The organism is Streptomyces sp. HPF1205 (genome assembly GCF_020400825.1).
GTDB lineage: Bacteria > Actinomycetota > Actinomycetes > Streptomycetales > Streptomycetaceae > Actinacidiphila.
This window is the reverse complement of the sequence record NZ_JAINVH010000026.1, coordinates 1-56,314: the sequence shown is the minus strand read 5'-3', so window position 1 is coordinate 56,314 and position 56,314 is coordinate 1. Positions and strand designations below refer to the sequence as shown.

Annotated in this window: 52 protein-coding genes (1 of these 52 cut by a window edge); 18 read left to right on the top strand and 34 right to left on the bottom strand. The window is 74.3% G+C overall.

Features of this window, described 5'->3' with window-relative positions; translation table 11 throughout:
• The 3 genes from murC to K7G61_RS25745 all read right to left on the bottom strand — a co-directional run.
• Positions 1-1,015 carry the 5' portion of a UDP-N-acetylmuramate--L-alanine ligase gene (gene murC, locus K7G61_RS25755; protein WP_225849359.1) on the bottom strand. It extends 389 nt beyond the left edge of the window, so only the first 1,015 of its 1,404 coding nucleotides appear in the window; it begins with the start codon at positions 1,013-1,015; the stop codon falls past the left edge of the window.
• 185 nt (positions 1,016-1,200) lie between these two features.
• Positions 1,201-1,668 carry an indole-3-glycerol phosphate synthase gene (locus K7G61_RS25750; protein WP_225849358.1) on the bottom strand — a complete coding sequence of 156 codons (468 nt, stop codon included), beginning with the start codon at positions 1,666-1,668 and terminating at the stop codon, positions 1,201-1,203.
• A 197-nt stretch (positions 1,669-1,865) separates the two neighbouring features.
• Positions 1,866-2,627, bottom strand: coding sequence for a pyrimidine reductase family protein (locus K7G61_RS25745; RefSeq protein WP_225849357.1), 762 nt, complete (start codon positions 2,625-2,627; stop codon positions 1,866-1,868).
• Between the two features lie 179 nt (positions 2,628-2,806).
• On the opposite strand from K7G61_RS25745, the gene zapE reads away from it, so the two are divergent.
• On the top strand, positions 2,807-3,910 hold the full coding sequence (gene zapE, locus K7G61_RS25740; protein WP_374204233.1) for a cell division protein ZapE: 1,104 nt from the start codon (positions 2,807-2,809) through the stop codon (positions 3,908-3,910).
• A gap of 76 nt (positions 3,911-3,986) precedes the next feature.
• Positions 3,987-4,886: a polyphosphate kinase 2 family protein gene (locus tag K7G61_RS25735; RefSeq protein ID WP_225849356.1), complete on the top strand. Its 900-nt coding sequence runs from the start codon at positions 3,987-3,989 to the stop codon at positions 4,884-4,886.
• Positions 4,887-4,947: 61 nt separating this feature from the next.
• Here K7G61_RS25735 and K7G61_RS25730 read toward each other — a convergent pair whose 3' ends face one another.
• From K7G61_RS25730 to glgX, 4 genes are all read right to left on the bottom strand, one after another.
• Complete coding sequence (locus K7G61_RS25730; protein WP_225849416.1) at positions 4,948-5,151, bottom strand: hypothetical protein; 204 nt, start codon at positions 5,149-5,151, stop codon at positions 4,948-4,950.
• The gene (gene treZ, locus K7G61_RS25725; RefSeq protein ID WP_225849355.1) at positions 5,148-6,887 is read right to left on the bottom strand and encodes a malto-oligosyltrehalose trehalohydrolase; all 1,740 of its coding nucleotides are present in this window, start codon (positions 6,885-6,887) and stop codon (positions 5,148-5,150) included. Before treZ ends, K7G61_RS25730 begins: the two co-directional genes overlap by 4 nt.
• 289 nt (positions 6,888-7,176) lie before the next feature.
• On the bottom strand, positions 7,177-9,666 hold the full coding sequence (gene treY / locus K7G61_RS25720; RefSeq protein ID WP_225849354.1) for a malto-oligosyltrehalose synthase: 2,490 nt from the start codon (positions 9,664-9,666) through the stop codon (positions 7,177-7,179).
• Positions 9,667-9,854: 188 nt separating this feature from the next.
• Positions 9,855-11,993, bottom strand: coding sequence for a glycogen debranching protein GlgX (gene glgX / locus K7G61_RS25715; RefSeq protein WP_225849353.1), 2,139 nt, complete (start codon positions 11,991-11,993; stop codon positions 9,855-9,857).
• A gap of 296 nt (positions 11,994-12,289) precedes the next feature.
• Between glgX and K7G61_RS25710 the strand changes: the two genes are divergently transcribed.
• The gene (locus K7G61_RS25710; protein ID WP_225849410.1) at positions 12,290-13,513 is read left to right on the top strand and encodes an SAV2148 family HEPN domain-containing protein; all 1,224 of its coding nucleotides are present in this window, start codon (positions 12,290-12,292) and stop codon (positions 13,511-13,513) included.
• Between the two features lie 143 nt (positions 13,514-13,656).
• Positions 13,657-14,358, top strand: coding sequence for a 3'-5' exonuclease (locus K7G61_RS25705; RefSeq protein ID WP_225849352.1), 702 nt, complete (start codon positions 13,657-13,659; stop codon positions 14,356-14,358).
• A gap of 180 nt (positions 14,359-14,538) precedes the next feature.
• Here the strand turns inward: K7G61_RS25705 and K7G61_RS25700 are convergent, their stop codons facing one another.
• Positions 14,539-15,402: a phosphotransferase enzyme family protein gene (locus tag K7G61_RS25700; RefSeq protein WP_225849351.1), complete on the bottom strand. Its 864-nt coding sequence runs from the start codon at positions 15,400-15,402 to the stop codon at positions 14,539-14,541.
• 571 nt (positions 15,403-15,973) lie between these two features.
• On the opposite strand from K7G61_RS25700, the gene K7G61_RS37050 reads away from it, so the two are divergent.
• Positions 15,974-16,309 carry an STAS domain-containing protein gene (locus K7G61_RS37050; protein ID WP_225849350.1) on the top strand — a complete coding sequence of 112 codons (336 nt, stop codon included), beginning with the start codon at positions 15,974-15,976 and terminating at the stop codon, positions 16,307-16,309.
• Here the strand turns inward: K7G61_RS37050 and K7G61_RS25690 are convergent.
• The 17 genes from K7G61_RS25690 to K7G61_RS25615 form a co-directional block, all read right to left on the bottom strand.
• A complete protein-coding gene (locus K7G61_RS25690; protein ID WP_225849349.1) occupies positions 16,247-17,275 on the bottom strand; it encodes a sigma-70 family RNA polymerase sigma factor in 1,029 nt (342 codons plus the stop codon). The genes K7G61_RS37050 and K7G61_RS25690 overlap by 63 nt on opposite strands.
• An 80-nt stretch (positions 17,276-17,355) precedes the next feature.
• On the bottom strand, positions 17,356-19,593 hold the full coding sequence (locus tag K7G61_RS25685) for an MMPL family transporter (RefSeq protein WP_225849348.1): 2,238 nt from the start codon (positions 19,591-19,593) through the stop codon (positions 17,356-17,358).
• A 257-nt stretch (positions 19,594-19,850) separates the two neighbouring features.
• Positions 19,851-20,639 (bottom strand): sirohydrochlorin chelatase, encoded by a 789-nt coding sequence (locus K7G61_RS25680; protein ID WP_225849347.1) that lies wholly within the window; start codon positions 20,637-20,639, stop codon positions 19,851-19,853.
• Positions 20,636-21,700, bottom strand: a complete 1,065-nt coding sequence (locus K7G61_RS25675) for an ABC transporter permease (RefSeq protein ID WP_225849346.1) — start codon at positions 21,698-21,700, stop codon at positions 20,636-20,638. Before K7G61_RS25675 ends, K7G61_RS25680 begins: the two co-directional genes overlap by 4 nt.
• Complete coding sequence (locus K7G61_RS25670) at positions 21,687-22,481, bottom strand: ABC transporter ATP-binding protein (RefSeq protein ID WP_225849345.1); 795 nt, start codon at positions 22,479-22,481, stop codon at positions 21,687-21,689. Before K7G61_RS25670 ends, K7G61_RS25675 begins: the two co-directional genes overlap by 14 nt.
• A gap of 72 nt (positions 22,482-22,553) precedes the next feature.
• Positions 22,554-23,612 (bottom strand): ABC transporter substrate-binding protein, encoded by a 1,059-nt coding sequence (locus tag K7G61_RS25665; RefSeq protein WP_225849409.1) that lies wholly within the window; start codon positions 23,610-23,612, stop codon positions 22,554-22,556.
• Positions 23,613-23,858: 246 nt separating this feature from the next.
• A complete protein-coding gene (locus K7G61_RS25660) occupies positions 23,859-24,026 on the bottom strand; it encodes a hypothetical protein (RefSeq protein ID WP_225849344.1) in 168 nt (55 codons plus the stop codon).
• A gap of 2 nt (positions 24,027-24,028) precedes the next feature.
• Positions 24,029-25,387: a sulfate adenylyltransferase subunit 1 gene (locus tag K7G61_RS25655; RefSeq protein ID WP_225849343.1), complete on the bottom strand. Its 1,359-nt coding sequence runs from the start codon at positions 25,385-25,387 to the stop codon at positions 24,029-24,031.
• Between the two features lie 2 nt (positions 25,388-25,389).
• Positions 25,390-26,325, bottom strand: a complete 936-nt coding sequence (gene cysD / locus K7G61_RS25650; protein ID WP_225849342.1) for a sulfate adenylyltransferase subunit CysD — start codon at positions 26,323-26,325, stop codon at positions 25,390-25,392.
• The gene (gene cysC / locus K7G61_RS25645) at positions 26,322-26,909 is read right to left on the bottom strand and encodes an adenylyl-sulfate kinase (RefSeq protein WP_225849341.1); all 588 of its coding nucleotides are present in this window, start codon (positions 26,907-26,909) and stop codon (positions 26,322-26,324) included. The genes cysD and cysC overlap by 4 nt, the downstream gene beginning before the upstream one ends.
• Entirely contained in the window at positions 26,906-27,652 is a 747-nt protein-coding gene (locus tag K7G61_RS25640) for a phosphoadenylyl-sulfate reductase (RefSeq protein WP_225849340.1), read from the bottom strand. Before K7G61_RS25640 ends, cysC begins: the two co-directional genes overlap by 4 nt.
• Positions 27,649-27,828, bottom strand: coding sequence for a hypothetical protein (locus tag K7G61_RS25635; RefSeq protein WP_225849339.1), 180 nt, complete (start codon positions 27,826-27,828; stop codon positions 27,649-27,651). Before K7G61_RS25635 ends, K7G61_RS25640 begins: the two co-directional genes overlap by 4 nt.
• Positions 27,825-29,549, bottom strand: coding sequence for a nitrite/sulfite reductase (locus K7G61_RS25630; protein ID WP_308190700.1), 1,725 nt, complete (start codon positions 29,547-29,549; stop codon positions 27,825-27,827). Before K7G61_RS25630 ends, K7G61_RS25635 begins: the two co-directional genes overlap by 4 nt.
• Positions 29,550-29,705: 156 nt before the next feature.
• Positions 29,706-29,789 carry a putative leader peptide gene (locus K7G61_RS37365; protein WP_331283982.1) on the bottom strand — a complete coding sequence of 28 codons (84 nt, stop codon included), beginning with the start codon at positions 29,787-29,789 and terminating at the stop codon, positions 29,706-29,708.
• 69 nt (positions 29,790-29,858) lie between these two features.
• Entirely contained in the window at positions 29,859-30,386 is a 528-nt protein-coding gene (locus K7G61_RS25625) for a GNAT family N-acetyltransferase (protein ID WP_225849338.1), read from the bottom strand.
• A gap of 10 nt (positions 30,387-30,396) precedes the next feature.
• Positions 30,397-31,812 (bottom strand): GAF domain-containing protein, encoded by a 1,416-nt coding sequence (locus tag K7G61_RS25620; RefSeq protein ID WP_225849337.1) that lies wholly within the window; start codon positions 31,810-31,812, stop codon positions 30,397-30,399.
• 450 nt (positions 31,813-32,262) lie between these two features.
• Positions 32,263-33,918, bottom strand: a complete 1,656-nt coding sequence (locus K7G61_RS25615) for an acyl-CoA dehydrogenase family protein (protein ID WP_225849336.1) — start codon at positions 33,916-33,918, stop codon at positions 32,263-32,265.
• A gap of 18 nt (positions 33,919-33,936) precedes the next feature.
• Here K7G61_RS25615 and K7G61_RS25610 point away from each other — a divergent pair, with 18 nt between their 5' ends.
• Together K7G61_RS25610 and K7G61_RS25605 are read left to right on the top strand one after the other, a co-directional pair.
• A complete protein-coding gene (locus K7G61_RS25610) occupies positions 33,937-35,394 on the top strand; it encodes a YihY/virulence factor BrkB family protein (protein WP_308190699.1) in 1,458 nt (485 codons plus the stop codon).
• A 16-nt stretch (positions 35,395-35,410) separates the two neighbouring features.
• The gene (locus K7G61_RS25605; RefSeq protein ID WP_225849335.1) at positions 35,411-36,097 is read left to right on the top strand and encodes a helix-turn-helix domain-containing protein; all 687 of its coding nucleotides are present in this window, start codon (positions 35,411-35,413) and stop codon (positions 36,095-36,097) included.
• A gap of 38 nt (positions 36,098-36,135) precedes the next feature.
• Here K7G61_RS25605 and K7G61_RS25600 read toward each other — a convergent pair whose 3' ends face one another.
• The 6 genes from K7G61_RS25600 to K7G61_RS25575 all read right to left on the bottom strand — a co-directional run bounded on the left by K7G61_RS25600 (position 36,136) and on the right by K7G61_RS25575 (position 41,862).
• Complete coding sequence (locus tag K7G61_RS25600; RefSeq protein ID WP_225849334.1) at positions 36,136-36,552, bottom strand: VOC family protein; 417 nt, start codon at positions 36,550-36,552, stop codon at positions 36,136-36,138.
• 67 nt (positions 36,553-36,619) lie between these two features.
• Complete coding sequence (locus tag K7G61_RS25595; RefSeq protein WP_225849333.1) at positions 36,620-37,405, bottom strand: DUF427 domain-containing protein; 786 nt, start codon at positions 37,403-37,405, stop codon at positions 36,620-36,622.
• Between the two features lie 198 nt (positions 37,406-37,603).
• On the bottom strand, positions 37,604-37,927 hold the full coding sequence (locus K7G61_RS25590; protein WP_225849332.1) for a CATRA system-associated protein: 324 nt from the start codon (positions 37,925-37,927) through the stop codon (positions 37,604-37,606).
• 432 nt (positions 37,928-38,359) lie between these two features.
• Positions 38,360-39,781, bottom strand: coding sequence for a cytochrome P450 (locus K7G61_RS25585; protein ID WP_225849331.1), 1,422 nt, complete (start codon positions 39,779-39,781; stop codon positions 38,360-38,362).
• A 203-nt stretch (positions 39,782-39,984) separates the two neighbouring features.
• On the bottom strand, positions 39,985-40,869 hold the full coding sequence (locus tag K7G61_RS25580; RefSeq protein ID WP_225849330.1) for a hypothetical protein: 885 nt from the start codon (positions 40,867-40,869) through the stop codon (positions 39,985-39,987).
• A 93-nt stretch (positions 40,870-40,962) separates the two neighbouring features.
• A complete protein-coding gene (locus K7G61_RS25575) occupies positions 40,963-41,862 on the bottom strand; it encodes a DUF3152 domain-containing protein (RefSeq protein WP_225849329.1) in 900 nt (299 codons plus the stop codon).
• A gap of 187 nt (positions 41,863-42,049) precedes the next feature.
• On the opposite strand from K7G61_RS25575, the gene K7G61_RS25570 reads away from it, so the two are divergent.
• From K7G61_RS25570 to K7G61_RS25555, 4 genes are all read left to right on the top strand, one after another.
• A complete protein-coding gene (locus K7G61_RS25570) occupies positions 42,050-42,793 on the top strand; it encodes a response regulator transcription factor (RefSeq protein WP_225849328.1) in 744 nt (247 codons plus the stop codon).
• Entirely contained in the window at positions 42,790-44,508 is a 1,719-nt protein-coding gene (locus tag K7G61_RS25565; RefSeq protein WP_225849327.1) for a cell wall metabolism sensor histidine kinase WalK, read from the top strand. The genes K7G61_RS25570 and K7G61_RS25565 overlap by 4 nt, the downstream gene beginning before the upstream one ends.
• 254 nt (positions 44,509-44,762) lie before the next feature.
• On the top strand, positions 44,763-45,287 hold the full coding sequence (locus K7G61_RS25560; protein ID WP_225849326.1) for a hypothetical protein: 525 nt from the start codon (positions 44,763-44,765) through the stop codon (positions 45,285-45,287).
• Between the two features lie 72 nt (positions 45,288-45,359).
• Positions 45,360-45,773, top strand: coding sequence for a DUF5959 family protein (locus K7G61_RS25555; RefSeq protein ID WP_225849325.1), 414 nt, complete (start codon positions 45,360-45,362; stop codon positions 45,771-45,773).
• Positions 45,774-46,056: 283 nt separating this feature from the next.
• Here the strand turns inward: K7G61_RS25555 and K7G61_RS25550 are convergent, their stop codons facing one another.
• Positions 46,057-46,449 carry a hypothetical protein gene (locus K7G61_RS25550; RefSeq protein WP_225849324.1) on the bottom strand — a complete coding sequence of 131 codons (393 nt, stop codon included), beginning with the start codon at positions 46,447-46,449 and terminating at the stop codon, positions 46,057-46,059.
• Between the two features lie 204 nt (positions 46,450-46,653).
• On the opposite strand from K7G61_RS25550, the gene K7G61_RS25545 reads away from it, so the two are divergent.
• The 5 genes from K7G61_RS25545 to K7G61_RS25525 all read left to right on the top strand — a co-directional run bounded on the left by K7G61_RS25545 (position 46,654) and on the right by K7G61_RS25525 (position 50,597).
• Positions 46,654-47,568, top strand: a complete 915-nt coding sequence (locus K7G61_RS25545) for a polysaccharide deacetylase family protein (RefSeq protein WP_225849323.1) — start codon at positions 46,654-46,656, stop codon at positions 47,566-47,568.
• 120 nt (positions 47,569-47,688) lie between these two features.
• Positions 47,689-49,134, top strand: coding sequence for an MFS transporter (locus K7G61_RS25540; RefSeq protein ID WP_225849322.1), 1,446 nt, complete (start codon positions 47,689-47,691; stop codon positions 49,132-49,134).
• Positions 49,135-49,290: 156 nt separating this feature from the next.
• Entirely contained in the window at positions 49,291-49,938 is a 648-nt protein-coding gene (locus tag K7G61_RS25535) for a TetR/AcrR family transcriptional regulator (RefSeq protein ID WP_225849321.1), read from the top strand.
• A 1-nt stretch (position 49,939) separates the two neighbouring features.
• On the top strand, positions 49,940-50,197 hold the full coding sequence (locus K7G61_RS25530) for a hypothetical protein (protein WP_225849320.1): 258 nt from the start codon (positions 49,940-49,942) through the stop codon (positions 50,195-50,197).
• 109 nt (positions 50,198-50,306) lie between these two features.
• Entirely contained in the window at positions 50,307-50,597 is a 291-nt protein-coding gene (locus K7G61_RS25525; protein WP_225849319.1) for a muconolactone Delta-isomerase family protein, read from the top strand.
• Between the two features lie 116 nt (positions 50,598-50,713).
• Here K7G61_RS25525 and K7G61_RS25520 read toward each other — a convergent pair whose 3' ends face one another.
• The gene (locus K7G61_RS25520) at positions 50,714-51,739 is read right to left on the bottom strand and encodes an alcohol dehydrogenase catalytic domain-containing protein (RefSeq protein WP_225849318.1); all 1,026 of its coding nucleotides are present in this window, start codon (positions 51,737-51,739) and stop codon (positions 50,714-50,716) included.
• Between the two features lie 341 nt (positions 51,740-52,080).
• Between K7G61_RS25520 and K7G61_RS25515 the strand changes: the two genes are divergently transcribed.
• Positions 52,081-53,247 carry a hypothetical protein gene (locus tag K7G61_RS25515; protein WP_225849317.1) on the top strand — a complete coding sequence of 389 codons (1,167 nt, stop codon included), beginning with the start codon at positions 52,081-52,083 and terminating at the stop codon, positions 53,245-53,247.
• A 223-nt stretch (positions 53,248-53,470) separates the two neighbouring features.
• On the opposite strand, the gene K7G61_RS25510 is transcribed toward K7G61_RS25515, so the two are convergent.
• Positions 53,471-54,685, bottom strand: coding sequence for a permease (locus K7G61_RS25510; protein ID WP_225849316.1), 1,215 nt, complete (start codon positions 54,683-54,685; stop codon positions 53,471-53,473).
• A gap of 224 nt (positions 54,686-54,909) precedes the next feature.
• Here K7G61_RS25510 and K7G61_RS25505 point away from each other — a divergent pair, with 224 nt between their 5' ends.
• Positions 54,910-56,100, top strand: a complete 1,191-nt coding sequence (locus K7G61_RS25505; RefSeq protein ID WP_308190698.1) for an alpha/beta hydrolase — start codon at positions 54,910-54,912, stop codon at positions 56,098-56,100.
• The last annotated feature ends 214 nt before the right edge of the window (positions 56,101-56,314 follow it).

The following is a 56,314-nucleotide window of genomic DNA, read 5'->3' as shown; positions in this document are numbered from 1 at the left end:
AGGAGTCGATCACCTGGACACCGGCCGCCTCGCCCTTGAGCTGCAGGCGGCGCTTGACCCCGGTGTACGTCGCCAGCGCGGCCGCCAGCTCGCGCGCCGGGGCGCCGATCGCGATACCGGCCGCGAGGGCGGCGGCGGCGTTGTGCGCGTAGTGCCGGCCGGGGACCGACACCGTGAAGGTGAGCGGGCCGCCGTCCGCGCCCGGGAGGAGGACCGTGACCTCGCTGGTCAGGCCGCGCGGCTCGATCCTGGTGACGCGCAGGTCGGCGGACCCGGACTCGCCGACCGTGACGATCCGCGGGCCCCCCGCCTCCCGCACCCGGCGGGTCAGTTCGACGGCGCCCGGCTGGTCGGCGGAGATCACCAGTGTGCCGCCGGGCCGGATCTTGCCGGCGAACGTCAGGAAGGAGTCGTAGATCTCCTCCAGCGAGGCGTAGTTGGCGTGGTGGTCCAGCTCCACGTTGAGGACGACCGCGACCTCGGGTGAGTAGGTGTGGAAGCTGCGGTCGCTCTCGTCGGCCTCGGCGACGAAGACCTCGCCGCCGCCGTGGTGGGCGTTGGAGCCGGGCGCGTCCAGGTCGCCGCCGATGGCGTACGAGGGCTCCAGGCCGAGCGCGGTCAGGGCCACGGCGAGCATCGAGGTGGTGGTCGTCTTGCCGTGGGTGCCGGCCACCGCGATCGGCCGGGTGCCCGCCATGAGCGCGGCCAGGGCGTCGCTGCGGTGCACCACCGCGACCCCCCGCTCCCGGGCCGCCGCGAGCTCCGGGTTCTCCGCGCGGATCGCGCTGGAGACCACCACGCAGGTCGCGTCGGGGGCGAGGTGGGCGGCGTCGTGCCCGATGTGCACGGTGACGCCGAGCGCGCGCAGGGCCCGCGCGGTGTCGGAGTCCTTGGCGTCGCTGCCGGCCACCCGCGCCCCGCGCTGGGCGAGGATCTTCGCGATGCCCGACATCCCGGCGCCGCCGATGCCGATGAAGTGCGGTCGGTCCATCGCGGGGGGAACGGACGGGCTCATACGCGGATCTCCCGGGGTGGGTCGTGGTCGGCATGGACGCGGGTTCCGATTCTTGCACCTCGGCTTGTCGCACCTCGGCTTGCACCTGGGCTCGCACCGCGGCCGGGCGCCACCGGCAGGTGTGAACGGTCGCGCGGCACGCCCGCGTCCTCGGGCGGCCCGCGCGGACCCGGGCCGCCCGGCCGCTACTCCTGCTGCGCGAAGAGCTTGAGCACCGGCACCCCCACCTTGTGCCGCGCCCGGGAGGTCCAGTCGCGGTGGAAGAACTCCTCAAGGAAGTGCGGCGCGGTCAGGACGATGACCTCGTCGGCGTGGCTCTCCTCGACCGCCGTGCGCAGGGCGTCGAGCGGATGGTGCTCCACGACCTGGCCGTCCGCCCGCGCGCCGGCCGCGCGCAGCGCCTCGACGGAGTGCGCCAGGCCCCGCTCGGCGGGCGGCCGGGCCTCCTCGCCCTCGGGCACCCGGTTCTCGCGCGCGGCCTCCTCCAGGTAGCCGAGGGCCACGTCGTCGACGGCCCGCAGCAGCCGGTCCTGGTCGCCGCGCGGCTGCATGAGGACGACGAAGGAGACCGGCTCGTCGCCGTGGAGCGTGGTCACCAGCTCCACGTCGGCCTGGGTGAGCGGCTTCTCGATCATGAGTACGGTCGTGAACACGGAGCTTCCTTCTTTCTGGCCGGCCCCGGGGCTCACCGGCCGCGGGCCGCGGGCCGCCACGGAAACCATCCTGCCCCGATCTTCACGGGACTCGCCGGTAAGTGTTCCCGCGAGACGCGAAGCGGAACTGAACGGAATGAACGATTCCGCTCCTGTCGCGGAACCGGGCACCCGGTACACGCGGTATGTGCGGCCGCTCAGCGGCGCACGTACCGGGTGAAGAGGAAACCGTCCTCCTCCAGGACGGACAGCGGGGTGTAGCGGGCCGGTCCCGGAACGCCGGGACCGTTCATGATCCGGGGGGCGTCACCCCCGGTGAGCCGCGGGGAAATGGTCAGGCACAGCTCGTCGAGCACCCCGGCGGCCGCGAACTGGGCGAGGACGCGCGGGCCGCCCTCGTGCAGGAGGCGTACGAAGCCCCGGTCCGCCAGCTCGCGCACCGCCCGTACCGGGTCGACGTCCGGGCCCTCGCCCGCGAACACCAGTTCGGCGCCGGCCGCGCGCGCCGCATCCTGCCCCTCCCGCGGCGCCCCCGCGCCCGTGACGACCATGGTCGGCACCACGGGGTCCCGGAAGAGCGGGGCGGAGAAGTCCAGGTCCAGGCGCCGGGAGAGCACCGCGACGGCGGGGGCCGGCGCCTGGCCGCGCTCCTCGCGCGCTCCGGCGAAGGCAGGGCGCGCCTTCGCCGGGCGGTAGCCCTCCTGCCGGACCGTTTCCGCGCCCACCAGGACCACGTCCGCCAGGGCCCGCAGCACGCCAAAGATCCGCATGTCCGCCGGTGAGGACAGCGGGGCCGACCTCCCCTCGGCCCGGGCGGCACCGTCGAGCGAGCCGACCATGTTGGCCCGTAGGTACGGCCGCGTCACGGGCTCGGGGTAGGCGTACGCCCGCGCGAGCCCGGGCAGTGCGTCCAGATCCTCGTCGTCGCCGGGGGAGGGAGGGGGGTAGAGCCGCTGCATGCGGGCAGTGTGGCACGCGCCGCGGGGCCCGCGCCCGGTGCGGGCACGGTGCCGCGAGCCGCCCGCCGCCCGCCCCGCCGCCCTCGCCCCGCCGCCCTCGCCCCGCCCGGGTCGGCCCTGAGTGGGGTGCGCCACACGGGTGACGGGTGACACCTCCGAACGGAGTACGGTGGGAGGCCGTGACGACCTCTCTCGAACGTTCGGAAACCGGGGCGGCGGCCGGGGAGACCGGCGGCGCCGCAGTGCGGCCGGTCGCCCTGAGCGAGCGGACCCCGCGGGCGGACGCGGGGCGGCTGGTCGCCGAGATGGTGCCGCCGCCGCGGTTCGACGCGGTGCGCTTCGAGACGTACGAGCCCGACCCGGCGCGGCCCAGCCAGACCGAGGCGGTGGAGCGGCTGCGGGCGTTCGCCGCCTCGTCGGCCGGCGGACCGGAGCAGGGCCGGAAGAAGTGGTTCCGCCGGCAGCCGCGGGCCGCCGCGGCGACGCCGGGCGGGGTCTACCTGGACGGCGGGTACGGCGTCGGGAAGACCCACCTGCTGGCCTCCCTGTGGCACGCCACGCCCGCGCCCAGGGAGCAGAAAGCATTCGGCACCTTCGTCGAGCTGACCAACCTCGTCGGCGCCCTCGGCTTCCAGCGGGCCGTCGAGGCCCTGCGCGGCCATCGCCTCGTGTGCATCGACGAGTTCGAGCTGGACGACCCCGGCGACACCGTCCTGGTGAGCACCCTGCTGGGCAGGCTCGCCGACGCCGGGGTGCGGCTGGCCGCGACCTCCAACACGCTGCCGGGGCGGCTGGGCGAGGGCCGGTTCGCCGCGGCCGACTTCATGCGGGAGATCCAGGGACTGTCCGCCCGCTTCACCTCGCTGCGGATCGACGGCGAGGACTACCGCCACCGCGGCCTGCCCGCGGCCCCGGCCCCGTACACCGACGAGCAGGTCGACGCGGCGGCCCACCGTACTCCCGGCGCGGCCCTGGACGACTTCCGCGCGCTGGCGGCCCACCTCGCCACCGTTCACCCCAGCCGCTACGGAGCCCTCTGCGACGGCGTCGAGGCCGTCTTCCTGCGCGGTGTCGAGCAGGTCACCGACCAGGCCACCGCCCTGCGCCTGGTGGTCCTGGCCGACCGCCTCTACGACCGCGAGATCCCCGTCATGGCCTCCGGAGTCGCCCTGGACCGCCTGTTCACCGAGGAGATGCTGGCCGGCGGCTACCGCAAGAAGTACTTCCGCGCCGTCTCGCGGCTCACCGCGCTGGCCCGCGACGCGGGACGCCTGGCGCGGTAGCGGCCCGGTGGCCCTCCCGTCCGGCCGCGCCCGGACGCCACTGGTCCCCGCACCCGATCCGGCGGAGGATCGGGGCATGGCCAGGGACGAGCAGGGCGGGCACAGGAGCGACAGCGGCAGCGGGGACAAGGGCAGCGGGGGCGGTCTGCGGTCGCGGTTGCGCGTTCCGCCCGGCGGCGGGCCGGTGCGCCTGGCCGCGTACGACACCGGGGCGACGCCCGGCGCGCCGGGCAAGAAGCGGGCACAGGCCGAGACCGCGCGGACGCGCGAGCGCCTCGCCTCGCTGCAGGAGCGCCTGTTCGCGCAGAGCACGGCCGGGGACGGCCGGCGGCTGCTGCTCGTACTGCAGGGCATGGACACCTCGGGCAAGGGCGGCACCGTCAAGCACGTCGTCACAGGGCTGAACCCCACCGGCGTACGGGTCACGGCGTTCAAGGCGCCCACGCCCGAGGAGCGCGCGCACCCCTTCCTGTGGCGGATCAGGAGAGCGCTGCCCGGCCCGGGCGAGATCGGGGTGTTCGACCGCTCGCACTACGAGGACGTGCTGATCGCCCGCGTCCACGACCTGGTGCCGCGCGCCACCTGGAGCCGCCGCTACGCCGCCATCAACCGCTTCGAGCGGTCGCTGGCCGACGAGGGGGTGACCATGGTCAAGGTGTTCCTGCACATCGGGTACGCCGAGCAGCGCGACCGGCTGCTCGCCCGGCTCGACCAGCCGCACAAGCACTGGAAGTTCGACCCCGGCGACGTCACCGAGCGCGCGCTGTGGCCGGCGTACCAGCAGGCGTACGAGGCCGTGCTGGAGCGCTGCTCGACGCAGGCCGCGCCCTGGTACCTGGTCCCGGCCGACCGCAAGTGGTACCGCAACTGGGCGGTGAGCCGGCTGCTGCTGGAACATCTCGAACAGCTCGGCCCCGCCTACCCGCCGGCGGACTTCGACGTGGCGGCGGCCCGCGCCCGGCTGCTGGCGACCTGAGCGTCCGGCCCGAGGGTCCGAGATCGTGAAGCCTCCCGGCCGCGGCCCGCGCTCCTGACTCCTAGCCCGAGCAGGCCGTGCGCTGCGCCTCCTGCCACTCGCACACCGGGCACAGCGTCGCCCCGCGGGTGCTCGCCGGGTACTCCGTGGGTTCGCCGCACAGCACGCAGTCCGCCGGCGGCGGTTCCCGCCGCCCGTCGGCCTGCTCCTGGGCAATGTGCTCCTGGGCGGTCCGGTCCTGGGTCCGCGCTTCGCTCTGCGTCACCCGTCCACCGTAATCTCCCGCGCCCGCAGGACGGCCGCCCCGCGCGCCGGGAGCTGGACGCAGGGGCCGGGCAGCAGCTTGCAGGCGGGCCGGGCCAGCACCACGTCGCACGGCACGTCGAGGGGCACCCGGGCGGGCGCGTCGGAGAAGTTCACGACCGTACGGAAGGGGCCGCGCGCCATCCGCAGGGTCCGGCCGCCCGCGGTGGCCGACACCGCGTCCATCTGCGGGTCGGTGAGCGCCGGTTCGGCCCGGCGCAGGGCGATCAGCGCCCGGTACCACTCCAGCAGCTCGCGGTGGACCGGTTCGCCCGGCTCCGCCCAGTCCAGGCAGGAGCGGTCCCTGGTCGCCGGGTCCTGCGGATCGGGGACGTCCTGCTCGGCCCAGCCGTGGGAGGCGAACTCCCGCCGCCTGCCCGCGGTGACGGCCGCCCCCAGCTCGGGATCGGCGTGGTCGGTGAAGAACTGCCAGGGCGTGGTGGCACCCCATTCCTCGCCCATGAACAGCATCGGGGTGAAGGGGGCGGTGAGGACGAGCGCGGCGGCGGCCCCGAGCCGGTCGGCGGCGATCCGGTCGCCGGTGGCGCGGTTGCCGATCTGGTCGTGGTTCTGGGCGTAGCCGAGCAGCCGGTGGGCGGGGACGGCGGTGGTGTCCAGGGGGCGGCCGTGGCGGCGGCCGCGGAAGGACGACCAGGTGCCGTCGTGGAAGAAGCCATGGGTGAGGGTCTTGGCGACGGCGGCCGGCCCGGCGGCGGCGAAGTCGGCGTAGTAGCCCTGCGACTCGCCGGTGACGGCGGTGTGCACGGCGTGGTGGAAGTCGTCGTTCCACTGCGCCTGCAGGCCCAGGCCCCCGGCCTCGCGCGGCGCCGTGGTGCGCGGGTCGTTCAGGTCGGACTCGGCGATCAGGAACAGCGGGCGGCCCAGCGCCGCCGACAGCCCGTCCACGGCGGTGGCCAGCTCCTCAAGGAAGTGCAGAGCCCGCGTGTCCACCAAGGCGTGCACCGCGTCCAGCCGCAGGCCGTCGAGCCGGTAGTCCCGCAGCCATTGCAGCGAGGCACCGATCAGGTAGTCCCGCACCTCGTCGGAGCCGGGCGCGTCCAGGTTGACGGCGTCACCCCAGGGAGTGTGGTGCCGGTCGGTGAAGTACGGCCCGAAGCGCGGCAGATGGTTGCCGGACGGGCCGAGGTGGTTGTGAACGACGTCGAGGACGACGCCCAGCGAGTGCCGGTGCGCCGCGTCGACAAATCGCTTCATCCCCTCGGGGCCCCCGTAGGGCTCGTGCACCGCCCACAGCGACACGCCCTCGTAGCCCCAGCCATGGCGGCCGGGGAACGGGCACACGGGCATCAGCTCGACATGGGTGACGCCCAGCCGGGCCAGGTGCGGCAGCCGCCGCGCGGCCGCGTCGAAGGTGCCCTCGGGGGTGAAGGTGCCGACGTGCAGCTCGTAGAGGACGGCGCCGGGCAGCGCGCGGCCGGGCCAGGGCGCGGTCCAGGCGAAGGCGTCGTGGTCCACCACCGCGCTGCGGCCGTCCGGGCCGTCCGGCTGGCGCCGGGAGCGGGGATCGGGCAGCGGCGGGCCGCCGTCCAGGACGTACGCGTAGCGGCTGCCGGGCCGCGCGGGGAGGTCCGCCAGCCACCAGCCCGGGCGCGCGGGGTCCGGGCCGAGGGCGTGGCCGCCGTCGTCGACGAGGACCTCCACCCGGCGGGCGTCCGGCGCCCACACCTCGAACAGCACACCCGGCTCCCCTCTGGTCCAGCAGCGGTCAAGGTCCGGTCAAAGCCCGGTCGATCCTCCGTCATGCCCCGGCATATCCCTGCCCAGGCCCGGGTCCCATGTCACCCCGGACGGGTGAGACGAATCCCTCTTCCGGGTGAGCGCCGCCTCCCCGGCAGCCGCAAGGCGCCCGTTCGGGTGCGATCGTCCTGCCGACCGGCCAGGTGCGAGGAGGGCGCGTGCCCGGCACCGGGCGCCCGACGCCAGACGCCGGGGCGTGGGCGCGGGTAGGCGACGCCTATGCGGCGGTTCACTCGCGGGTGAGCAGCGCCGCGGGCGAGCCGCCCGATGCCAGGAGCCCGGCCAGCGGCACCTCGCCCTCGTACACCCCGCCGCCAAGGCGGTCGTGCCAGCGGCCCTGCGGCAGCGGGAGGACCGTGTCGCGCCAGCCGCCCGCCTCTTCAAGGCGGCGGGAGAGCCGGGTCACCGCGGTGAGGGCGCCACCGCCGCGCACGAACGCCACGCAGTGGGCCGCCGCGGGCCCCCGGGCGGGCAGCGGCTCGTACGAGGCCGCCGGCCCGTACCACTCGGGGTGGTCGCGGCGCAGCCGCAGCGCCACGGCCGTCAGGCGCAGCTTCACCTCGTCGGAGTTGTGCGGGGTGCCGCCGTCCAGCAGGCGGCGCAGCGTCTCGTCGACGCCGAAGCGCCTGACACCGTCCGCCGGGCGGTCCATCGGGCCCCGGTTGTCGGGGTCGACCAGGGTGTGGACGGGGAACTCCGTGCCCTGGTAGACGTCCGGGATGCCCGGCATGGTCAGGTGCAGCAGCGCGGCACCGAGCGAGTTGGCGGTGGCGTACGGATCCAGACGGCGGCCGAACTCGGCGAGGTCGTAGACCTGCGGGCCGCAGGGGCCGTTGCCGGTGAAGTCCGCGACGGCCTTCTCGTAGGCCTCGTCCTGCTCGGTCCACGTCGTGTGCAGGGCCGCCTCCCGGACGGCCTTCAAGGCGGCCGGCACGAGCCGGTCGGCGTCGCAGAAGCCCAGGCCGACGGCCGTCTGGAAGACGGTGTACTCGGTGTGGCGGTCGGGCGCGGGCGGCCCGCCCAGCCGCTGCGTGTGCTCACGCCGCCCGGACAGCCAGTCCCGCCACGCGCCCGACAGCTCGGACAGCACCGCGAGCCGCAGCCGCAGGTCGGCGCTGCGCTTGGTGTCGTGGGTGGACAGCACCGTCCCCGTGGCCGGGTGGTCGCGCGCGATCCGGGCGCAGTAGGCGTGGAACTCCTCAGGGGTGGTCGCCGGGTGCGCCGGATCGCGGCCGACCTCGCACAGGGACAGCAGCGGGACGTAGCGGTAGAACGCGCAGTCCTCGACCGCCTTCGCGTGCAGGGCGGAGGCGACCTGGGCGAAGCGTACGGTGAAGTCGTCGGCGTCCGGGCCGCGCAGCCGGCCGAGCGCCAGGTCGCGTACGAGGTTCAGCGGCCCCGACGCCTCCGGCCCGCCCGCCGCGCGGGCCCGCCGCGCGGCCTCCTCCAGCAGCGCGGTGTCGCCGGGGGAGGCCGGGACACCCGGCCGGACGTACGGGCGGTACACGGGCACGCGCACCAGCAGTTCGCGCAGCGCGTTCTCCAGGGCGCCCTGCGGGTAAGGGGCGCCGTACTGATCGCCGGCCCTTACCGTGCCACTGGCTGCCGGAGCCGCCGTACCCGCTTCCTGGGCGCGGGCCGCCGCGCGTGCCAGCCGGGAGACCTCGGCCGCCAGGTCCCGGGTGACGACGCGGTAGGCGGCGCGGCGGGCGGTCGCCTCCCAGCGGCCGCCGCGGTCGTCGGGGACGGCGGTGAAGTCGCGGTAGAAGGCGGCGAGGTCCGCGACCCCGGCGGGATCGGTGAACAGGCCGTCGACGCGGTCGAGCGCGTCGTAGCCCGTGGTGCCCGCGCACGCCCAATCGGCCGGAAGCCGCTCGTCGCGCTGGAGGATCTTCTCCACGATGGTCCAGCGGCCCCCGGTCGCCTCCGCGAGCCGCCTCAGGTAGCCGGCCGGGTCGGCGAGCCCGTCGGGATGGTCGATCCGCAGCCCGTCGACGACGTCGTCGCGCAGCAGCCGCAGCACGGTGGCGTGCGTGGCCTCGAACACCTCGGGCCGCTCCACCCGGACCGCCACGAGGTCGGAAATGGTGAAGAAGCGCCGGTAGTTCAGCTCGGTGCGGGCCTCGCGCCAGTACGCGAGCCGGTACCACTGCGCCGCCGTCAGCTCGGCCATCGGCAGGTCCTCGGTGCCGGGCCGCAGCGGGAACCTGTGGTCGTAGTAGCGGAGCACCCGGCCGCCGGCCGCCTCGTCGTCAACGACCGACAGCTCGCCGAGGACGTCCTCCAGCGGCTCGCCGAGCACCGGCAGCAGCACCTTGCCGCCCTGGGCGGCCCAGTCGATGTCGAACCAGGCAGCGCGGGGCGAGTCGGGACCGTCGCGCAGCACGGCCCACAGCGGGCCGTTGAGGTACTCGGGCGCCGGGACGGCCATGTGGTTGGGGACGACGTCCAGGACGAGCCCGAGCCCGTGCCGGCGGGCGGTACGGGACAGCTCGCGCAGCCCCTCCTCGCCGCCCAGCTCCGCCCGCACCCGCGTGTGGTCCACCACGTCGTACCCATGAGTGGAGCCGGGCACCGCCTCCAGCACCGGCGACAGGTGCAGGTGGGTGACGCCCAGCTCCGCGAGGTACGGCACCATCACCATGGCGTCGGCGAAGGTGAAGCGCGGCTGCACCTGGATCCGGTAGGTCGCGGCGGGAGTCGCGGAGTGTGCTGTCATGGCCTTCTCCCTACCCCGAATCGGCCGCCATGGCGCGCCCGGCGGGTCCGATCGGCGCCGCGATCCGCCCCGATCCGCCCCGGGGCCGATCCGCCCCGGGCAGCCGGTCGGCCCCCGGGACGCGCCGCCTCAGCCGCCGCCTCAGCCCGCCGCCGCGGTCCGCCGTACGGCCCGTTCCCGCCGCCGCCTCAGTCCGCCGGACGCCGCAGGACCACCATGCTGCGGTCCGCGAGCAGCAGCCGGTCGCCGGCCTGGACCCGCTCGCCCGTGCCGGGCGCCACGCCGTCGGGCCGCTCGGTGTCCACCACCAGGTGCCACTCCTTGCCGTGGTCGACCGGCACCAGGAACTCCTGGGGGCGGGGCGCCGCGTTGAACATCAGCAGGAAGGAGTCGTCGACGACGGCCTCACCGCGCGCGCCGGGCTCGGAGATGGCGTTGCCGTTGAGGAAGACCACCAGTGACCTGGCGTGCGCGGCCTGCCAGTCGGAGCGCGTCATCTCGCGGCCCTCCGGGGTGAACCAGGCGATGTCCGACAGTTCGTCGTGGGTGCCCTCCACGGGCCGGCCGTGGAAGAAGCGGCGGCGCCGGAAGACCGGGTGGTCGCGGCGCAGCCACACCATGGAGCGCAGGAAGTCGTGCATGCGCAGGGCCTCGGCGTCCTCCGCCGTGCCGCCCGCCTTGTCCGGCCAGCGCACCCACGTCAGCTCGTTGTCCTGGCAGTAGGTGTTGTTGTTGCCGCGCTGGGTGCGGCCGAACTCGTCGCCGTGCGAGAGCATCGGCACCCCCTGCGACACCATCAGGGTGGCGATGAAGTTGCGCATCTGCCGGGCGCGCAGCGCGCGCACCCCCTCGTCGTCGGTCTCGCCCTCCGCGCCGCAGTTCCAGGACCGGTTGAAGCTCTCGCCGTCCTGGTTGTTCTCGCCGTTGGCCTCGTTGTGCTTGTCGTTGTACGAGACCAGGTCGCGCAGGGTGAACCCGTCGTGGCAGGTGACGAAGTTGATGGAGGCCAGCGGGCGGCGGCCGTCGTCCTGGTAGAGGTCGGAGGAGCCGGTCAGCCGGGAGCCGAACTCCGCGAGCGTGGCGCTCTCGCCCCGCCACAGGTCCCGTACCGTGTCGCGGAACTTGCCGTTCCACTCCGTCCACAGCGGCGGGAAGTTGCCGACCTGGTAGCCGCCCTCGCCCACGTCCCACGGCTCGGCGATCAGCTTGACCTGGGAGACCACCGGGTCCTGCTGCACCAGGTCGAAGAAGGACGACAGCCGGTCCACCTCGTGGAACTGCCGGGCCAGGGTGGCCGCCAGGTCGAAGCGGAAGCCGTCGACGTGCATCTCGGTCACCCAGTAGCGCAGGCTGTCCATGATCATTTGCAGCACGTGCGGGCTGCGCATCAGCAGCGAGTTACCGGTGCCCGTGGTGTCCATGTAGTAACGCTTGTCGCCCGCCAGCCGGTAGTACGAGGCGTTGTCGATGCCGCGCAGCGACAAGGTGGGGCCCAGGTGGCTCCCCTCCGCCGTGTGGTTGTAGACCACGTCCAGGATGACCTCGATGCCGGCCCGGTGCAGGGCGCGCACCGCCGTCTTGAACTCCAGCACCTGCTGGCCGCGGTCGCCCAGCGAGCAGTACGCGTGGTGCGGCGCGAAGAAGCCGATGGTGTTGTAACCCCAGTAGTTGGCCAGCCCCGCGTCCACCAGCCGGTGGTCCTGGATGAACTGGTGCACCGGCATCAGCTCCAGGGTGGTCACCCCGAGTTCCACCAGATGGCCGATCACCGCCGGGTGCGCGAGCGCGGCATAAGTGCCGCGGATCTCCTCCGGCAGCTCCGGGTGGGTCATCGTCAGGCCCTTGACGTGGGCCTCGTACAGGATCGTCTTGTGGTAGTCGATCCGCGGCGGGCGGTCGTCGGCCCAGTCGAAGTACGGATTGACCACGACCGAGGTCATCGTGTGCGGGGCGGAGTCCAGGTCGTTGCGGGAGTCCGGCTCGCCGAAGTGGTAGCCGTAGACGGCCTCGTCCCAGTCCATGTCGCCGCTTATCGCCTTGGCGTACGGGTCCAGCAGCAGTTTCGCGGAGTTGCAGCGGTGACCGCGGGGCGGGTCGTACGGGCCGTGCACCCGGAACCCGTACCGCTGACCGGGCATCACGCCCGGCAGATAGGCGTGCCGCACGAAGGCGTCCGCCTCGCGCAGCTCGATCGCCGTCTCGGAGCCGTCGTCGTGCAGCAGGCACAACTCGACGCGCGAGGCGACCTCGGAGAAGACGGCGAAGTTCGTCCCCGCCCCGTCGAAGGTGGCCCCGAGGGGGTACGAATGACCCGGCCAGACTTGCATGTCGTGACTCTTCCACTCCCGTACCGGACACGGCGGCTGTTCCTGTGCGGTTCATTCTGGCGCTCACAGGCCCCGGACCGCCCGTCCGGCAGTTACCTTGCCGAAGGGGCATCCTCCCATCCGGTCCCACCCGAGGGTGACACAGCCACAACAGGCAGCGACCGCGGAGGTGATGAGGTTGTCCGGTAGTAGTCAAGTAGGGTCGTTAAGGCTGCGATGCCCTGCCCGCCGCTGTACCCTTCCTTGATCGTGGACGGGGGGTGGGAGGCGGTTACGTGGAGACGTCCGGAGGTCTGATGCTCCCGGGTGGTGGTGAGCAGGGTGACCGGCACGTCCCCGACGGCGGCGAAGGGGCGGCAGGCGCGGTCTCCCTCGCCGCGCCGCTGGAGATCGGAGCGGAACTGGACTGGGGCGCCGACGTCTGGGCCGAGGTGCGCACCCGCGCCACCAGGGCCGGCCGGGCATATGTGTGGCTGAATCTCGTCGAGCAGCGGCTGCGGTCCGTGGTGAACGCCGTGCTGCGCCCGATCTACGAACCGGTGCACGGCGAGGAGTGGGTGGTCGCCGCGGCCGGCCCGGCGGGCCACGAATGGGTGCAGCGCGCGGTGGCCGTACGGGAGGTGAGCCGCCGCAAGGGCTACCTGCTCGACCCGGCCGACGACAATGTGCTCAGCTTCCTGACGCTGCCGCAGCTGCGCGAACTGGTGGTCCAGCACTGGCCCTGCTTCGAGCCCTACTTCGACGACCGGCGCGAGCTGGAACTGGCCCTGGACGAGCTGGAAGTGGCCCGGCACGTCGTCTCCCGCAACCGGGCGCTGTCCAGGACGGTGCTGGACCAGGCCGAGCGCGCCTCGGCCAAGGTGCTGGAGCTGCTGGGCGCGGGCCCCTCCCGTACGGCGGCTCAGCGGCTGCCGGTGGACGCGGTGGAGGAGCTGGTCGCCGACCGCTACTCCGACGTCATCGGCGTCTACCCCGACCGGGTGCGGCTGCAGCGCCAGTTGCCGGTCGAGGACCTCTTCTCCGGCGCGCGCCGGCTGGACGCCGTGGGCATCGGTCTGAACCTGCTGGTGCAGAACTTCTCCGGGCGGCGGCTGGTCCGGCTCGTGGAGTCCGGCTGCCGGGTCAGGCTGCTGTTCCTCAATCCGGCCAGCAGCGCGGTGCGCCGCCGCGAACGCGAACTGGGCCTGGGCCGCGGTGAGCTGAGCCGCTCGGTGGAGATGAACATCATGCACATGCGCCGGGTCCGTGCCCGGCTGCGCGACCAGGGCGCCTTCGAGATCCAGGTGTACGACGAGACGCCCCGCTTCACCGCCTACCTGATCGCCGGGGACGGCGGCGACGGGCTGGCGGTGGTGCAGACGTACCTGCGGCGGGCGCGCGGCATGGAAGTGCCGGTGATGGTGCTGCGCGGCTCCTCCAGCCGGGTGGTGGAGAGCGACCGGCCGGCGGAGAGCGGGCTCTTCGAGGTGTACCGCGAGGAGTTCGAGGGGATCTGGGGGGATTCGCGGCCGGTGTCCTGAAAGTGGTTCTCCGGGGGGATCTGCCGAGGGAGCGTCAACTTTCGTCCTGCGATTCACCCGTGAAGATCCCGCGGCGGCGGAATTGTCAGTGGCGCACGGGATGATGGCAGGGCACAGGGGGAATCGGGTGGGAAGGACTCGCCATGGCATGGCACGAGGATCTGCTGGTCGGCTTCGACCTGGAGACCACGGGGACGGATCCGCGGCACGCACGGATCGTGACCGCCGCGGTCACCGAGGTCAAGGGGGGAGAGCCGGTGCGGCACCGGAAGTGGCTGGCCGACCCGGGGGTGCCGATCCCGCCCGAGACCACGGCGATCCACGGGGTCAGCACCGAGCGCGCGGCAGCCGAGGGCCGTCCCGCCCCTGAGGTCGCCGCCGAGATCGCCGACGCGGTGCGCGGCTACTGGGCCGCCCAGGTGCCGGTCGTGGTCTACAACGCGCCCTTCGACCTGACCCTGCTCGACGAGGAGTTGCGGCGGTACGCGCTGCCCCCGCTGGTCGCCCCCGGCGGGCGGACCGGGCCGGTGATCGACCCGCTGGTGATGGACCGCGCCCTGGACAAGTACCGCCGCGGGAAGCGAACCCTGGAGGCCGCCTGCCGGGTCTACGGGGTGCCGTTGGAAGGCGCCCACGAGGCGGGCGCCGACGCGCTGGCCGCGGTGCGGGTGGCCCGCGCGATAGCCGTGCGCTTCCCGGAGGTCGGCGCCGCCGCCCCCGCCGAGCTGCACGAGTCCCAGTCCGGGTGGTACGCGGCCTGGGCCGAGGACTTCGGGGCGTGGCTGCGCCGCAAGGGCACCGCCGACGCCGTGGTCGACCCGCACTGGCCGCTGCGAGCGGCGTAGCGCGGCCCCGCGACCCGTACGTGCGGTTGGGCCGCGGATCGCACGGGGGAACGGGGGCCGTACGAGGGAACGGGGGCCGTACGGGCGCGCCGGGCGGACGGCCGGGATGCGTACGCGGGCCCGGACGGGTCGCGAACGAGGCCCCGCGCCCCCCGGGGGGCGCGCGGGAGCGGGAACGGCTCAGAAGGAGTACCAGCGGACGGTCGGGTCGCCCGCGCGCAAGGAGGCGACTCTTCGGCGGAACTCGGTGAGGGCGGACGGGTTCGTGGGGGTGTGCTGGGCCACCCAGGCGCAGGCGGCGGTCTCGCGGGCGCCGCGCAGTACCTCGTAGCCCTCCCACTCCCGGACGTCCCAGCCGTAAGCGGCGGTGAAGGCGTCGTAAGCCGCGGTCGGCACCCCGTAGCGGTCCCGGCTGAGCGCGTGGACGACCAGGTCGTGCTCGCGCAGGTCGGAGGAGAAGGTCTCCAGGTCGACCAGGACGGGGCCGTCCGGGCCGATGTGGACGTTGCGGGGCAGCGCGTCGCCGTGGATGGGCCCGCGTGGCAGCCGGGGGACCAGGGCGGCGGCCTGCTCGGCGAAGCGGTCCCGCCTCTTGCGCAGGTAGGCCGCGTCCGCCGGGTCGATGGCGGTTCCGGCCGAGCGCAACCAGCGCTCCATCCCGCCCAGCAGGTCCCGGGACGGCAGTCCGAAGTCCGGCTCGGGCAGTGCGTGCACCAACGTCAGCAGCGGTGCCACGTCGGCCGGTTCGGCGGGCCGCAGCGACTCCGGCAGGCGTTGCCAGTACGTGACCGGATGGCTCTCGACCAGCCGTACCTCGGACTCGGCCGACCGCACGGCCGGCACGTCGTGCTTGGCGAGCCAGTCGGCCACCCGAACCTCGCGCCTGGCCCGCTCCAGCAGTTCGGCCCCGCGTCCCACCTTGATCACCAGACGCCCGGCGGCGAAGACCGCGTTCTCCCCGAAGGAGAGCAGCTCGGCCTCCGGGTGCCCGGCGGCCTCCAGCACCGCCCGCGCCCTGTCCTCTGTGAACAACGCGTCCGCCATGCCCCGCCTCTCGAAGTCGCCGCCACCTGCCGGTGCCCGCCGATGCCCGCGGATATGCCCGCGTCATCGGCGGAACGTTCGGACAAGGAAAGTCTTGCATCCGCGCGCCCCCGTTTTACTCCGGGTTTCCTGCCAACTCGCCGCGAATACAAAGTGCCGCCACCGATGAGTTACCGCCTCGCGGCGGGTCCGTATGTCGGGGAGGCCCAAGGGGGGCCGCGACAAGGAGGAACTCGTGACGGCGGCCGGGGGGCAAGGCGATCAGGACCGACCGGATCCGGGCCAGGGCGCGGGCCCGCCGCGGCCCGGCCCGGCGGCGAGCGCCCCGCCTGCCGCCCCCGAGCGGCGGCCCGGCCCGGCCCCCGGCCCGGCCCCCGGCCCGGCCCCCGGCCCGCCCGCGGACCCGGCCGCCCCGTTCACCGACCCGCCGCCAGAGGCGGCGGCCGGTCCGGGTGCCGGCCCCCCTGCGTGCCCGGGTGCTGGTCCGCCTGCCGCGACGGCCACGGACCAGCCCGCGGACCCGGCCCCCGGCCCGCCCGCAAAACCGGCCGCCCCGTTCACCGACCCGTCCGTGAACCCCGCCCCGGAGCCGCCCGCCTGCCCGCCCGCGGGCCCCGCCGCGGGTTCGCCCGCCTGCCCGCCTCCGGCGCGTGGCGCCGAGGTCGTCATCGACATCCGCGGACTGGGGGGTCTGCCCGGGCCGGGCGGGGTGTGGGGGTCCGGTGGGGGGCTGGGCGCGGTTGCCGCCCTGGCCAGGCTGCGGCTGGCCGCGCGCCGGGCCGGCCGCCGGATCCGGCTGCGCGGCGCCTCCCCCGAGGTGCGGCGGATGCTCGAACTGACCGGTTTAGCCGGGGAGTTCGAGTGGGAGGCCGAAGAGGGGGAACAGCCGGGCGGTGTCCAGGAATGAGTTGAGCCCGGTGATCTTCCCGTCGGCGATCTCCAGCACCTGCAGCGCCCAGGCGTAGTGGCTGCCGTCCTCGGCAAGCCGGTACTGGGCGAAGGCGGGCGAGCCGTTCGCCGCCACGGGAAGCAGCCGCGATCCCTCGCACTGGTGGCCCGTGCCCAGCATCCAGCCGCATATGTCCTCGTGGCCGCGCAGCCACAGCGGGTAGGGCGGCATGGACAAGGTGGCGTCCTCGTGCAGCAGCTTGGTCAGCGACTCCATGTCGTACCGCTCGAAGGCGTCGACGTAGCGGGCCAGCAGCGCCTCCCGCTCGTCGTCCATCGCGGGCGCGGGCACCGCGGCCGCGTCCCCGTCCGGCGACGTGCCGGGCGCCGCGACGCCCGCCGCCGAGAGCGTGGCCCGGGCCCGCTGCAGCGCGCTGTTGACCGAGGCGACCGTGGTGCCCAGCAGCTCCGCGGTCTCGGACGCCCGCCAGGCCAGCACCTCGCGCAGGATCAGCACCGCCCGCTGCCGGGGCGGCAGGTGCTGCAGCGCGGCCACGAATGCCAGCCGGATGGTCTCCCGGGCGACCACCAGGTCCGCCGGGTCCCCGCCGGACGGCAGCGCCCGCGCGTCGGGCACCGGCTCGACCCACACCGATTCCGGGGTGGCGGCCGGCAGTGCCGCGTCGTGGTGCGAGGCGGGGGACAGGTCCATCGGCCTGGCCCGGCGCTTGCCCGCGTTCAGACTGTCCATGCAGACGTTCGTGGCGATCCGGTACAGCCACGAGCGCAGCGAGGACCGCCCCTCGAAGCGGTCCGCGGCCCGCCAGGCCCGCACCATCGTCTCCTGCACCGCGTCCTCGGCCTCGAAGACCGATCCGAGCATCCGGTAGCAGTACCCCGTCAGCTCGGACCTGTGCTCCTCCAGCCGGTCCTCGACCTCCGCGGCGGCTACCGCGCCGCCGCCCGCGCTCTCCCGTACGGTCATGGTCCCCACCGTACTCAACCCCACTGACAGTGCCCCCGCACCGAAGTCGGCACGGGGGCACTGTTCGGGATACGCGCAGGTCAGGCGCGGTAGACCGGGTCGTGGAGCGGGGTGCTCGGGCGGTCGGCGGCCACCGGCGGCACGGGGAGGGCCGACTCGTCGTGGGTCAGGTCGGGCAGCCGGTGCATCCAGCGCGGCAGGTACCAGTTGCGCTCGCCGAGCAGCGACATCACCGACGGCAGCAGCACCCCGCGGATGACCGTGGCGTCGATCAGCACCGCGAAGGCCAGGCCCACGCCCATCTGCTTCATGCTCTGCATCGACAGCGTGCCGAAGATCGCGAAGACCGCGACCATGATCACGGCGGCGCTGGTGACGACACCGGCGGTGGTGGTGATGCCGTGCTCGATGGCGCCCTTGGTGGTCAGCCCGCGCATCCTGGCCTCACGGATCCGGGAGACGACGAACACGTGGTAGTCCATGCTCAGGCCGAACAGGATCACGAACAGGAACAGCGGCAGCCAGGCCACCACCGCGCCGGTCCCGGTGGCGCCGACCAGCGAGGCGCCGACGCCGTGCTGGAAGACCACGGTCAGGATGCCGTAGGCGGCGCCCACCGAGAGCAGGTTCAGCGCGATCGAGGTCAGCGCGATGGTCAGCGACCGGAAGGACAGCAGCATCAGCAGGAAGGCGAAGACGGTCACGAAGGCGAAGACCGGCAGCACACTGCTGGTGATCTTGTGGGTGAAGTCCATCGAGCCCGCCGTCTCTCCGGTGATCGGCGCCTGGAGTCCGGCCACCCGGCCGAGCGTGTCCGGCCGCACGTGGTCGCGCAGCAGCCGCAGGTCGGACTCGGCCTTGTCGTGGTCGGTGCCGCCGGCCAGCGGCACGTCGATCTCCGCGATGTTCTGCGGGGTGTGCACGGTCACCGTGACCGGGCCGCGGCTGGCCCCGGAGGCGACGGCCTCGGTGCGGAAGTCGGAGATGGCCTTGCGTACCGCCGGGGAGTCGATCGCGTCGGCCTTGACGACGACGTGGGCGGGGTCGGGGCCGCCGGGGAAGGCGGCGTTGATCCGGTCGTAGGTCTGGATGATCGGCAGGTGGTCGCCGAGTTCCTGGTCCGTGGACAGGTTCGCGGAGTGCATGCCGAACGCGGGCAGGGCGATGGCGATCAGCGCGCCGCCGGCCAGCAGCGTGGCGCCCTTGGGGTGACGCAGCACCGGGCGCAGCACGGTCCGCCAGAAGCGGCTGCCGCCGGTGCCGCCGGTGCGGCCGGTGCGGGACCTGGCGATCCGGCCGAGCAGCGGCACGCGGCCCTTCTCGACCCGCTCGCCGAGCAGCGACAGCAGGGCGGGCAGCACGGTGACCGAGCCGACCATGGCGATGGCGACGACGATCATCGTGGCCACGCCCATCGCCTTGAAGTCGCCGATGCCGGTGAAGAGCATGCCGGCCATGGCGACGATCACGGTGACACCGGAGATCAGGATCGCCCGGCCGGAGGTGGCGGCCGCGATGCGCAGCGCGGTCGCCGGGTCGTGGCCCGCGGCCCGCTCCTCGCGCTCCCGGCGCAGGTAGAACAGGCAGTAGTCGACACCGACCGCGAGGCCGACCAGCAGCATGACCGAGTTGGCGGTGTCGCTCATCGGCACCGAGTGGCTGACCAGCGCCACCACGCCCGTCGCCCCGAGGAACGCGGTCATCGCGAGCATCACGGGCAGCAGCGCGGCCACCAGGGCGCCGAACGCGATCAGCAGGATGCCCAGCGCCAGCGGCAGCGCCGAGTACTCGGCGGTCTTGAAGTCGCTGCCGAAGGCGTTGCTGACCGCCTTGTCGGAGCTGGCGTCGCCGAACTCCTCGATCCGCAGGGACGGATGCCGGGCCTGCACCCCGGCCACCGCGTCCAGCACCGGCTGCACCCGGTCCGCCGCGGTCTTCTTGTCGCCGAGCATGTCGAACTTGACGAGCGCGCTGCGGTGGTCGGCGGAGACGGCCTTGGTGTCGTACGGCGAGGTCACCGCGGTCACCTTGCCGGTCGCCTTGATGGCGGTGACGACATCGCCGACGGCGCCGCGGAAGGCCGGGTCGGCGGTGGTGCCCGTGCCGCCCCTGACCTGGATCAGCACCATCTCGCCCGCCTTGCCCCGCAGCCCGGCGTCGTCCTGGATGGTGGCGGCCTGGCTGACCTCGCCGGGCATCGACCGGTCCTCGTCGACGTCGTGCCGGCCCGCTGCCTGCCCGAGAAGCATGACGAGGACGACGAAAAGCAGCCAGCCGCCCACCGCCGCCCAGCGGTGACGGGCGCTCCAACCGCCCATCGCCGCCGCGATGCCCAATCTGCTGCCGTGTGCGCGTGCGCGACTCACGGGGTGCCCCCTTGTAAGGATTCGTCGTGGGTGGCGGCTGACCTGCCGCTTCGTTCACCCATGACGGTATGGGCCGCGCGGGCACCGACCCATCCGGCCTACCGGTGACTTCGGGGAGGGCGTTCTCCCCCTCGGGGGTGGGGAGAACCCCACCCTTCCCTCATGGTTGGCCCCTACATTCATCGAGGGAAGTCGCCCTCGAATCGCCCTCAGGCGATCATCAAGTCGCCCCACGGCAAGGCAGCGGGCGCGTCAACCCGGTCGTACCGGCGCAGGAGGAGTTCCACGACCTCGGGCGCGTCGCCGAGGACCGGCGCCAGCACGTCCGCGCCCGCCTCCTGCGCGCCGGCGGCGATACGGTCCGGCAGGAAACCGGGCGCGAGGACGTACGGCGCCACCGCGATCCGGCGGGCGCCGGCCGCGCGCAGCGCGCGTACCGCGTCGGCGGTGCGCGGCAAGGACGCGGAGGCGAACGCGGGCTCCACGGCTTGCCAGCCGCCGCTGCGCCGCCAGCGTCGCGCGATCGCGTCGATCACCGCGCGTGCCTGCGGGTCGGTGGACCCCGCGGAGGCCAGGACGACTCCGGTGGAGGCGCGGTCGCCCGGCGCCAGCCCGGCCTCCGCGAGCCGCCGCTCCAGCGCGGCGGTCAGCAGCGGCGAGGGACCGAGCACGTCGGCGGTGCGCAGCCGCAGCGAGGGCAGCGCGGCGGCGCACTCGCGCAGTACGGCGGGGATGTCGGCCTTGGCGTGGAAGGCCCGGGTCAGCAGCAGCGGCAGGGCCACCGTGTCCCGCACGCCCTCGGCCGCGAGCCGCCGCGCCGCCGCCGGTACCGAGGGTGTGCAGAAGTCGAGGAAGGCGGTCTCCACCCGCAGCCCGGGGCGCGCCAGCGCCACCCGCCGGGTCAGGGCGCGCACGGTCGCGGCGTGCCGCGGGTCGCGGGAGCCGTGCGCGATGACGAGCAGGGCGGGGCGGGGGGCGGGCACCGGCACGCGGCTCACTGGCTCCTCGCGGACAGCCCGCGGCTGCGCAGCACCCAGCGCTCCAGCGGGCTGAAGACGATCTGGTCGATGGCGATGCCGACGAACAGGATCAGCAGGATGCCGAGGAAGACCCCGGCCATGTCCGAGCCCTCCCGCATGTTCTCCAGGTAGCGGCCGAGGCCCACGCCGAGGTCGGGGGAGGAGGCGATCAGCTCGGCGGCCATCAGGGAGCGCCAGGAGAACGCCCAGCCCTGCTTGAGCCCCGCCACGTAACCGGGCAGCGCGGCGGGCAGCAGGACGTACCAGGCGCCGCGCAGCCCGGTGGCCCCGATCGTCCGGCCCGCCCGCAGGTACAGCGGCGGGACCTGGTCGACGCCCGAGACCAGGCCGTTGGCGATCGAGGGCACCGCGCCGAGCAGGATCACCGCGTACATGGCCGAGTCGCTCAGGCCCAGCCAGATCACCGCGGCAGGCACCCACGCCACCGACGGCAGCGACTGCAGCCCGGACAGGATCGGGCCGATCGCCGCCCGTACGAACGGCACCCGCGCCACCAGCAGGCCCAGCGGGGTGCCGAGGGCCAGCGCGGCCAGGAACCCCAGCATGCCGCGCTCCACGCTGGTCCAGATGATGGAGAACAGGTCGCCGGCCCGCCACCGTTCGGCGAACGCCCGGCCGACCGCGTGCGGGCTGGGCAGCTTCGTCGGGTCCGCGCCCGCCCACACCGCCAGCTGCCAGGCCACCAGCACGACGACCGCCGCGGTGACCGGCGGCAGCACCTTCTTCAGCAGCAACTGCCCGAGCGGCGCCCGCCGCACGGTGACGGTCTCCAGCGCGTCCAGGCCCGCCTCCAGGCCGGACAGGTCGTCCGCGGCCGACCGCCGGCGCCCGGCCGGGCCCTCCTCACCGCCGGTGCCCTGACCGCCGGTGCCCTGACCGCCGGTGCCCTGACCGCCGGCGCCCTGGCCGCCCGCGTCCTGGGAGCCGCCCTCCTCGGGGGACGCGGCGGCCGCGTCCTGCGGGCCGGTCTCCGCGCCGGTCTCCGTGCCCGTTCCCGTTCCGGTCTCAGTGCTGGCCATGACGCCGGATCTCCCCACGCAGTTCTTCGGTGATCTCCACGGACAGGTCCGCGACGGCCGCGTCCTCGATACGGCGCGGCTGCGGGATGCCGACCGTCCACTCGCGGCGGATCCGCCCGGGCCGCGAGGACAGCAGCACGATGCGCTGGGCGAGCCGGGCCGCCTCCCGTACGTTGTGCGTGACGAACAGGACGGACAGGCCCGTCTCGGACCAGATACGGGTCAGCTCGTCGTGCAGCACGTCGCGGGTGATCGCGTCCAGCGCCGCGAACGGCTCGTCCATCAGCAGCAGCCGGCTGTCCTGCGCCAGGGCCCGGGCCAGCGCGACCCGCTGGCGCATGCCGCCGGACAGTTCGTGCACCCGCTTGCCGTACGCCCCGCCGAGCCGGACCAGCGACAGCAGCCGCTCGGCCTCCGGGCGGCGCTGCTCGCGCGGCACCCCGCGCAGCCGCAGGACCAGTTCGATGTTCTTGCCCGCGGTCAGCCACGGGAACAGGGCGTGCTCCTGGAACATCAGCGCCGGGCGTCCGCCGGGGGTCGTGATGGTCCCGGCGGACGGCTTGTCCAGACCCGCGACCAGGTTCAGCAGCGTCGACTTGCCGCAGCCCGAGGCGCCCAGCAGGCACACGAACTCACCCGGCCGCACGTCGAGCGTGATGCCGTCGAGCACGGGCTGCCGCGCGCCGGGCCCGCCGAACGCCTTGGACACGCGGTCCAGCCGGGCCGCGTAGGCGGACTGCCGCGCCGGGCGTGCCTCGGCACCGGTGAGGGTGTCGGTCATCGGTGTCACCTCCTGGGGTCCTTCGATACGGTCAGCTGTGCGGGGCGGCCGCTCCCGCCGGCCGGACGGCCGCTACTGCGCGCCCAGCCCGGCCGCGTCCACGGTGGGTCCGCCCTCTTCCCGCAGGACCTTGTTCAGCAGCGTGAGGTCGTAGATCCCGTCCAGCCTGGGCGAGGCGAGCAGCCCCGCCGAGGCCGCGTGCAGCGCCTCGCTCCGCGCGGTGGCGGCCAGTGGGTCGTCGAGCATGCGCAGGGACCGCCAGGCCGGGTCGATCACGTCGGCCGGAAGCGCCTTCTGGGTCAGCTCCTTCAAGGCGGCGTTGGCGTCCGCCTCGGCCCTGGCGGAGTTCGCCCCGATCCACGCGTTGGTCCGCACCGAGCCGCGCAGCACCGCCTCGACCACGTCCGGGTGCTTGGCGAGGAACTTCTGCGACACGATCACATTGGTGATCACGAACTTCCCGCCCGGCCACAGCGCGCTCTCGTCCAGCAGCACCTTCCCGCCCTCGGCGACCAGCTTCGAGGCGGTCGGCTCCGGCACCCAGGCTCCGTCGACGGAGCCGTTCCTGAAGGCGTCCGGGGTGATCCTGTTGTCGGTACGGACCACCGACACGTCGCCCTTGCCGCTCTGCGGGTCGACCTTCCAGCCCTTGGAGGCGATCCAGTGGAGCAGTGCCACGTCCTGGGTGTTGCCCAGTTGCGGGGTGGCGATCTTCTTGCCCTTGACGTCGTCCACGGTCTTGATCTTCTTCGGGTCCACCACCAGCTTGACGCCGCCCGAGGCGGAGCCCGAGATGATCCGCAGATCGGTGCCGCCCGACTTGGTGTAGCCGTTGATCGCGGGGGAGGGGCCGATCCAGCCGATGTCGATCGAGCCGGCGTTGAGTGCCTCGATCTCGGCCGGGCCCGCGTCGAAGGTGTACGGCTTGATCCGCGTCCCGCCGAGCTCCCGCTGGAAGAAGCCCTCCCTGAGGCCCACCAGGGCGGTCGCGTGGGTCAGGTTCGGGAAGTAGCCGATCCTCACCTGGTCGGCCGAGAGCTTCTTGGCGTTCGCCGGGGGCACCACGGCGGCCGGGCCGTCCGACGCTCTCTGCGAGCCGTAGCCGCAGGCGACCAGGGCGCCGGCGAGCATCGGCAGGGCGGCCGCCGCGGCGAGGAGCCTGCGGCGGCGGTCCCGCGGCGCGGGTCGGGTCTGGGCGGGCACGTGGGTGTCCTCTCGTGGGGCCCGGCGTCTCGCGCGGTCAGCCAGGCGGCTGGGGCGCGGCCGGAGGAGCGTCAGGTCTTCGATGGCGGTCGCGGTACGGCAGGGCGCGTACGGCGGTGCGGTGCGCGCGGACGGCGGCGGTCGCGGCGGGCCTACCGGCCGCCGCGCGCGGCGTCAGCGCGCACATCGCGCGACCCCGCCCGTGCCCGAGCCGAGCGAGCCGCTGCCGATGCGGCCGCCCTCCTTCGCGAAGCCGGAGAACGCCTCCCTGGCCATCCGGGCCGCCGTCCAGGTCCCGGGCCGCCGGGGCAGCCCGCCGGACCCGCCCCCGTCCTGATGCATCGTCAGAAGTCCCATCCCTCGTCGGCGGCCTCGGCGGCCTCGCCGTCCGGGGCGGCGGCGAAGGGCTCGCCCGCCATGCCCGCGGTGAGCGTGGTGCCGTCCGCCGGGTCGATCAGCAGGAACGACCCGGTCAGCCGCGAGACGGCGTAGGAGTCCATGGGCAGCGGCTCGGCCGTGCGCAGCACCACCGCGCCGATGTCGTTGACCTCCAGGGCGGCCGGCTCGTTCTCGTGCGCGAGGCCGTGGGAGAGGTCGATCCGGTAGGGAATGGCCTTGACCAGGGCCTTCACCGTGCGGGTCGCGTGCTTGAGCAGGACCCGCTCGCCGATGCGCAGCGGCCGCTCGTGCAGGTGGCACACGGTGGCGGTGATGTCCTGGGTCACGGCCGGCGCGGTCGCGGTGGGCGCGATCAGGTCGCCGCGCGAGACGTCGAGGTCGTCGGCGAGCAGCACCGTCACCGACTGCGGCGCCCACGCGGTGTCCACGCCGCGGCCCAGCGCGTCGATGCCCGAGATGGTGGTCGTCCTGCCGGACGGGAGGACGGTCACCTGGTCGCCGACCCGCAGCATCCCGGAGGCCACCTGCCCGGCGTAACCGCGGTAGTCCGGGTACTCGGGGGTCTGCGGACGGATCACGTACTGCACGGGGAAGCGCGCCGGGCATCCGGTCAGGTCGTGGCTGACCGGCACGGTCTCCAGGTGCTCCAGCACGGTCGGGCCGCCGTACCAGTCCATGTGCGCGGACGGCTCCACCACGTTGTCGCCGGCCAGCGCCGAGATCGGGATCGCGGTCACGTCGGGGACGCCCAGCGAGGCCGCGTACGAGGTGAACTCCTCGGCGATGGCGGCGAACACCGGCTCCGCGTAGCCCACCAGGTCCATCTTGTTGACCGCCAGCACCACGTGCGGCACCCGCAGCAGCGCGGCGACCGCGGCGTGCCTGCGGGTCTGCTCGACCACGCCGTTGCGCGCGTCCACCAGCACCACGGCGAGCTGGGCGGTCGAGGCGCCGGTCACCATGTTGCGGGTGTACTGCACGTGGCCCGGCGTGTCGGCCAGGATGAACCGGCGCCGGGGAGTGGCGAAGTAGCGGTAGGCCACGTCGATGGTGATGCCCTGCTCGCGCTCGGCCCGCAGACCGTCCGTGAGCAGCGCCAGGTCGGGAGCCTCCTGGCCGCGGTTGAGCGAGGCCCGCTCGACCGCCTCCAACTGGTCGGCCAGCACCGACTTGGAATCGTGCAGCAGCCGGCCGACCAGGGTGGACTTGCCGTCGTCCACCGAACCGGCGGTGGCGAAGCGCAGCAGGGTGGTCGCCGACAACTGCTCGGCGGTCAGCGGGCCGTGCCCGGTGGTGCTCGTCATGGTTAGAAGTACCCCTCGCGCTTGCGGTCCTCCATCGCGGCCTCCGACAGCTTGTCGTCGGCCCGGGTCGCGCCCCGCTCGGTGAGCCGGGAGGCGGCGATCTCGGCGATCACCGCGTCGAGCGTGGTGGCGTCGGAGTCGACCGCGCCGGTGCAGGACATGTCGCCGACCGTGCGGTAGCGCACCATCCGCGTCTCCACCGGCTCGCCGTCCCTGGCCCCGCCCCACTCGCCCGCGGTCAGCCACATGCCGCCGCGGTTGAACACCTCGCGCTCGTGCGCGAAGTAGATCTCCGGCAGCGCGATCGACTCCCGGGCGATGTACTGCCACACGTCCAGCTCGGTCCAGTTCGACAGCGGGAAGACCCGCACGTGCTCACCCGGCGCGTGCCGGCCGTTGTAGAGCTGCCACAGCTCGGGGCGCTGCCGGCGCGGGTCCCACTGCGAGAACTCGTCGCGCAGGCTGAACACCCGCTCCTTGGCCCGGGCCTTCTCCTCGTCGCGCCGGCCGCCGCCGAAGACGGCGTCGAAGCGGTGCTCGCGGATCGCGTCGGTCAGCGGCACGGTCTGCAGCGGGTTGCGGGTGCCGTCCGGCCGCTCGCGCAGCCGCCCGTCGTCGATGTAGTCCTGCACCTTCGCCACGTGCAGCCGCAAGCCGTGCTCGGCCACCGTACGGTCCCGGAACCCGAGCACCTCGGGGAAGTTGTGCCCGGTGTCCACGTGCAGCAGCGAGAACGGCACCGGCGCCGGCGCGAACGCCTTCAGCGCCAGGTGCAGCATGACGATCGAGTCCTTGCCGCCGGAGAACAGGATCACCGGCCGCTCGAACTCGCCCGCCACCTCGCGGAAGATGTGCACCGCCTCGGACTCCAGCGCGTCCAGGTGGGTCAGCGCGTACGGGCTGTCGGTCGCCTCGCCGTGCGTGACGGTCGTCGTCATGTCGTCAGACCCCTTTCGGCCAGCAGCGCGTGTACGGCCGCGGCGGACTCCTCGACGGTGTGCCCCTGCGTCTCGATCCGCAAGTCCGGGTGCAGCGGAACCTCGTACGGGTCGTCCACCCCGGTCAGGCCGGTCAGCTCGCCTGCCGCCTGCTTGGCGTACAGCCCCTTGACGTCGCGGACCGCGCAGACGTCCACCGGGGTGGCCACGTGGACCTCCACGTAACCGGTGCCGTTGGCCTGGTGGCGCTTGCGTACCGCCTCGCGGCTGTCGGCGTACGGCGCGATCACCGGGACCAGCACCAGCACGCCGTGCGAGGCGAGCAGTTCGGCGACGAAGCCGATCCGCTGCACGTTGGTGTGCCGGTCCTCGCGGGAGAAGCCCAGCCCGGCGGACAGGAACTCGCGGATCTCGTCGCCGTCGAGGACCTCGGTCCGGTGGCCGCCGGCCCGCAGCCGCTCGGCGAGCGCGTACGCGATGGTGGTCTTGCCCGCGCTCGGCAGGCCGGTGAGCCATACGGTGGCCCCGGTCGTCGTCTCCCGCTCCTGGTCGGCCGGCACGGGCGCCGGCTGGATCGCCGTCACTGGTGGATCCCGCACTCGGTCTTGGCCGACCCCGCCCAGCGGCCGGCCCTGGGGTCCTCGCCCTCCAGCACCCGGCGGGTGCACGGCGCGCAGCCGATGGAGGCGTAGCCGTCCATCAGCAGCGGGTTGGTCAGCACGCCGTGCTCGGCGACGTAGGCCTCCACGTCGGCTTGCGTCCAGCGGGCGATCGGGGCGACCTTGACCTTCTGCCGCCGGGCGTCCCAGCCGACCACCGGGGTGCCGGCGCGGGTCGGGGACTCGTCGCGGCGCAGCCCGGTCGCCCAGGCGTCGTACCCGCGCAGGCCCTCCTCCAGCGGGGCGACCTTGCGCAGCGCGCAGCACAGGTCGGGGTCGCGGTCGTGCAGCTTCGGGCCGTACTGGGCGTCCTGCTCGGCGACGGACTGCTTCGGGGTGAGCGTGATGAGGTTGACGTCCATCACGGCGGCCACCGCGTCGCGGGTGCCGATCGTCTCGGGGAAGTGGTAGCCGGTGTCGAGGAACACCACGTCGACGCCGGGCATCGCGCGCGAGGCGAGGTGGGCGACGACGGCGTCCTCCATGGAGGAGGTCACGCAGAACCGGCCGCCGAAGGTGCCGGCGGCCCAGCGCAGGATGTCGAGCGCGTCGGCGTCCTCCAGGTCGCGCCCGGCCCGCTCGGCCAGCTCCCGCAGCTCCTCGGGGGTGTGCCGCGGGGCCGGCCGGTTCCGCCGTGCGTCGTCGGATGTGTGCTGTGCGGTGCTCATGAAGCGCCTCCACGCGGGGATTCGGCTCGCGGGCCCCTGGCCAGCAGCCCGAGGAACTTCAGCTGGAATGCGCGGTTGCAGGCCCGGCATTCCCAGGCCCCGTGGCCCTCCTCGGAGGGCCGCAGGTCCTCGTCCCCGCAGTAGGGGCAGTGGAACGGCGCGGCGCGCTCGGTCACGACAGCGCCTCCTCGGAGGCGCGCGCCGCCCACTGGGCGAACCGTTCGCCCTCGGCGCGCTCGGCCTGGAAGCGGGTGAGCACCCGCTCGACGTAGTCCGGCAGTTCGGCGGCGGTGACCTTCAGGCCGCGCACCTTGCGGCCGAAGCCCGAGTCGAGGCCGAGGCCGCCGCCCAGGTGCACCTGGTAGCCCTCGACCTGCTCGCCGTCGGGCCCGGTGACGAGCTGGCCCTTCAGCCCGATGTCCGCCACCTGGATGCGCGCGCAGGAGTTGGGGCAGCCGTTGAGGTTGATCGAGATCGGCACGTCGAACTCCGGGAGCCTGCGCTCCAGTTCGTCGATGAGCGACGCGCCGCGCGCCTTGGTCTCCACGATGGCCAGCTTGCAGAACTCGATGCCGGTGCACGCCATGACACCGCGCCGGAACGCCGACGGCCTGACCTGCAGGTCCAGCGCCTCCAGGGCCGCGATCAGCGAGTCGACCCGGTCCTCCTCGACGTCGAGCGCGATCAGCTTCTGGTCCACCGTGGTGCGCAGCCGGTCCGAGCCGTGGGCGGCGGTGATCTCGGCGATCTTCGTCAGGGTGGCGCCGTCGACGCGGCCCACGCGCGGGGCGAAGCCCACGTAGAAGCGGCCGTCCTTCTGCCGGTGCACCCCGAGGTGGTCCCGCCAGCCGCCGGCCGGCTGCTCGGGCGCCGGGCCGTCGACCAGGGGGCGCCGCAGGTACTCGTCCTGGAGCACCTGGCGGAACTTCTCCGCGCCCCAGTCGGCGACGAGGAACTTCAGCCGCGCCCGGGACCGCAGCCGCCGGTAGCCGTAGTCGCGGAAGATGCCGGTGACCCCCGCCCACACCTCGGGCACCTCGGCCAGCGGCACCCACGCGCCCAGCCGCACGCCCAGCCGCGGGTTGGTGGACAGGCCGCCGCCGACCCACAGGTCGAAACCGGGGCCGTGCTCGGGGTGTTCGACGCCGACGAACGCGATGTCGTTGATCTCGTGGACGACGTCCAGCAGCGGGGAGCCGGAGATCGCGGTCTTGAACTTGCGCGGCAGGTTGGAGAACTCCTTGCTGCCGATGTAGCGGGAGTGGATCTCCTCGATCGCCGAGGTGCCGTCGATGATCTCGTCCTCGGCGACGCCGGCCACCGGCGAACCGATGATCACGCGCGGCACGTCGCCGCACGCCTCGGTGGTGGACAGCCCCACCGCCTCCAGCCGGCGCCAGATCTCCGGCACGTCCTCGATCCGGATCCAGTGCAGCTGGATGTTCTGCCGGTCGGTGATGTCGGCGGTGCCGCGGGCGAACTCCTGGGAGACCTCGCCGATGACGCGCAGCTGGGCCACCGTCAGCCGGCCGCCGTCGACGCGCACCCGCATCATGAAGAAGGTGTCGTCCAGCTCCTCCGGCTCCAGGACAGCCGTGCGGCCGCCGTCGATCCCGGGGCGGCGCTGGGTGTAGAGCCCCCACCAGCGCATCCGGCCGCGCAGGTCGGCGCCGTCGATGGAGTCGAAGCCCCGCTGGGCGTAGATCGTCTCAATGCGTGTCCGCACATTGAGACCGTCGTCGTCCTTCTTGGTCTGCTCGTTGCCGTTGAGCGGGGTGAAGTGCCCCATCGCCCACTGTCCTTCGCCGCGGTGGCGCCCGGTCTTGCGGCGCGCGGCCGCGGCCGCCTTTGCGGTGCTCCCGGCCGGGGGCGTCGGGGAGTCGGGGCTGGAAGCCATGGCGATGCGTCCTTCTGGCAGGCTCGAATACGGTCGATACGGGCACAGGAGCACGCTCGCGCCCTGCTCACGGCAGGCGGGGCCACGCAGGCGGACGGCGGGCGGACTCCCGCGCATCCACGACGACGGGGATGGCGGTGGCGGGGGGTGGCGCTGTCAGCTCGCCGGACAGATGGCGCTGGACACGCGGCAGAAGTCGACGTGCGGCCGACCTACCAAGGCGATTCCAGTGCGCGACATGACGAAAGCGTGGCACGGCCGTCTCGGGCCAGTCCACCGGCTTCCACTATGTGGACGGGAACATCCCGCTTATTGAGACACTGTGGTGTGCGTCACCCGGAATCCCCGCCGCCGGTAATTGCGCAGCGCCCACGGCCCGTCCAGTGAGCACGTGTTGACCGTCACACGCGTGGTCGGCGGCCGCCCCGGCCACCGCGCCGCCAGGTCCCAGGCCCGCGCGACGGCGCAGGACAGCAGGTGGCCGCCTGTGCCGCGGCCGCGGAAGGCCGGGAGCAGCCCGAAGTACGCGAGCTCCGTCACGCCGCCGCCGCGCCCCTCCAACTCCGCGTATCCCGCCGGGGTGCCGCGCTCGTAGGCCACCCACAGCTCGCGGCCGGGCTCCTCCAGATGCGCCTGCCACTTCTCCGGCGGCCACGGCAGCCGGTCGATCCAGGACACGTCCCCGCCCACGGCCGTGTACAGGAAGCGGCCCAGCTCCGCCGACGGCACCTCGGCCCGCTCGATCCGCACGCCCGCCTCCGCCGGGGGTACGGCGGCCGGGCGCAGGTCGCCGGGCGCGGTCTGCTCCAGGTACCAGGTGGTCACGGGCGTGCTCATGCCGTCCAGGCTAAGGCGTGTCGCGGAAGCGGCGTCCTCCGCCCTGGGCGGACCCGGGGCGCGGGCGCCGCCCGGGGGTCCGAGCCCGGTCCTCCCGTACCGGCCCGCCGCCTCCTCGCGGGGGCGCGTCCGTTCCGGCGTCCCGGGCCGCGTCACCGCGCTGCGCGAGCACCGCGGGCGCCACCGAGTGTGGCAGCAGGTCCCGCGGACGGCGCGGGCGGACGACCTCCACGTCCACCCCGTCGGCGAAGCGGTAGGGACGGTGGGCCAGGACCCCGGCCAGGTTGCGGCGCAGCCGGGACACCTCCGCGCGCACCGTGACCGTGCGGCTCGGGTCGCCGAACAGGTCGTCCGCCAGCTCCGCGGCCGTGCGGCCCGCCGGGTGCACCGCCAGCACGAACAGCAGTTCGGCGTGGCGCGGGCTCAGCTGCTGGCCCCAACTGCCGGCGGCGCCCGACACGGTCACCGCCCAACTGCGCGGCCGGCTCACGTCGAGCACCACCCGGCTCGCGCCCGGCGGCCGCTCGGGTCCCGCCATCCGTATCAGCCAGCCGCCGGGCAGCGGCTCCAGCCAGCACATGCCCAGCGACGGCAGCCACGTCTGACCGGCCCGTACCGAAGCAGGCAGGGCCACCCGGTCCGGCGGCGCCATGCCGGTCACCGCCGCCGTCCAGCCATTGCGGTCCACCGCCAGGGCCTGCCCGCCGACCCGGGACAGCAGCGGCGCCGCGATCGACCGCAGCCGGTCCACCGCCGCCCGGTGCCGGGTGCGCAACTCGCCCTCGGCGACCCGCCCCACCGCCGACACCAGCAGCAGCGCCGCCGGGTGCACGTGGGCCGCGGGCCCGCTGATGTCCACCACGCCCAGCAGCCGCCCGTCGCGCGGGTCGTGCAGCGGCGCGGCGGCGCAGGTCCAGCCGTGGTGGGTGCGTACGAAGTGCTCGGCCGAGTGCACCTGCAGCGGGGCACGGGTGATCAGGGCGGTCCCGATCGCGTTGGTGCCCACCACGTGCTCCGCCCACGAGGCGCCCTCGGCGAAGCCCAGCCGGTCGGCGCTCCTGCGCACCGGGACGCTGCCGTCCCGCCACAGCAGCCGGCCCTCCGCGTCGCTGATCACCATGATGTGCCAGGCCGCGTCGGCGATCCTGACCAGTCCGTCGCGCAGCACCGGCAGCACCTCGCCCAGCGCGGAGGACTGCCGGCGGTGCTCGATCTCCTCGGTGCTGATCAGCCCGTCGTGTCCGCCCGTGTCCGGGTCGACGCCCAGGTCGAGCGACCGGCGCCACGACTCGCCGATCACCGTGCGCGGCGGCTCCGGCGGCACCCGGCCCGCCAGCGCCGCCTCCCGTACCGACGCGAGCAGATGCGGCGAGACACGCACGTCCACAGCGTCCAGCCGCCCGAACCCGCCCGAAGGATGTGACATGCCTTCACCCGCCCCTGATCGCCCGGCCCGCCGTGCCGCCGCCGGCCCCCATGCCCATGGTGCCGCCCCGGACCCGGCCGCCGGGCCCGCCGGGCGACCCCGCCCGCCGGACTGCGTGTGTCAGGCACCGAGTGCAACGGAATGCAACAGTTGCGAGCCTACGCGCAGGCGGCGGTACGGTGACGGCGCGTCAGTACCTGTGCCGCGGGCCCGCTGAGCGGCCGGGACGGACCGGCGGACCGGTGTCCGCTCCCGAATCCCGCCACGGCGGTCCCCCCGCGGCCCCACGGACCGGGGTGGTGCCGAGTCGGCGCGGCGCCACCCCGCGGCGCGGCAGCGCAACCCCTCCGTGTCCATCCCCCGAGGACGCGGGGGGACCGCTGCCGCGCCTTCCTCGCGCCGTCCGGCGGACCAGGTCGGCCGACCCCGGCCGGTGGGGCACCGCCCCGGTCAGCGGGCCACCGGTCGCGCGCGCTCCACGACCGACGCCAGGTCCAGGCCGGACGGCAGGGTGCCGAACACCGCGCCCCATTCGCCGCCCAGCCGCGAGGCGCAGAAGGCGTCGGCGACGGCGGGCGGGGCGAAGCGCACCAGCAGCGAGCCCTGCAGGACCAGCGCCATACGCTCCACGACGCGCCGGGCCCGGCCTTCGATGCCGTCGAGGTCGGCGAGCTCGCCCAGCAGGTCCTTGACCGCCGCGTCGAGACGGTGGTCGGCGCCGCGCGCCAGGCCCAGCTCGCCCAGGAAGGCGTTCAGCGCCTGCGGCTCGCGCTGGAGCACGCGCAGGACGTCGAGCGCCTGGACGTTGCCCGAACCCTCCCACACCGAGTTCAGCGGCGACTCGCGGAAGAGGCGGGGCATCCCCGACTCCTCCACGTAGCCGTTGCCGCCCAGGCACTCCAGCGCCTCGGCCACCAGCGCCGGACACCGCTTGGTGACCCAGAACTTGGTGACGGCCACCGCGAGCCGCCGCAGCGCCCGCTCCTGCTCGGTGTCCGCGTCGTAGGCGGCCGCCAGGCGCATCGCGGTCGTGGTGGCCGCCTCCGACTCCAGCGCCATGTCGGCCAGCACGTTGCGCATGAGCGGCTTGTCGACCAGCGGCCCGCCGAACGCGCTGCGGTACGTCGCGTGGTGCACCGCCTGCGCCACCGCCTGCCGCATCAGCGCCGCCGACCCCAGCGCGCAGTCCAGCCGGGTCGCCGCGACCATGCCGATGATGGTGGCCACGCCGCGGCCCTCCTCGCCGACCCGGCGCGCCCAGGTGCCCTGGAACTCCACCTCCGAGGAGGCGTTGGAGCGGTTGCCCAGCTTGTCCTTCAGCCGCTGGATCGCGAACACGTTGCGCGTGCCGTCGGGAAGGACCCGCGGCAGCAGGAAGCAGGTGAGCCCGCCGCCCCCGCGGCTGCTTTCCGGCACCTGGGCCAGCACCAGGAAGCCGTCCGACATCGGCGCGGAGCAGAACCATTTGTGCCCGGTCAGCGCGTACGTCCCCGGCTCCGCGAGCGGTTCGGCCCGCGTGGTGTTCGCGCGCACGTCGGAGCCGCCCTGTTTCTCCGTCATGCCCATCCCGAACAGCGCGCTGGGCTTGCGGCCGGGCGGCAGCAGCTGCGGGTCGTAGGTGTGCGCGCCCAGCCGCGGCTCCCATTCGGCGGCCAGCTCGGGGTCGGCGCGCAGCGCGGGCACCGCGGCGTGGGTCATCGACACCGGGCAGCCGTGCCCGGCCTCGGCCTGCGACCACACCAGGAACCCGGCGGCCCGCCGCAGGTGCCCGTCGGGCCGCGACCAGGCGTCGGTCAGGCCCGAGCTCACCGCGTGCCCGAGCAGCCGGTGCCAGGAGGGGTGGAAGTCGACCTCGTCGATGCGGTTGCCGTACCGGTCGTGGGTGCGCAGCACCGGCCCGTAGGTGTTCGACTCCTCGGCCCAGCGCTGTGCCTGGGCCGAGCCGGCCGAGACGCCCAGTTCGCTCAGCTCCCGGTCGATCTCCGCCTGCCGGGAGCGGTCCGCGTGCCGCGCGACGGCCTCGGTCAGCACGGCGTCGGTGCGGTACACGTCATGGCCGACCAGGGGCGGAGGCTGATTCGTCACCGTGTGAGTGGGGGTGGTCATGCCAGCTAACGTAAGGGGGTGCAAGCAGCAGAAGAAAGAAGCCACCGGCGACCGGGCCGCTGGCGCAGGGCGCGCGCCCTGTACCGGAACGTCTCACCGCGCAAAGTCGCCTGGCTGCTGCTGAAGGACACCGTCGACTCCTGCATGGAGTACCGGGTCACCGGCCTCGCCGCCGAGGCCGCCTTCTTCGTCCTGCTCTCGCTGCCGCCGCTGCTGCTCGGACTGGTCGGCGCGCTCGGCTACGTCGACACCGTCATCGGCCTGGACACCATCGACCACATCCGGCACAACATCCTCGCCGCCTCCAGTACCGTCCTGTCGGACAAGGGCGTCAACCAGCTCGTCAAGCCGCTCGTGGACGACGTCTTCCACGGCCGCCGCCCCGACCTGATCTCCCTCGGCTTCCTCATCGCCCTGTGGTCGGGCAGCCGCGCGGTCAACGTCTTCGTCGACACGATCACGATCATGTACGGGCTGGAGGGCCGCCGCGGCATCGTCAGGACCCGGCTGATGTCCCTCGCGCTGTACGTGGTCGCGCTCGTGCTGGGCGCGGCGGTGCTGCCGCTGATAGTCGCAGGGCCCAGCGCGGCGGCCCACCTCGTGCCCGGCGGGGCCGTCACCGTCCAGGTGCTGTACTGGCCGTTCGTCCTCGTGGCCTCGGTCGCCTTCCTGACCACCCTCTACCACGTGTCCGTGCCGGTACGGGCGCCCTGGTACGAGGACGTGCCGGGCGCGCTCATCGCCGTCCTGATGTGGGTGATCGGCAGCTTCGTGCTGCGCATCTACCTCACGCACGCGGTGGAGGGCCCGACGATCTACGGGTCGCTGGCCGCGCCGGTCGCGGTCCTGCTGTGGATCGGCGTGTCGGCGTTCGCCGTGCTGGTGGGCGCGGCCGTCAACGCCGCCGTGGACCGGGTGTGGCCGTCGCTGGCCACCGCCGCGGCCCGCGAGGAGAACGACCGGCTCAAGGAGGCGGTGGCCGCCGAGGTCGTCGCCCGTGCGGCGGCCCGCCGCGCCCGCCAGGCCGCGGCCGCGGCAGACGACACGGGCGAACTGGCCCTCGGCGACATCGCGGCCGACCCGCCCGCCGAATACCCCGAGCGCTGGGCGGACTTCCTCCCGCACCGCGACGTACGCTCCCGGCTGCGCCCCCGCCGGCCGCAGGATCTCGCGCCGGACGACCCGGCCGGGCAGGGCCGGGCGCACCTGCCCGGCCCCCCTGGGGCGCACGCGGCCCCGCCGGACGACTCGCGCGGTGGGTACGGGCAGCCGGTTCCCCACCGTCGGCCGCCCGCCGGACCGCGGCCGCGCCCCGGCTCCCAGGGGGCACCGCCCGGGCCCCCCGTTCCGCCGCCGTGGCCGCCGTACCGGCCCGCGCCGCCACGCGCCGCGCCGCCGCCCCCTCCGCTGCCGCCGGCGCCCCCGCGCATCCCCGGCCCCTGGCCGGGAGAGAAAGGTGACCAGGGCGAGCGGTGAGGGGCACCATGAGGGTATGGACGGCCGGTACCGGGAGCGGGCCGCGCGCGTGCCCGCGGTCACCTTGTGGACGCGGGGACAGAGCGCGGGGCGCTACCGGGTGCTGCCCGACGGCTGCATGGACCTGATCTGGCACGAGGGCCGGCTGCTGGTCGCCGGCCCCGACACGGTGGCCCACGTGGCCGACGAGCGCGCCGCCGGGTCGTACGCCGGACTGCGGTTCGCCGCGGGGACCGGGCCGCTGCTGCTGGGGGTGCCCGCGGCCGAGCTCCGCGACCAGCGGGTGCCGCTGGAGGCCCTGTGGCCCGCCGCGGCGGTCCGGCGGCTGGCCGAGCGGGCCGCCGACGACCCCGCGGGCGCCCTTGAGGCGTGGGCGGTCGCCCGGGCCCGCGCCACCGGTCCCGCCGACCCCTTCCCCGCCGGCCTGGCCCGCGCTTTGTCCGCGGGGCACCCGGTCGCCTCCGTCGCCGCCGGGTCCGGCCTCGGCGAACGCCAGCTGCGCCGCCGCTGCGAGGCCGCCTTCGGCTACGGCCCCAAGACCCTGGCCCGCGTCCTGCGCCTCCAGCGCGCCCTGGCGCTGGCCCGGCGGGGCGTGCCGTTCGCGACCGTCGCCGTCACGGCCGGCTACGCGGACCAGCCCCACCTCGCCCGGGACGTCAGGTCCCTCGCGGGCGTACCCCTGAGCGAGCTGCTGGACGGGTGAAGGCGCGGGCCGAGGGCCCCGGTGCGGCCCGGCGCGGGTCAGGTATTCGGCGCGTACAGGTCGACCCCGTTGCCGTCCGGGTCGTGGAGGGTGGCGTACCGCTGGCCCCAGAAGGCGTCCCACGGCTTCAGCCGGCCCTCGTACCCGGCCTCGGTCAGCTCGGCGTAGACGGCGTCGACGCCTTCGGGGGAGCCGCAGTCGAAGGCGAGCGAGACCCGGCTGCCGACGGCCGGCGACCAGTCGGGGTCGAACGAGCGGATGGTGTCGACGGTGTCCCAGGCCAGGCGCAGTCCGCCGGGCAGCAGGGTGTCCACGTGGGGCTGGGCGTCGGCGTCCTCGGGGATCTCGACGCCCAGGCGCCGGTAGAAGGCGAGCGAGGCCGCCATGTCCCGGACGACCAGGCCGATCATGCCGAACCGGGGAGCGGTGCCGCGTGAGGTGCTGTGCGCTGTCATGCCCCTCACGCTAGGCGTCCGGCGACCCCGGGGTCTTGAACGAATCGGACATGGCGCCGCCCGCCGGTCAGTCCCGCGAAGGCCGGGGCAGCCGTTCGCCGTCCACGTACAGATCGACCCGCTCGTTGTAGAAGGCGACGAGGCCCGCGATGGGCAGGAGCTGGCGGGTGGGGAAATCGTAGGCCCAGGCGATGTCCTTGCGGGTGCCGCGGGCGGTGCGCGCGGACCAGTACCCGCTGGTGTTGCCCTTGTACGGGCAGGCGGTGACGGTGTCGCTCGGCGTGAGCCGGCTCAGGTCGAGGTGGACGCGGTCCAGGTAGTAGCGGGTGGGCAGGCCGGTCTCGAAGACCTTGACGCACGAGGGCGCGTCGGCCAGCACCACGTCGTCCACCTCCACCCGGACGGGGCTGCCGGAGCGCAGGGCGTCCACCCGGGTGTAGGGGTTGCGGGGGTGGACGAAGACCTGCTCGTCCTCCTCGAACCAGGCGTCCAGGGCGCCCCACTCGAAGCGGACCGTGCCCGCCAGCCCGTCGGCCGCGTCCTCGCCCCACACCCACGCGGCGCCCGCCCGTACCTCGTCGCCCACCCGCAGGGAGTGCCGCCGGGCCGTCCCGGGCGCCCGCTTCTCCTCGTGCCCCTCGTCCTCCAGTTCGGCGCCGTCCAGGTCCTCCAGCGGAATGCTGTACTGCGGATACGGCGGCCACTCCCACACGTACCGCGCCCGCCGGGTGTCCAGCACCGGCCGGCCGCCGGCGAAGGCACGGATCCGCCGCGGCACCGGTTCCACGTGCCCGGCCGGGACGATCGCCGCGGGATAGTCCGGCGCGGGCTCCTTGCGTCCTTCGTCCGCCATGTCGCTCTCCTCGGTCCGGCAGCGGATACGGCCTCGTACGGCTCGGCACGCCTTCGTCCGGCCGCGCACGGCTCGGTACGGCCGCGTACGGCTCGCTGCGATCGTACGGTGACACGCCGCCGCAGGCGCGCCGAAGGCCCGCGGCCTGCGGCGGAGCGGTTCGCGGCCGGGCCGTGCGGTGGCCGTCCGCCGGGCGTCTCACCGGCCACTGTCACCGTGCCGCACGTCCCCGGCGGCCTCCTCCGCCGCTAGCGCCGCGAGGTCGTTGAGCAGCAGGTCGCGCTGGGCCCGCAGATGGGGCGGGATGCCGGCCGGGCCCGGCTCGGCGCGGGCGCCGCCCGGGGTGAGGAAGGCCAGCGCCCGGTGAGCCGCGCGCAGCGCGTCCCTGTCGTCCCGGTCGACCGCCACCCGCAGTTCGTCGAGCGCCGTGCCGACCTCCCACCAGGCGCGGTCGTCCCGCATCCGCCACCCGCCCAGGTTCTCCAGCGTGGTCAGGACAACGTGTACATCGACCCCGGCCATCGGCACCGCCCCCCAACCCGCCTTGCCCCGGATTCCGCGCCCGCCCGTCGCGCCCTCGCGAACGCGTCGCGTGCGGATCGCGTACGGGATGTGTACGGAGCGCGTCCCGCTGCCCGCGTACGACCGGCCGTCGCGGCAGCGCTGTGCGGCTGGCCCGTATCACCGCCCCCGTACCTGCCGCCATGTCCGGGCATGTCGCCCCGAACGGCGACACAAGGCATGGTTCAACGTTTTACCTACCGAGTACCGGATTATGACCGTGGTGCCAACCCGCCGCAATGGCCGGGGACATGACGACCCCGGGCGCGCGGACCGGGCCGGGGTCCCGGTGTCCGTCCGTGCGCGGTACCACCCGAGTGCCTGGAATGTCCCGATGCGCTCGATGTGTGTCGCCCGATCACCGCCGGTAAAGGCGACCCCGCACCCGGCGGCTCACGCGGAGTGGCGCTCACCCCCGTCGAGTGACGCCTCGGCCGCGGACGCGCCCCGCCGGGCGAGCCGCACGGGGTACGCCTTGGGCACGAGCACCGCCCGCGCCGACGGCGCGACCGGCCCGCCCACCGGCGTCAGCTCCCATCGGGCGGCGACCGAGGCCAGGACGACCGTGGCCTCCGCCTCGCCGAACTCCTGGCCGAGGCACTTGGTGGCGCCCGCCCCGAACGGCAGGTAGGCGCCGCGGTGGCCGGCGCCCGGGCCCGCGCCGTCCAGCCACCGGTCCGGGTCGAACTCGTCCGGCCCGGCATGGAAGTCGCCCCTGCGGTGCAGGACGTACGGGCTGAACAGCACCATGCTGCCGGTCGGCAGGGTCCGGCCGGCCAGGCTGGTCTCCCGCACGGCCGTACGGACGGTCACCCAGGCTGGCGGGTACAGCCGCAGCGCCTCCTTCACCACGCGGCCGGTCAGGTCCAGTCGCGGCAGGTGCTCCCAGCCGGCCGTTCGCCCACCGAGGACCGTGTCGACCTCCGCGTGGAGCGCGGCGCGGACACCGGGGTGCCCGGCCAGCAGGTGCATCGCCCACACCACGGCCGCCGACGTGGTCTCGCCACCGGCCAGCAGCAGCACCGCGACCTGGTCGGACAGCTCCTCGGGCGGCATCGCCCGCCCGTCCTCGTCGCGCGCCGCCAGCAGCCGGGACATCAGGTCGCCGCCCCGGCCGCTGTCCTGGCCGCCGCCTTGGTATCCGGCCCGGTCGCCACCCGGGTCGTCGGCGCCGGGTCGGCCGTACTCCGCGATGAGCCGCTCGACCTGGCCGCGCCAGCGGGCGAGTGCCTTCTCGTAGCGGCGGTTGGCGGGCGTGGGCAGCCGCCCCGCCGCCGGGAGCGCCGCGCGGGTGTAGATGCCGCGCAGGAAGACGTCGAAGGCCGCGCGCAACTCGTCCGCCTCCCGTGCGCCGATCCGCGCCGAGAACAGCGACTTGAGCGCCACGCCCGTGGTGAGCTCGAACATCGCCGCGACCATGTCCACGACGTCCCCGTCGCCCCAGCCGGCCATCGTGGCCGCGACCTCCTGCCGCATCACCCCCACGTAGCCGCGCAGGTGCTCGTGGCGGAACGCCGGCTGCATGACCAGCCGCTGCCTGCGGTGGTCCCGGTACGGGGCGGTGGCCAGGCCGTTGCCCATCGCCAGCCGCACCCGGTCGTACACCGGTCCCGTGCGGTCGAAGCCGCGGAAGTCGGTGAGGACGCGGTGCGCCAGTTCCGGATGGCACAGCATGTAGGCGGGGCGCGGCCCGAGCCGGATCTCCACGAGGTCGCCGTGCTCCGGCAGCGACCCCAGGAAGTCCAGCGGTCTGCGCCGCAGTTCCAGGAAGTGCCCAAGCAGCGGCTTGGCACCCGGCGCCCGCCCGAACCGCATCCCGCGCCTCCCGAGACCTTGTGGCCGGCCCCGGCCGGTGCCGGGGGTCGTCGCCGACGCCATTGTCGCGGACACCGGCGTCGCGGGGGCCCACTCCGCCAGGGGCCGGGTGCCGCAGGGCGCGGCCGACGCCAGGTGCCGGGCGGCGGACCCGTCACAATGGCGGCGGACGCCGAGCGCCGGGCAGGGGCCGCCGCCCCCGCTCAGCCGCGGCGGAACCGGTACACCGTGGTGACGGCCGCGCACACCGACGGCTGGATCATCTCCACCCGCAGCACCCCGGTCGTGGCGTCGTAGTCCACGCCCTCCGCCTCCGACGCGCCCGCGCACTCGCTGTCCTGCGGGATCGGGCCCAGGTCCGTGACGTGCCCGGCGACGTCGCCGCCCGACAGCGGGTGCTCCAGGTCGATCCGCAGCAGCGGCTTGTCCTCGGGGAAGTACGCGAGGGAGGAGTCGTCCGAGGCGCACACCAGCTCGGTGGCGGTGACGAAGTCGCAGCCCTGGACGTTCCCGACCGGCTTGTCCAGGCGGACCAGGCCGCTCAGGGCGAGGCCGCCACCGGTGCGGGCGGTCGCCGGGTTGAGCAGAGGCGTGGGGTAGACCTGCAGGTGGTCCATGACGCCCCACTCGCCGGCCACCATCCAGCGGGTGTCGGGGGAGACCGCGGCGAAGGAGTTGTTGTACATCTCGCCGGGCGCCAGGGTGTGCGTGTACTCGTACGAGCGGCCCGACGGCGTGGTGACCCGGAACATCTTGCGGGTGGGCGCGGCCCCGCGGCTCTGGTAGGCGTCGACGACGTAGCCGCGGGCGGAGTCCGGGTCGCCGATGTGGCTCCAGCCGCGCAGCCGGAGGGCGGGCGGGATCGACGCCACCCCCCGGTACAGCACGCGTTCGCCGCCTCCCGGCCGCTGGACCGTGGTGACGCCCTCACCGGCGCCGAGACTGCTCTGCAGGCCGCTGCCGGTCTGCCGCCACTCGCCGGTGGCCCGGGCGGTGGAGCCCAGCCCCGCGGCCGTCAGCAGGCCGGCCGCGGCGAGGGCGGCGACGGCGGTGCGGACGGCGGTCCTGTGCCACGGGCGGCGGGGCATGTGTGCTCCCTCGGCTGGTGAGACGTGTCCGCCCATGGATGCAAGGGGGCCGTTCGCCCAGAAGTGTGGCACACGCCGGACCTGACGGGGCGTTCACTTCAGCGGCGGCCCGGTGAGGTAGGTGCCGTCGGAGGTGTACGGCCACACGTTCGTCCGGCAGCCGTGCAGCCCCTTGATCTGCTGCATCATCACCGGCGCCGGCTCGCCCGGGCCCGGGCACGTCACATGGCCGTGGCCGAGGAAGTGACCCACCTCGTGGTTGATGATGAGCGCGCGGTACGAGGTCACGTCGTGGGCGTAGTACTGGGTGGCCAGCAGCCACCGCTTCAGGTTGACCATGACGTGCTGTCCGACGTCGCAGTTCTCCTCGCCCCCGGTGTCCAGGCCGTACGTGCCGCAGATCCTGTCCACGGTGCCCGGGGTGGCGATCTCCACCACGAAGTCCGGGGTGCCCGAGGAGACGCGGGCGAAGGCCGAGGTGCCGTCGGCGGTCCAGCCCCGCGGGTCGGCCAGGACGCGCTCGATCTGCGCGGCCGCGGCGGCGGGGGAGACGCCGGTGCCGTTCTCGACCTCCACCTCGTAGCGCAGCACCTTGCGGGCGCCCGCCGCGCCGACCGTGGCGCTGTGGCCGGGCGCGGTGACGAAGGTGCCCGGGCCGGTGAGCGGGATGCCGGAGGCGTCGGGGAGGCCGGTCTTCCCGGCGGTGCCGGAGGGGTGGGAAGGCGACGCCTGCCCCGGCCGGTCGCGGGCGCCGCCGGCCGCCCCCGCAGGCGCGATCGAGGCGTCCGTACCGACCGGGGGCCGCCCGTCCCGGGAGGCGGCGGAACTCCCGCCGCTCCTGGCGAACACGCTCGCCGCCGCCGCGGCCCCGATCACGAGGAGGAGGACGAGACCGGCGGCGCCCGTGGCCGCCGGTCCGAGGCCGCGGCGCCTGGAGGCGGCCGCCGCCTCGCTGTGTTTTCCAGGCCGCCTGGTGCGGCCGTGCCCGTTCATGCCGGCTCACCCTGAGCGCCGGATGTGATGGCTCCTGGCCCAACGGATCACGAAACGACAACGGTGTCCGGCCGGTCGCGGGGCCGCGATCAGCGCACGCGCCGCCAGTGTGATCGTTCTGTAACAGTTGGGCGGGTGGCGGGAATCGGCGGCCGGTGCCCGGCGCGCCGCCCCCCATACTGACCGCATGCCCCGAGTCCTGCTCATAGAAGACGACCCGGCCGTGCGGCGCGGAGTGCAGCTCGCCCTGCGCCACGAGGGGCACGAGGTGTTCGCCGCGGCCAGCGGCGAGGAGGGGCTGGAGCGCTTCCGCTTCATCCGCCCCGAAGTCGTCGTCCTGGACCTCATGCTGCCCGGGATCGCGGGCCTGGACGTGTGCCGGCGGATCAGGGAGCAGGACCAGGTCCCGATCATCATCGTCACGGCCCGCGGCGACGACGTGGACGTGGTGGTCGGCCTGGAGGCCGGCGCCGACGACTACGTGGTCAAGCCGGTACGGGCCAGGGTCCTGGAGGCCCGCATACGCGCGGTGCTGCGCCGGCTCGGTCCGCCCGCCTCCACCAGCGCCCGGCCCCGCCCGGAGACCCACGGCGACCTGGCCGTCGACCGGGCCGGACTGACGGTCACCCTGCGCGGCGAACCGGTTCTGCTCGCCCCGTCGGAACTGCGCCTCCTGCTCACCCTCTCCGCCTCCCCGGGCCAGGTGCTCAGCCGCCAGCAGCTGCTGGAGGCGGTCTGGGAGCACAGCTACCACGGGGACATCCGGCTGGTCGACGCCTGCGTCAAGCGGCTGCGCGGCAAGCTCGGCGAACCGGGCGGGGAGGCCCGCTACATCCACACCGTCCGCGGCTTCGGCTACCGGTTCGTCGCGCCGGCCGCGGACGGCTCCGCCCGTACCGCGGGGACCGCCGCCCGTAGCGCCGGTTCATGAAGGCCGATCAGCCGATCACGGCCGATCCCCTCGCGGCCGATCCGCTCACCCCCGATCCGCTCACCCCCGATCCGCTCACCCCCGATCCGCTCGCCGCCGGGCAGCCGCCGGCCGCCTCCCGCCCGCCCGCCGCCCGCCGGACCAGGGCGCTGCTGGGCCTGGGCGGCCTGCGCTTCCGGCTGGTGGTCGCCTTCGCCCTGGTCGCCGCGGTCAGCGCGCTCAGCACGGGAGCGCTGACCTTCCGCGAGGCGCGCACCGGTGTGCTCCAGCAGAGCCAGGACGCCGTGGTCAACCAGTTCCGGGACAGCATCGACGCCCTCGTACCGGGCATCCAGGTGCCGCCGGACCAGGGCCGGTTGAACGTCTTCGTGGCCGACCTGGCCCGGGTCACCCCCTCGCAGCACCGGCGCGTGCTGGCCACCTACAAGGGCCTGCGCGCCACCTCCGACGGGCAGGACGCCTTCGACGAACTCACCCCCGAGCTGCGCCGGTCCGTGGAGACCAGGACGGCCGCGGTCTTCCAGCGGGTGAACCGCCGCGGCACCCCCGAGCTGGTGGTCGGGGTGCCGGTCGCGTACGAGGCGGAGGGCGGGACGACGCTGTCCGGTCTGTCGGTCTACCTGGTGGTGCCGCAGGACACCGAGGAGGCGTACGTCAAGGCGCTGGTCCGCGCCATCGAACGGGCCACGCTCCCCGCCCTCGGGCTGGCCGTCCTGCTGGCGCTGCTGGCCGCGCGGGGCGTGCTGCGTCCGGTACGGGCGCTGCGCGGGGCGACCCGCCGGATGGCCGCGGGCCAGCTCGACGTACGGCTGGCCGTGCGGGGCTCGGACGAACTGGCCGACCTGTCCCGGGCGTTCAACGAGACGGCCGCGGCCCTGGAACGTTCCGTCTCGGAGCTGCGCCGCATGGAGGCGCAGGCCAGGCGCTTCGCCGCCGACGTCTCCCACGAGCTGCGTACGCCCCTGGCCGCGATGTCGGCGGTCACCGATGTGCTGGACGAGCAGGCGCCCAGCCTCGACGGCGAGACCGCGGACGCGGTCCGGCTGATCAGCGAGGAGACGATCAGGCTCACCCGGCTGGTCGGCGACCTGATGGAGATCTCCCGGTTCGACGCAGGGGTGGCCCGGCTCAGCCTGGACGAGATCGACCTGGCCGAGTCGGTCCGCCGCACCCTCGCCTCCCGCGGCTGGCTCGACCAGGTGGCCGCCGACCTGCCCGCTCCCGGCGCCCTGCGCGGCCGGGTGGACCCGCGCCGCCTGGACGTGGTCGTCGCCAACCTCGTCGGCAACGCGCTGCGGCACGGCGCGCCCCCGGTCACCCTCCGGCTCACGGCCCCCGACGCGCGGACCCCGGCGGACCGCTGGGCGCTGATCGAGGTCGGCGACGCCGGCCCGGGCATCCGCGCCGCCGACCTGCCGCACATCTTCGAACGCTTCTACAAGGCCGACGCCTCGCGCAGCCGGAGCGAGAGCAGCGGCCTGGGCCTGGCGATCACGGCCGAGAACGTCCACCTGCACGGCGGCCGGATCCGTGCGGCCAACCGCCCCGGGGGCGGCGCGGTCTTCAGCGTGGAACTGCCCCTGCACGCGCACGAGCCGCACACGCGGGAGCCCTGCCCGGACGAGGACAGCGCCGCGCCCGAAGGGCCACCCCGGCCCAGACGGTCCCCCGACCCCTCGTCGACCTCCCACCGCCCCGAAGAGCCCCGCCCATGATCCCCGAACCCCGCCCGTCCCGCGCCCCGCGCGACCGCGGCCCGTCCGCCTCTCGCGCCGATCGCCCCGCGATCCCCGCGCCCCACGGCGCTTTCGCGACCCCTGCGCCCGCCCCCGCGGCCCCCGGCGCCGCGACCGGTCCGTCGCCGACCGGCCCGTTCCCCGCCCGCCCGCCGGCCAAGCGCCCGCCGTCCGTAAGGCCTCCCGCCGGTCCCCGCCCCCGGGCGCGCGGGCTCGTCCGGGCGCTGCCCGCGGTGGTCGCCGTGCTCGGGCTCGCCTCCTGCGGCGTCTCGACCACCGGGGTCATCGAGGCGGGTGAGGCCGCGACCGCGCCCTCCGCCACGGTGAACGTGTATCTCGTGCGCGGCGGCCAGGTCGTCGCCGTCCCCCGGCAGACCCCCGGCGACCCCAGCGTCACCACCGCGCTCACCCTCCTGTTCGACGGCTCCACCGCCGTGTACGCCGCCAAGGGGTACAGCAGCGAACTCCCCAGGCTGCGCACCCCGGTCCAGGTCCAGGTCAAGGACGGGATGCTGGTGATCGTCGCACTGTCCGAGGCCGTGGGCCCCCTGCGCCCCACGGCCATGCGCCAAGTCGTGTGCACGGCCGCCGACGCCGTGCGTCGCAGCTACCCCGACGGTCCGCCCTCTTCCCGCCAGGACACTCCCGCGACGTCGGGCGAAACCTCCCTCGCCGTGCCCACCGCGCATGTGCCGGTCCTCGTCGCCGTCACCACACCCGCCTGGAGGCGGACCGGGTCGTCCCTCGACTGCCCCTGACGCCATGACGGCCGGCCGCCGCCCGGTAGGGTCCTGATCACGGTCGGGACCGACGGGAAGAGGGGAGCGCCGATGGCCGGCGAGGGGGCGGGCGAGTTCATACGCCTGGTGGGCGACAGCGGCAGCGTGACCGTGCTGATCACGGGACGCGCCGAGGGCGCGGCACTGGCCGCCCAGGTCGTGGTGGACACACCCTTCGTACAGGGCAGCGCGACGATGTCGCTGGTCCCGGCGGACCTGGCCGAGTGGCAGGACGCGCTGGACGCGCTCGACACGGGGAAGGACGTCGCCTGGCTGGAGGGCGAGCGCGCCGCCGGGCTGGTCGTGGAGGTGGAACCCGGCCCCGGGGGCGGGCGGGCGCACGTCACCGTGGCCGGCGACGCCGCCTCGCCCGTGACGGTGGCCCTGGACGTCACGCTCACCGACGCGTGGTTCGACGACGCCTACCACCGCCTCGACGAGGCGCGGCGCACCTATTGCGGGTGAGCCAGAGGGCGCGCCGGTGTCGAGAGGGAGAACACGCGCAGATCGTGATGGGTCCCCCGCCGGAGGCAGGTGGGGGTCCCCCCGCCGGAGGCAGGGGGAGAGCGATCGAGCGTGATCGACCGTCGGCACCGGATCCAGGCGCCCGGAGGCGAGCAAGCACCGGCAAGGCGTCATGACCGGCCGCGGCCCCTCGTCATGACGCGCTGACCTGCGGCTCGCGCGGTCCGCCGCCCCCATCGGCGCGCGCGCCGGGCGGGGCGGCAGGCGGACGGTCACCGAGGCGTCAGCGGGGGCGGTCCGCCTTGGGGCGGGCAGGCCGGGCGGGGGCGCCGTGCGGCGGCGGTCCCATCGGCTCCGGGGGCGACGCCAGGGCGATTTCGGATCCTCCGCCGGTCGGCGTGGGGCGTCGCGGCGGGGAGGCGTCGCCGCCGGGGGAGGGCTCGCTGCCGGAGCGGACCCGGGCCAGGCGTTCGTCCGGCACCCGCGTCACCGGGGCGCGGTCGGCGTGCTCGTGCTCGCAAGCCGGCAGCGTCTCCGGTTCGTCCGCGGCCGGCGAGCGGATGCGGTGCCCGACCGTGCCCACCGGCAGCCGGTCGTGGTTCGCGAGGGCGGTTCGCCGTGCCGCGGGCTCTGCCGTGCGGGCACGGCGCCCCACCGGCCTCACCACACGTGACATTTCCGGACATCCGCTCGGGTGTCCGACGGCGGACGTGGGAACGGCCGCCGTCCGCCGCCGCCCGTCCGGAACGCGACGGCTCGCATCACCCTCTTCCCTCGGGGTCCGTCCCGGGCGCCTCCGCGCGCTCCCGGGCGGACGAAGCGATCATCAGCATGACAAAACCGATCAATTCGGTCGATGCGATCAGAGGGGACGTGGCACATGACACCCGGCCGCCGCACGCTGTTGGCAGCGCTGGGAGGGGGCGTCCTGGCCGCCTGCGCCGGCTGCGGGGGAGGCGGCGGCCACGGGGGTCACGCGGCCGTCGCCACGCTGCCGGGGGCGCCGTCGTCCACGGCGTCCGCGTCCCGCGGCGGTGGTACGAGACCGGCGGCGGCCCGGCCGCCCGCGGTCGCCGCGCCCTTGGTGACCCGCGCCTGGATCGTCGCCCGCTACGGGCACCGCGTCCCTCGCACCTGGGGTTTCGACGCCCCCGGTGTGCTGCGCGCGCTGCCGGGCGGCGCCGGCCGGCGGGAGGTGGCGCTGACCTTCGACGCCTGCGGCGGTCCGGGCGGCAGCGGCTACGACCGGGCACTGATCGACTTCCTGCGCCGTCACGACGTGCCCGCCACGCTGTTCATCAACTCGCGCTGGATCGACGCCAACCCGGCCGTCTTCGGCCGGCTCGCCCGCGAGCCGCTGTTCGAGATCGCCAACCACGGCACCCGCCACCGCCCGCTGTCGGTGTCCGGGCGCTCCGCGTACGGCATCCCCGGCACCCGCGACGCCGGCGAGGTGTACGACGAGGTCCACGGCAACCACCTCAAGCTCACCCGGCTGCTCGGCGCCCCGCCCCGGTTCTTCCGCTCGGGCACCGCGTACTACGACGATGTCGCCGCCCGCATCGTCCGCGCCCTCGGGGAACGGCCGGTCACCTTCTCGGTGAACGGCGACGGCGGCGCCACCTTCACCCCCGCCCAGGTGCGCGTCACCGTGGAGGCCGCGCCGAGCGGCTCGGTGGTGATCGGCCACATGAACCAGCCCGGGCACGGCACCGCCCGGGGCATCGCCGAGGCCGTGCCCCGCCTGCTGGCGAGCGGCCACCGGTTCGTGCGCCTGTCCGACGTGGTGCGCTGAGCCCTCCCGCGTGCCGGACCGGGCGCCGCCCGGCGCGCGGGACGTGGTGCCCGGCGCCCGGGGACCGAAAGCCTTCAGTCCAAACTGGAAAGATTGGGCTGAAGAATTTACCGTGGAGCCATGGACGCCAGGAACGCCAGGGACGCCACGGACACGGTGAAGGGGCCCGGCACGGGCACGCGCGGCGCCTTCGACCGGCGGCTGCTGGCGCCGATGATCCTGGGGTCGGTACTCAACCCGGTGAACTCCTCGATCATCTCGGTGGCTCTGGTGCCGATCGGGCAGGCGTTCGGCGCGTCACCGTCGCGTACCGCGTGGCTGATCTCGGCCCTGTACCTGGCCACCGCCATAGGCCAGCCGGTGGTGGGCCGGCTGATCGACCTGTTCGGCCCCCGCCGCCTGTTCCTGGCCGGCACCGCGCTGGCCGGAGCGGCCGGGGTGCTCGGCACCCTCGCGCCCGACCTGGGCACGCTCGTCGCCGCCCGGGTGCTGCTCGGCTTCGGCACCTGCGCCGGCTACCCCGCCTCGATGTACCTCATACGCAGCGAGGCCGGCCGCACCGGCCGGGACAGCCCCGACGGGGTCCTCACGGCCCTGGCGGTCTCGAACCAGACCGTGGCCGTCATCGGTCCGTCCCTCGGCGGCCTCTTGATCGGCCTGGGCGGGTGGCGCACCACCATGGCCGTCAACATCCCGCTGTCGCTGGCCTGCCTGGTGCTCGGCTCCCTGCGGCTGCCCCGCGCCCTGCCGCGCCCGCCGTCGCGGCAGGTGCGGCTGGACGCGCCGGGCATGGCGCTGTTCGCGGCCATGCTCGTCAGCCTGCTGCTCTTCGTGATGCACCCGCGGGCCGGCGCCTGGTACCTGCCCGTTCTCACCGCCGTCGCCGCGGCCGGCCTCGCCGTCCGCGAACTGCGCGCGGACCAGCCCTTCATCGACCTGCGGGTACTGGGCGGCAACCCCCCGCTGCTGCTCACCTACATCCGCAGCCTGCTCGCGTACACCGTCTCGTACTCCTTCCTGTACGGCTACACGCAGTGGCTGGAGGACGGGCGCGGGCTCAGCGCGTCGAGGGCCGGGCTCGCGCAACTGCCCATGTTCCTGGTCGGCATAGCGGTGTCCACCGCCACCGGGCGGCGCAAGGAGTTGCGCGGCAAGCTGATGGCGGGGGCCGTCGGGCAGATCGCCGCCTGCTCGACGCTGCTGCTGCTCGGCCCCGGCAGCCCGATGGCGCTCCTGCTCGCGGTGGCCGTCCTGATGGGCCTGCCGCAGGGGCTGAACAGCCTGGCCCTGCAGAACTCCGTCTACCGGCAGGCGCAGGCCGAGCGGATGGGCTCCTCGGCGGGGCTGCTGCGGACCTTCGGGTACCTGGGCGCGATCGTCGCCTCCGCCGCCGACGGCGCCTTCTTCCCCCGCCGGGCGGACACCGCCGGACTGCACCACCTGGTCTTCTTCCTGCTGGCCGTCGCCGGGCTGTTCCTGGTGGTCACCGTCGCCGACCGCTCGCTCGCGCGGACGGGGAAGGGCCGGGAGACGGCCGAGGACCGCGATACCGCGGACGTGCGGTAAGGCGTCCTACCGGCCCTGTCAACGGCACACCTCCGGCATCACCCGGCAAATTGCGCCTGCCCCGCGGGAAAAATGGCTCATTTCGTACGTGCCGCCCGAGGTGTTCTGCAAGACTGGGTAAGCAGGCTTACCGAACTATGGGGCGGAGGGTGCGCGGTGGTGGAAAGCGAGGGCGCGGCCGGACTGCGGGCCAGGCGCCGGGACGAGCGCCGGGCCCGACTGACGGCCGCGGGGCGGGATCTCTACGCCGGCCAGGGATACGACAGGACGACGATCGGGCAGGTCTGCGCCGTCGCGCGGGTCTCCATGCGGGCGTTCTACGAGGAGTTCGCCTCCAAACAGGCCCTGCTGCTCGCGGTGCACGAAAAAGTCACCGTCGCGGGGATGGACGCCGTCGGCGTGGTAATGCGGCGGCCGGATATCGACGATCTCACCACCGCGAAAAGAATCGGCCTGTTGTTCGGGGCCTATACGGCGGCGGTGACCGAGGACCCGGCCGCCGCCAAAGTCGCCTTCGTGGAGGTCCTGGCGGCCGGCCGGGAGGTCGAGGAGCACCGCCTGATGTGGCGTTCGCTGTGGACCGCCTTCTTCTCCTCGGAGATCGAGCGGGCCGTCGCCCGGGGCGAGGCCGACGACCGCGACCACTCGCTGGCGATCGTCGGCCTGATCGGCGCGGTCAACGAGGTGCTGGCGCACTGGAGCCGTTCGCCCTCCTCGCGGGTCACCCCCGCGGCCCTCGCGCGCGAGCTGACCCGGCTGACGCTCGGCACCCTCGGCGCCCGGATCCCCGAGGAGGTGCGCTGACATGACCTCCCACTGGCTGCTCCTGCTGCGCCACCTCAACGACCCGGGCGTGGACCTCGATCCCGCGATCGCGGCCAGAGCCGCGGCCGACATCGTGCTGCGCCAGGAGCCCCCGCCGCCGGACCTGATCGAGGCCGTGATGAGCACCGCGGCCACCAACTTCGCCGCCGCCGTCACCGTCACCCAGGCCCGCACCGCCCTCCTCCAGGCCGATGCCCCCGCCCGCGGCCACCTGCGCGGCAAGCTGGCCACCTCGTAGGGCCGGGCGCGTACGGCGGCCCGACGCGCGGGCGGCACCGCGGCGGGCGCACCCTGGAGGTGGGGAGACCCGGCGGCGCCGGACGGCGTCCGGACGAAGGGAGCAGGCCATGCGCGAGTTCCTGGTGGAGATCACCACCTCGATCCCCGAGGGCACCGATCCGGCCGAGGTCGACCGCAGGCGTGCCGCCGAGGCGGTGCGGGCGCGGGAGCTGGCCGCCACCGGCAACTTGGGCCGGCTGTGGCGCCCGGTCGGCGAGCGGCGCAGCATCGGCCTGTGGCGCGCCGCCGACGAGGACGAGCTGCGCGAGAAGGTGCTCGGCACGCTGCCGCTGCGGGATTGGATGACCTTCGCCGTCACCCCGGTCGACCCCCATCCGAACGACCCCGGCCGGGGCTGACCGCGCCGCCGCGAACCTCCGCCGGCCCGCGCCGCCGCGCGCCGCCGGGGCCGGATCGCGCCCCGGCCCCGGCGGTTCACCGCGGAGCGAGCACCATCCGGACGCTGCCCGGCGGTTCACCGCGGAGTGAGCACCATCCGGAAGTGGGCGGCGCCGGAAAGCATCCGGCCGTACGCGGCGTTCGCCTCCTCCAGCGGCACCACCTCGGTGATCGGGCGGATCCCGTGCAGCGCGCCGAACGCCAGCGTGTCGGTCACGTCCTGCGCGGTACCCGACGGGTGGCCGCGCACGACGCGGCCCTTGAGGATGAGCTGCAGCGGGGTGATGCCCAGCGCGTCGGGGGACACGCCGAGGACCACCAGTTCACCGCGGTGCGACAGCCCGTCGACGGTCGCGGCGACCGCCGCCGAGTCGCCGGCCGTGGCCAGGACGACCTTCGCACCGCCCAGCGCGCGCAGCGCCTGCGCGACACCGCCGCCGGCGGTCGCGTCCACGTAATGGTGCGCGCCCAGGCTCTTGGCGAGGTCGGCCCGCTCCGGGCCCCGCGCGATGGCGACGGTCTCGAAGCCCATCGCCGCCGCGAACCGCACGCCCAGGTGGCCGAGGCCGCCGATGCCGAGGACGGCGACCAGGTCGCCGGGCAGCGCCGAACTGCGCCGCAGGCCGTTGTACGTGGTCACGCCCGCGCACCCCATGGGCCCCGCGTCCACGGCGGTCATCCCGTCCGGGACGCGGGCCGGCGCGTCCACGGGAACGGTCACGGATTCCGCGAAACCGCCCTCGTACGCCCAGCCCGGAACCTTCAGGTTGTCGCACACGATGAAGTCGCCCTGGCGGCAGGGCGTGCAGTGCAGGCAGCTCCCGCCGAACCAGCCGACGACGACCCGGTCGCCCACCTGCCAGCCGAAGTCCCCGGCGCCGTCGCCGAGGGCGTCGACGCGCCCGGCGATCTCGTGCCCGGGAACCACCGGGAACCGGACACCGGGGAAGGCGCCCTCGACGAACCCGACGTCGCTGCGGCAGATCCCACAGGCCTCCACGGCCACCCGTACACGGCCGGGCCCCGGCGCCGCCGCGCCCCGCTCGGCGATCTCGAACGACCCGCCGGCGGCGGGCACTTGCGCGACTCGATATGTGTTCATGAGGACCTCTCCCGAGCAACTGTGCCGGTATTGGCCCCTTCCACCACGAAACCACATACGCCCGTGTACCGCGCGACGGCGGCCGTGCCGTCCCGGCCCCGGCCACCCGCGCCGGTTCGACGCGTTTCCGAGGGGCCGCCTGAGTAAGCGTGGTAAGCGCATGCAGTAAGCGCATTCATCCCACCAATGGGGTTGCCAGACCGACTCATCGCTCGTACCGTCCTTCGTCGGACGGGTCGTCAGCAGCCGAGGGGCACCACAAGTCGGTCGCCTCGTCGCAGGGGCAGCCGGCGCGGCGCGGCGTTCCCGTACGCCTTCATATCCCCCCACATGGAGTCCACATGTCACTTCACACCGAGCGTCATGCCGCCCGCCGGCGGCGCGCCCTCGCGTTCGCGGCGGCCGTCGCCGGGCTGGTCGGCGCCGCCGTGAGCGTCCAGGCGCCGGCGGCCACCGCCGTGTCCGCCGCACCCGCCGCCGCCTTCCCCGGCGCGGTCGGCTACGGCGCGGCGGCCACCGGAGGCGCGGGCGGCACCACGTACCACGTCACCAACCTCAACGACTCCGGCAGCGGCTCCTTCCGCGACGCGGTCAGCTCCTCGCACCGGATCGTGGTGTTCGACGTCGGCGGCTACGTCAACCTGTCCTCCGCCGTGTCCGTCAAGAGCGACATCACCATCGACGGCACCACCGCGCCCGGCCACGGCATCGGCTTCATGGGCCGGGAGGTGTCGTTCTCCAACTCCAGCAACGTCGTCGTGCGCAACGTCCGCTTCCGGGAGGGCACCCTCGACCCGGCCGGCGGCAAGGCGAGCCTGGCCCTGGCGAACAGCAGCGACATGATCTTCGACCACGTCTCGGTGGAATTCGCCAAGTGGGACGACATCGACGCGGTCGGGGCCAAGAACATCACCTGGCAGGAATCCATCATCGCCGACCCGATCGGCCAGCAGTTCGCCGCCCACACCGAGGGCGGCCCCTTCACCTGGTACCACGACGTGTTCGCCAACTCCCACAACCGCAACCCGCTGGCGAAGGGCAACACCCAGTACGTGGGCAACGTGGTGTACGACTACCAGGGCGGATACACGGCCGGGAACTCCAGTGGCCACTTCACCCATGACGTCGCCGACAACTACTTCATCGCCGGGCCCAGGACGACCAGCCCGTCCAACGCCTACTACCAGATGACCAACCAGTCCGTGTACAACAGCGGAAACGTGCTGGACTCCGACCGCAACGGCGCCCTGGGCGGCTCGTCGCTGGGAGTGCGCGGCGGAGCCGTGGCGCTGAGCGCCCCCTGGTCCTCGCTGACCCCGGGCCTGGCGTCCTCGGCGGGAAGCGCGTCCGCCGCGTACGCGCACGACATCGCGCAGGCAGGCGCCCTCCCGCGCGACCAGGTCGACACCCAGGTCATCGCGGACGTCACGTCGCTGGGGAAGTCCGGCAACCTGTGGACCAGCCAGACCGCGACCGGCCTGGGCAACGACGGTTACGGCACGCTGTAGCCCTCCGCCGGCCGCATCAGCGCGGCCGGCGGGTACCGCGGGCCGCCACGCCCGGGTTCGTCCCGGCGCGGCGGCCCGCGCGCCGCTCTGTCGTGACCCTGCGCCGCCTGGCGGACCTATGGGATTCCTCCGGCCGCCTCTGTGCTCGGCGCCCCGCGGCTGCTGCGGCCGGTCCGCGGTCGGCAGGGCAGTCATCCGATCTCTGGGCGGGCGCCGAGGTGCCTCAGTCGGACGGACCGCGGGTGCCGTGCGTGCCGTGAGAGGAGTGGGAGGAGGGGGAGCCGTCGCCGTGGTGGTCGTGGACCGCGTCCGGCGCGCCGCCCATCATCCCGAGCATCGCCCGGCCGCCCGTACGGAAGAAGCGGACCAGCAGCGCGGCGGCCAGGACGAGGAAGACGATGTTGAGGACGGTGGTGTAGTTCCACGTCACGTGTTCCATCGGGACCTTCGCGTCGGCCTGGTCCGGGACGAGGCCGAGGCCGCCGAAGACGAGTTCGACGACGTAGCCGGCCACCACCATCGCGGCGTAGAAGGTGCCGAGCAGGAACAGGGTCATGCGGGCGCCGTAGTACTTCCGGTAGATGTTCAGGATCGGCAGGATCAGCAGGTCGGCGAAGATGAACGCGACCACGCCGCCGAAGCTGATGCCGCCCTTCCAGAGCACCACGGCCAGCGGCACGTTGCCGATCGAGCAGACGAACGAGGCGATGGCGACGAGCGGGCCGATCAGCGGGCCCCACACCTTGGACGCCAGCGGATGGCCCGCGACGAAGAAGTGCCGCCAGAAGGAGTCCGGCACCCAGGCGGCGATGGCGCCCGCGATGAGCAGCCCGATCACGAGGTCGCGCAGGATCGCGGCCCACTCCATCACGAAGACGTGCGCGGTCGAGGTGTAGCCCTCGCCCGACAGCAGCCGCCGCGCGAAAGACCCTTCGCGCGTCACCGACATGTCCATCGCGGCGTGGCCCTCCATCGACCCGGCCACGCCGCGCCCGGCCTGCTCCCGTGCCTCGCGCAGGAGCCTGTCGCGCAGGAAAAGCCGGAACAGCAGCGCGAGAACGATGATCATGACCGGTCCGCCGACGAACTCGGCGAGCGTGAACTGCCAGCCCATCAGGAGCGCGAGGATGATGCCGAGTTCGATCACGAGGTTGGTGGACGCGATCTCGAAGGCCATCGCGGCGGTGAAGTCCGCGCCCTTGCGGAACAGCGAGCGGGCCAGCGCGACGGCCGCGTAGGAACACGACGAGGAGGCCGCGCCCAACCCGGCCGAGACGGCGAGGGTGCGCGGGCGGTCGTCGCCGAGCAGCCGCACGATCGTGGACTTGCGGACCACGGCCTGGACCACCGCGGACAAGGCGAAGCCGAGGACGAGCGCCCAGGTGATCTCCCAGGTCATGGATCCGGTGATGGACAGGGCGTGCAGTACGGCGTGCATGGTCGTTCGCCTTCCCCGGGACGGCGGCTGTGTTCACCGTGCCGAACCATATACCCCCAGGGGGTATTCCGCGGGGGGCGGGTCGCCGGAAGTACTCCCTCGGGAGTACGGCGGTCGCCGCCTCCCGCGCGACGCCACGCCCGCGGCGGGCTGGAAGAGTGGCGGGCGCGGCGCACGGCTGCGCCGCTGCGAAGGACCACCGTACGAGGACCAGGACAGCCCCTGTGGACCACGTGAGCACCGACGGCGACGCGGGCCCCGGCCCCGACGCGGCCAACGCCGACACCGACACCGACCCCGACACCGACACCAATTCCGACACCGACCTCGATACCCCGGACCGCCCGTCCGCGGCCGCCCCCGGCCCCGCCGCCGGTCCGGCCGCAGACCCGCCGGGCGCTCCCGCCGACGCCCCCGGTGAAGCCGACGCTCCCGCCGACGGCGGGACGTCGCCCCGGCGCCGTTCGCGGGTGCGGCGCTGGGGGCGGCGGATCGCGGTGGGCGCTGCCGCGGCGCTGGTGGTGGTGACGGCGGCGTCCTTCACGTACAACGCCGTCACGGACGGGCGCGCCTCGCCGCCGCCCGGGCTGTCGTACGTCCAGGCGGACGGCATCCGTACGCGGTACGAGACGTGGGGCACGCAAGGGTCGCCGATCGTCCTCGTGCACGGCGCGTTCGAGTCGGCCGACACATGGTCGCGGGTGGCTCCGCTGCTCGCCGGGAACCACCGGGTGTACGCGCTCGATCTGACGGGCAGCGGCTACAGCGAGCGCCGCGGCCCCTACACCGTCGACCACATGACGCGGCAGCTCCTGGGCTTCCTCGACGCCATGCACCTCGGCGGTCCAGGCGACCGGCCCGTGCTCGTGGGGCACTCCAGCGGCGCCGCGATGGTCGCCGAGGCCGCCCTGCGCGCCCCGCGGCACGTCGGCGGCCTGGTGTTCCTCGACGGGGACGCCCTGGACACCGGCGCGGGCCCGCCCTCCGGACTGCGCTACCTGCTGATCGACCCCTATCGCACCACCCTGCTGCGCCTCGGCCTCGGCTCGGACTGGCTGATCCGCAGGATCTACGGCGCCCAGTGCGGGCCCCGCTGCCCGAGGCTGGACGCCGCGGGGCTGGACATGTGGCGCCGGCCGCTGCGGGTCGCGGGCGCGGAGGGCGCGTTGTGGAGCATGCTGGGCGAGGGTGTCCCCGGACTGCCCGCGGGCCAGGTGGCGCGGCTGCGCGGCCTCGGCGTTCCCAAGGCCGTGGTCTTCGGCGCCGAGGACTCGGTCTTCAGCAAGGCGACGCCCCGGGAGACCGCCGCCCGCATCGGTGCCCCGCCCCCGACGTTGATCCCCGGCGCGCACCACCTCACGCTCATCTCCGATCCGTCGGCCGTGGCCGCCGCCGTGCGATCCCTCGCGCCATAGTCCTTCGGTGAGGCTGCGGTGAATCGCTGCGGTGAACCGCTTCGACACCGGAGCACATCCGCTCAGCTGGCCTGTTTCCCGGCGCGGGAGCGGTCTCGCGCCAGTCCTGGCTCCTGTGGGTGAAGCGCTTCGATTCGCTTCGATTCACGCGCCTCCCCCCGCGGGCCACGGGATGGGGCCGGTTCCGTCACACAGCGGGGAGGGGTGCGCGGAA

Coding starts and splice junctions, on each gene's coding strand:
- K7G61_RS25675 (WP_225849346.1), bottom strand. CDS start 21,700: ATGGCCAGCACTGAGACCGGAACGGGAACGGGCACGGAGACCGGCGCG.
- K7G61_RS25580 (WP_225849330.1), bottom strand. CDS start 40,869: ATGCCCCGCCGCCCGTGGCACAGGACCGCCGTCCGCACCGCCGTCGCC.
- K7G61_RS25665 (WP_225849409.1), bottom strand. CDS start 23,612: ATGCTCGCCGGCGCCCTGGTCGCCTGCGGCTACGGCTCGCAGAGAGCG.
- K7G61_RS25595 (WP_225849333.1), bottom strand. CDS start 37,405: ATGGCGGACGAAGGACGCAAGGAGCCCGCGCCGGACTATCCCGCGGCG.
- treY (WP_225849354.1), bottom strand. CDS start 9,666: ATGACAGCACACTCCGCGACTCCCGCCGCGACCTACCGGATCCAGGTG.
- K7G61_RS25545 (WP_225849323.1), top strand. CDS start 46,654: ATGACACCCGGCCGCCGCACGCTGTTGGCAGCGCTGGGAGGGGGCGTC.
- K7G61_RS25540 (WP_225849322.1), top strand. CDS start 47,689: ATGGACGCCAGGAACGCCAGGGACGCCACGGACACGGTGAAGGGGCCC.
- K7G61_RS25605 (WP_225849335.1), top strand. CDS start 35,411: ATGGACGGCCGGTACCGGGAGCGGGCCGCGCGCGTGCCCGCGGTCACC.
- K7G61_RS25685 (WP_225849348.1), bottom strand. CDS start 19,593: ATGGGCGGTTGGAGCGCCCGTCACCGCTGGGCGGCGGTGGGCGGCTGG.
- K7G61_RS25615 (WP_225849336.1), bottom strand. CDS start 33,918: ATGACCACCCCCACTCACACGGTGACGAATCAGCCTCCGCCCCTGGTC.
- K7G61_RS25630 (WP_308190700.1), bottom strand. CDS start 29,549: ATGGCTTCCAGCCCCGACTCCCCGACGCCCCCGGCCGGGAGCACCGCA.
- K7G61_RS37365 (WP_331283982.1), bottom strand. CDS start 29,789: ATGTCGCGCACTGGAATCGCCTTGGTAGGTCGGCCGCACGTCGACTTC.
- K7G61_RS25700 (WP_225849351.1), bottom strand. CDS start 15,402: ATGGCGGACGCGTTGTTCACAGAGGACAGGGCGCGGGCGGTGCTGGAG.
- K7G61_RS25575 (WP_225849329.1), bottom strand. CDS start 41,862: ATGAACGGGCACGGCCGCACCAGGCGGCCTGGAAAACACAGCGAGGCG.
- glgX (WP_225849353.1), bottom strand. CDS start 11,993: ATGCAAGTCTGGCCGGGTCATTCGTACCCCCTCGGGGCCACCTTCGAC.
- K7G61_RS25705 (WP_225849352.1), top strand. CDS start 13,657: ATGGCATGGCACGAGGATCTGCTGGTCGGCTTCGACCTGGAGACCACG.
- K7G61_RS25660 (WP_225849344.1), bottom strand. CDS start 24,026: ATGCATCAGGACGGGGGCGGGTCCGGCGGGCTGCCCCGGCGGCCCGGG.
- K7G61_RS25570 (WP_225849328.1), top strand. CDS start 42,050: ATGCCCCGAGTCCTGCTCATAGAAGACGACCCGGCCGTGCGGCGCGGA.
- K7G61_RS25670 (WP_225849345.1), bottom strand. CDS start 22,481: ATGACCGACACCCTCACCGGTGCCGAGGCACGCCCGGCGCGGCAGTCC.
- K7G61_RS25625 (WP_225849338.1), bottom strand. CDS start 30,386: ATGAGCACGCCCGTGACCACCTGGTACCTGGAGCAGACCGCGCCCGGC.
- K7G61_RS25510 (WP_225849316.1), bottom strand. CDS start 54,685: ATGCACGCCGTACTGCACGCCCTGTCCATCACCGGATCCATGACCTGG.
- K7G61_RS25620 (WP_225849337.1), bottom strand. CDS start 31,812: ATGTCACATCCTTCGGGCGGGTTCGGGCGGCTGGACGCTGTGGACGTG.
- K7G61_RS25530 (WP_225849320.1), top strand. CDS start 49,940: ATGACCTCCCACTGGCTGCTCCTGCTGCGCCACCTCAACGACCCGGGC.
- K7G61_RS25515 (WP_225849317.1), top strand. CDS start 52,081: ATGTCACTTCACACCGAGCGTCATGCCGCCCGCCGGCGGCGCGCCCTC.
- K7G61_RS25525 (WP_225849319.1), top strand. CDS start 50,307: ATGCGCGAGTTCCTGGTGGAGATCACCACCTCGATCCCCGAGGGCACC.
- K7G61_RS25735 (WP_225849356.1), top strand. CDS start 3,987: ATGGCCAGGGACGAGCAGGGCGGGCACAGGAGCGACAGCGGCAGCGGG.
- K7G61_RS25655 (WP_225849343.1), bottom strand. CDS start 25,387: ATGACGAGCACCACCGGGCACGGCCCGCTGACCGCCGAGCAGTTGTCG.
- K7G61_RS25690 (WP_225849349.1), bottom strand. CDS start 17,275: ATGACCGTACGGGAGAGCGCGGGCGGCGGCGCGGTAGCCGCCGCGGAG.
- cysD (WP_225849342.1), bottom strand. CDS start 26,325: ATGACGACGACCGTCACGCACGGCGAGGCGACCGACAGCCCGTACGCG.
- K7G61_RS25745 (WP_225849357.1), bottom strand. CDS start 2,627: ATGCAGCGGCTCTACCCCCCTCCCTCCCCCGGCGACGACGAGGATCTG.
- K7G61_RS25590 (WP_225849332.1), bottom strand. CDS start 37,927: ATGGCCGGGGTCGATGTACACGTTGTCCTGACCACGCTGGAGAACCTG.
- K7G61_RS25640 (WP_225849340.1), bottom strand. CDS start 27,652: ATGAGCACCGCACAGCACACATCCGACGACGCACGGCGGAACCGGCCG.
- K7G61_RS25550 (WP_225849324.1), bottom strand. CDS start 46,449: ATGTCACGTGTGGTGAGGCCGGTGGGGCGCCGTGCCCGCACGGCAGAG.
- K7G61_RS25520 (WP_225849318.1), bottom strand. CDS start 51,739: ATGAACACATATCGAGTCGCGCAAGTGCCCGCCGCCGGCGGGTCGTTC.
- K7G61_RS25600 (WP_225849334.1), bottom strand. CDS start 36,552: ATGACAGCGCACAGCACCTCACGCGGCACCGCTCCCCGGTTCGGCATG.
- K7G61_RS25585 (WP_225849331.1), bottom strand. CDS start 39,781: ATGCGGTTCGGGCGGGCGCCGGGTGCCAAGCCGCTGCTTGGGCACTTC.
- K7G61_RS25710 (WP_225849410.1), top strand. CDS start 12,290: ATGCTCCCGGGTGGTGGTGAGCAGGGTGACCGGCACGTCCCCGACGGC.
- K7G61_RS25555 (WP_225849325.1), top strand. CDS start 45,360: ATGGCCGGCGAGGGGGCGGGCGAGTTCATACGCCTGGTGGGCGACAGC.
- K7G61_RS25565 (WP_225849327.1), top strand. CDS start 42,790: ATGAAGGCCGATCAGCCGATCACGGCCGATCCCCTCGCGGCCGATCCG.